Raw genomic sequence first — 55,241 nt, forward strand, 5'->3', positions numbered from 1 at the left:
ATACCGAAGTTGGCTGCCAGCGTACAAACGCAGGTCATCCCACGATTACGCCGAGGCCGTACCAAATCCTACCCGCGGGTAACTTCTCGGGCAAAAGACGGTACGCCCGGCCCCGATGGTAGAAGAAAGCTCTGGAGCGGGACGACCCGGGTCACACGGTCAGGTATCGCTGCACCGTAGGGGCGAGGATCTCGACGAGTTCCTCCGTGTCCGCCGAGGCGAGCGGTTCCAGTTCGACGATGTACCGCATCATCAGTACCCCGAACATCTGGGCGAAGGCCACCTCCATCCTGATGGGTGGGATGGACAGCGCCTGCGCGACCCGGCTCAGGATCGCGTCGGTGATGAACTCGCGCAGCATGCCGGCCGCCTGCTCGTTCACCATCGCGGTTCGCATCAGCGCCACGATGGGCTCGCGGGCCTCGGGCGCGGACGTCATCGTCAGCAGGAAACGGACGATCCGCTCGCCGATCTGCTCGCCCGGGCCGGCGATGATCTTCGGGAGCACGTCCGCCGGCACCATGGGGAACTGCATGGCCGCGACGAAGACGCCCTCCTTGGAGGAGAAGTAATGGTGGACGAGCGCCGGGTCCACCCCCGCCTCGGCCGCGATGCCCCGGACCGTCGCCTTGTCGTACCCCTTCTCGGCGAAGATCTTCCGCGCGGCGGCGAGCACCTGGCCGCGCGTGTCGGCGGACCCCGGCCTACGGCCCGGCCGCCGCCGCGGCGCCGCCTGATCCGTCATCGCCGGCCCGGGGCCGCCAGGTGCCGCCGCGCGAAGGCCAACGCCTCGGCCAGATCGTCGATCCGCTCGCTCCGGCCGGCCGCCCTGCGGGTGTTGATCTCCAGCACCACCAGGCCGTCGTACCCGTTGCTCGCGAGGCGGTGCAGCATCTGGGCGCACGGCTGGTTGCCCCGTCCGGGCACCAGATGCTCGTCCTTGTTGGTGGTGCCGACGCCGTCGGCCAGGTGCAGGTGCGCCAGCCGGTCGCCGAGCTTGGCCGCCATCTCCATCGCGTCCGACCCCGACACCGCGGTGTGCGACAGGTCCAGCGTGACGTCCGGGAAGTCGTAGTCGACCGGGCTCCACCCCGGCGCGTACGGGACGACCTCGTTGCCGCGGGCCCGGAGCGGGAACATGTTCTCCACCGCGAAGACCACGTCGGTCTCCTCGCGCATCCGCGCCAGCCCGACCTCGAAGTCCTTGGCGTAGTCCCGCTGCCAGCGGAACGGCGGGTGGACCACCACGGTCCGTGCGCCGAGACGCTCGGCCGCCCGCCGGGCGCGCTGCAGCTTGAGCCACGGGTCGCGCCCCCACACCCGCTGGGTCACGAGCAGGCACGGTGCGTGCACGGCCAGGATCGGCATCTGGTAGTGATCCACCAGCCGCTGGAGAACATCGACGTCCTGGCTGACCGGGTCCTGCCCGACCATGATCTCTACGCCGTCGTATCCCAGGCGCTGCGCCAGCTCGAAGGCGTCCGGCGTCCGCTCGGGGTACACCGACGCCGTTGACAACGCGATCTTCGCGCTGGGGACACGGATGGCACTCACGGATCCAGCCTAAGCTGCGAGTAGAGCGAGTGCCGCGACGCCACAATGATGCAGCCAAGATCACAACCTATCGTTGACGCATGGCGCGCATCCTGACCGGGGCGATTCCCAGTCCGAACATCTGGAACTCCCCGCAAATTTACGAGGTGGAAAACCAGGCGGTGGACCCCGACGGGGCCGCCGACGCGGCCATGCGCGAGATCCGCCCCTGGGACGGCGCCAACGTGCTCGACATCGGCTGCGGCACCGGTTTCCACCTGCCCGTGCTCGCCGCGACCGCCGCCCGCGTGGTCGGGGTGGAGCCGCACGCCGGCCTCGCCTCGCACGCCGCCTCCCGCTGCGCCTCCCTGCCCAACGTCCGGGTCCGTACGGGCACGGCGCAGGAGCTTCCCGTGCCCGATTCCTCGGTGGACGTGGCCGTCGCCCGCTGGGCGTACTTCTTCGGGCCCGGATGCGAGCCGGGGCTGCGCGAGCTGTCCCGGGTCATGCGGCGCGGCGGCACGGCCTTCGTGGTGGACCTGGACGCCACGAGGGGCGCCTTCGGGCGCTGGTTCCGCCGCTCACTGCCCTCGTACTCACCCGAGGGCGTGGAGGCGTTCTGGTCCCGGCAGGGCTGGCAGCGCCGCGAGCTCGACCTGCGGATGGTCTTCGCGTCCAGGGCCGACCTGGAGAGCGTGCTGCGGATCGAGTTCACGCCCGAGGTCGCCGGCGCCGCGGTGAACGAGACCGAGGGCCTGGAGATCGCCTACCCCAACATCCTGCGCTGGCGGCATTTCTGATCCCCTGTACGCCTTGACATTGACGTTGGCGTCAAGGCTTACGGTCGAGGCTCTGGGAGGGCCGATGCGTATAGGGGAGCTGGCTCAGCGCGCGGGGGTGAGCACCCGGGCGTTGCGCTACTACGAGCAGCAGGGGCTGATCGAGGCGCGCCGCTCCGCGAACGGATATCGGGAGTACGACGAGGCCGACGTGCGGCTGGTCGCGGAGATCCGCTCGCTCATGGCGGTGGGGTTCACCCTGGAGGACGCCCGGCCGTTCGTGGAGTGCCTGCGCGCGGGCAAACCCTCGGGGAACGCCTGCCCCGACTCGGTGGCGGTCTACCGGCGCAAGCTGGCCGAGATCGACGCCGAGGTCCGCGCGCTGCTCGCCCGCAGGGCCGAGGTGGCGTCCCAGCTCGCACTGGCCTGTCCCGGCTGCATGTTTTCCAAAGGAGGAGAGCCATGATCACCCTGACCACCGAGACGTTCGACGAACAGGTGCTGCGGAGTGACAAACCCGTCCTGGTGGACTTCTGGACCGAGTGGTGCCCGCCCTGCCGCATGATCGCCCCGATTCTGGAGGAGATCGCCGCCGAGTACGGCGACCGCCTCACGGTGGCCAAGATCAACGCCGACGACCATCCGGAGATCGCCCGCCGGTACGACGTCCTCGGCTTCCCGACGCTCAACCTCTACCGGAACGGCGAGGTGATCCGGCAGATCCGCGGGGCCAAGCCCAAGCGCCTCCTGCTCTCCGACCTCGACGGGTGCTTCTGAGCCGGGCACGCCCTGGACGTACGTCCCTGATTGTCGGCGCGGACCGGTAGCGTGCCCCCGTGGCGACGAAGCAGAGGGTGTCCTACCGGTGCGGCGAGTGCGGGTGGACCACCGCGAAGTGGGTGGGGCGCTGTGGCGAGTGCCAGGCGTGGGGCACGGTCGAGGAGGCCGGCGCCCGCCAGGGCGTCAACGTGGTCAAGCCGGGCGCGGTCAGCGCGCCCGCGGTCCCGATCGGCGAGGTGAAGGCCGAGGTCGCGCACGCCCGCACCACCGGGGTGGGCGAGCTCGACCGGGTGCTCGGCGGCGGCCTGGTGTCCGGCGCGGTCGTCCTGCTCGCCGGCGAGCCCGGCATCGGCAAGTCCACGCTGCTGCTGGAGGCCGCCGCGCGCACCGCGGCCCACGAGACCGTCCTCTACGTCACCGGCGAGGAGTCCGCCGCCCAGGTCCGGATGCGCGCCGACCGCATCGGCGCGATCGAGCCCAAGCTCTACCTCGCCGCCGAGACGGACCTGTCAGCCCTGGTCGCGCATGTGGAGAAGGTCCAGCCGCGGCTGCTCATCGTCGACTCGGTGCAGACCATCGGCTCCGCCGAGGCCACCGGCGTGCCGGGCGGCGTCACCCAGGTGCGCGAGGTCGCGGGCAACCTCGTCCGCCTGGCCAAGGAGCGCGGCATGTCCACGGTCCTCGTCGGCCACGTGACCAAGGACGGCACGATCGCCGGTCCCCGCGTGCTTGAACACCTCGTCGACGTGGTGCTCTCCTTCGAGGGCGACCGCAACTCCCGGCTCCGCATGGTCCGCGCGGTGAAGAACCGGTTCGGCCCGATCGACGAGGTCGGCTGCTTCGACCTGAACGAGCGCGGCATCACCGGCATCACCGACCCCAGCGGGCTGTTCCTGTCCCGCCACGCCGAGCCGGTGCCGGGCACCTGCGTCACGGTCACCATCGAGGGCACCCGCCCGATCCCCGCCGAGGTGCAGGCGCTCGTCGGCCCGACCGAGGCGCCGCAGCCGAGGCGGACCTCGTCCGGTCTGGACTCCTACCGGGTGGCGATGGTGCTCGCGGTGATGGAGCGCCGCCTACAGGCCAAGATCGGCAAATGCGACGTGTTCACCGCCACGGTGGGCGGCATCCGGCTCACCGACCCCGCCGTCGACCTGGCCCTCATGCTGTCCGTGGTGAGCGCGGCCGCCGATCAGGCGCTGCCCGCCGGGCTGGTCGTGCTGGGCGAGGTGGGGCTCGCCGGGGAGCTGCGCCCGGTCCGCGACGTACGGCGCCGCCTGTCGGAGGCGGCCCGGCTCGGCTTCACCCGCGCGCTGGTCCCCAAGGGGTCGCTTGAGGACGAGGCGCCCAAGCTGGAACGGGCCCCGTCGCGCGGCCATCTCGTCGCGGTCCGCGAGCCCGTGCTGCGCACCACGACCTTCGCCCCGGGCTTCGAGGTCACCGAGGCGGAGTACGTCTGGGAGGCTCTCTCACACGTCCGGTGAGGGCTGACTTGCGCCGGTAAACTGGGCGGGGTAATGCGTCCGACCGCGGGGGTCACGTGCCATACAACGACAAGGGATCTGACGAGCGGCGCAGGGCGATTCTCGCCGCCGTCGCCCCTGGCACCGCGCTGCGCGAGGGCCTGGAGCGGGTGCTCCGCGGCCACACCGGCGGGCTCATCGTCCTCGGTTACGACCGCACCGTCGAGGAGATCTGCACCGGCGGTTTCGAACTCGACGTCGAGTTCGCCGCGACCCGGCTGCGCGAGCTCGCCAAGATGGACGGCGCGATCGTGCTGAACAGCGGCGATCTGCGGATCGTCCGCGCGGGCGTGCATCTCGTGCCCGACCCCGCCATCCCGACCGACGAGTCCGGCACCCGCCACCGCACGGCGCAGCGGGTGGCCAGGCAGACGCCCTTCCCCGTGATCGCGATCAGCAAGTCGATGCGGATGATCGCGCTCTACCTGGACGGCACGCGCTACGTCCTGGAGGAGTCCGCGGCGATCCTCTCCAAGGCCAACCAGGCGCTCGCGACTCTGGAGCGCTACAAGATGCGGCTGGACGAGGTCTCCGGCACGCTGTCCGCCCTGGAGATCGAGGATCTGGTCACCGTCCGCGAGGTGGTGACGGTGGTTCAGCGGCTGGAGATGGTCCGCCGCATCGCGGGCGAGATCGAGGGCTACGTCGTCGAGCTCGGCACCGACGGCCGGCTGCTCTCGCTCCAGCTGGACGAGCTGGTCGCCGGCGTGGACGCCGACCGCGAGCTGATCGTGCGCGACTACCTGCCCGACTCCACGCTTGAGCGCTCGGGCGACTTCACCGAGCACCTGCACGCGCTCGACGCGCTGTCCTCCGGCGATCTGCTCGACCCGTCGAAGGTCGCCCACGTGCTCGGCTACCCCGACACGAGCGCCCTGGACGGGCCGGTCAGCCCCCGCGGCTTCCGGCTGCTGGCCAAGGTGCCGCGGTTGCCCGGCACGATCGTGGACCGGCTCGTCGACCACTTCGGCGGGCTGCAGAAGCTCCTGGCCGCCAGCGTCGACGATCTCCAGTCGGTGGGCGGCGTGGGCGAGACCCGGGCCCGCAGCGTCCGCGAGGGGCTGTCCCGCCTCGCGGAGTCCTCGCTGCTCGAACGCTACATCTGAGTCGTCCCGGACATCCGCGCCCGGGTCACGCCGCCGGTCGCGGTCACCGCAGGGAGAAGACCGTCTTCGGGCTGTGCAGGCCGTCCAGGCCGTCCGCGTGCGTCCAGGCGACGTACGTGCCCGGCATGGCCGCCGCGCGCTTGGCCGTGCAGTCCGCCCCCGAGCGGTGCCGGTCCCAGCGGATGGTCCGCACGTACGGAATGCCGCGCTTGAGCATCTGGATGTCGTCGCCGGCGCCGCTGACGCAGTCGGCCGTGGACCACACCCGGTCGTTGCCCGAGATGATGCGCGTCTCCAGCACCCGGGGGCCCACGTCCACGGTGCAGTCCACCTTCGCGGTGCTCACGATGGTCAGCAGGAACGTCGGTTCGGTGCTCCCCGCGTACGTCTGCTGGCCGCCCCGCAGGCTGAGCACGAGTTCCTTGGGGTCGCAGGGATCGCCGGGGCGGCGCGGCGCGGCGGCCTTCGCCTCCTTCGCGTCCTTGGCGCCCTTATCCTCTTTGCCGCCCTTGCCGTCCTTGCCGTCCTTGGCTTCCTTCTCGCCGGACGGCGAGGGGGTGGGCGAGGGGCTTGCCGAGGGCGAGGCGAGCGGCGACGGCAGCGAGACGACCAACGCGTCGGGCGCGGGCGTGGCGCCCTTGGTCGCTCCGGTGGGCGTCTGCCGCCCCGAGGCGCTCGTGCATGCCCAGGCCACGACCGCCACCACGACGAGAACGCCGGTGAGCACCGCCATGCGACGACGCCAGTAGACGTCCGTCCCCTCGACGCTGATGTCACTACGGAACGTGTCCGGATCCATACGGTAAGTATGGTGAGTCGTTGGGCGCGAAGGGGAACGGCTCGCCGACGTTACGGCACGGCGGCCCCGGTAAGGTCGGCAGGTGGCCATCTCCCTGCGCGAGCCCATCCTCGACTGGTACGCCGAGCACAACCGGGATCTGCCGTGGCGCCGGCCGGAGGCGACCCCGTGGGGCATCCTCGTCAGCGAGATCATGCTGCAGCAGACCCCCGTCAACAGGGTGCTGCCGATCTGGACCGAGTGGATGGAGCGCTGGCCCACCCCCGAGGCGCTGGCCGCGCAGCCGCCGGGCGAGGCCGTACGGCACTGGGGCCGCCTGGGATACCCGCGCCGGGCGTTGAACCTGCACGCCTGCGCCCGAGCGATCACGGCCGAGCACGAAGGCCGCGTGCCCGACACCTATGAGGCGCTGCGGGCGCTTCCCGGCATCGGGGACTACACCGCCGCCGCGGTCGCGAGCTTCGCCTACGGGCGCAGCCACGCCGTCCTGGACACGAACGTCCGCCGGGTGCTGGCGCGGACCGTACGCGGCGAGGAATACCCGCCGAAGGCGACCACGTCGGCCGAGCGCAGGCTCGCCGAGTCGCTCATCCCCGCCGTCGGCGCGCCGCGCTGGGCGGTCGCGGTGATGGAGCTCGGCGCGCTCGTCTGCACGGCGCGGGCTCCGCGCTGCGAGGGCTGCCCGGTCGCCGCCCAGTGCGCCTGGCGCCTCGCCGGGCGGCCTGCCCACGACGGCCCGGTGCGGCGCGGCCAGACGTACGCGGGCACCGACCGGCAGTGCCGGGGGCGGCTGCTGGCCGTCCTGCGCGAGACGCACGGCCCGGTGCCCAAAGAGGCGCTGGACATGGTCTGGGCGGACCATGTCCAGCGGGAGCGGGCTCTGGACGGCCTCCTGGACGACGGGCTGGCCGAGGTCCTCGCGGACGGGACGTACCGGCTGCCCGCCTGATCAGGCGGCGAGCTTGAGCCCGAGGGCGGTCAGGTTGCTGCGGGTCCAGTCGAGCTCGTCGGCCAGTCGCGCGACGAGCGCCGCCGGACCCTTCGTCTTCGGCGCGATCCAGTCGTGGACCTCGACCTCGACGTGGGCGCTGCCGCTCACCGCGCCCGACAGGATCGCGTTGAGCGTGCCCTCGATCACCGGCTGGGTGCTCGGGCTCTCCTTGCCGTGGTTGTGCACGTGGCCGAGCTTCACCACCGGCGCGCCGGACTGGGCCAGCCCACGCAGCGCCTCGCCGGCCTTCTCGTCCCCCAGGGACAGGTGGCAGGCGTCCAGGCACACGCCGAGGTGCTCGGAGTCGATGCCGCCGACCCGCCGCAGGGCCTGCTCGGTGGTCTCCAGCACACACCCGGGCCACGGCTCGAACCCGACCCGGATGGTCTTGCCGGTCACGCTGTAGAGGCCGCGCAGCTCCCGGGAGAGCCGCTCAAGCCGGCGGGAGGCGATCGAGTGCAGGTCGGCCGGCCAGTCGCGGCGCCAGCCGATCGGGATCGTCGAGATGCTGCCGAACCGGACGTCGTCCGGCAGCAGGAACGCGAGGATCTTGGCCAGGGCCATCGTGTACCGGTAGCGTTCGGGCTTCGCCCAGTCGGGACCGGGAGTCTCCTGGTGGCGGCCTCCGGTGCCGTTGAGGCTCACAACCTCCAGGCCGCGCTCCTCAAGCGACCGGCGCAGCCGCACCAGCTCTATGCGGTCGGCCGAGAGGTGGTCGGCGACCGCCGGGGCGAGCCACAGGCACACACCGAGCCGGTCCACGCCCAGCTTCCTGCGCACCGGCACCGCGTAGCGGGTGAGGTGCGCGATCAGGTTCTCCAGGTCCTCGGCGGGATGCACTCCCGTGTTGTAGGCCAGATGAACGAGCGTCCCGTCGTCGTGCAACAGGCGCATCAGGTCCCTCCAAGGCTTGTCCGCTTCCCGGCCCCATTGGCCCACATGGCCTGTCCTGGCCACACGGGACGGGAGTCCTCTCCCGGCCGGGAATCCGGCCCGGGCCACCGAGCTTGCCTCGGCGCTCCCGGTTACCGCGTCCGCCCCGCAGCTGATTTCTGGGTACGCCGCGGGAGTGATACCGGGCCCGTCGTGTCTCCGGCGGGCGCTCTACGCAGTGTAGTACTACATCGGGTGGTGGCATAGCCCGGTGCCGGATAAAACAGAAACCCCGCGTGAGCGATGTCTCACGCGGGGTTCCGTCGGCGAGGATGCTCGCCGGTGCTCAGTGCTGGATCGGCTCCGCGATCGAGGCGGCCGAGTCAGGCACCTCGGGGCTCTTGGCCTCGCCCGTGAAGGTGAACTTCGCGGTGTCGCCCTCGCCCTCGATGTCGACCTTGACGACCTGGCCCGGACGCAGGTCGCCGTACAGGATCTTCTCGGAGAGAATGTCCTCCAGCTCGCGCTGGATCGTACGGCGCAGCGGGCGGGCGCCCATCACGGGGTCGTAGCCGCGGTCGGCGAGCAGCTGCTTGGCGGCGGCGCTGAGCTCCAGGCCCATGTCCCGGTCCTTGAGCCGCTCGTCCACCTGGGCCAGCATCAGATCGACGATCTGGATGATCTCCTTCGGCGTGAGCTGGTGGAAGACCACGATGTCGTCGACGCGGTTCAGGAACTCGGGCCGGAAGTGCTGCTTGAGCTCCTCCTGGACCTTGGCCTTCATCCGGTCGTAGTTGCTCTCCACGTCGTTGGACTTCGCGAAGCCAACCCCGATGCCCTTGGAGATGTCCCGGGTGCCGAGGTTGGTCGTCATGATGATGACGGTGTTCTTGAAGTCCACCACGCGGCCCTGGGCGTCGGTCAGGCGACCGTCCTCCAGGATCTGCAGCAGCGAGTTGAAGATGTCCGGGTGGGCCTTCTCGATCTCGTCGAACAGGACCACCGAGAACGGCTTGCGCCGCACCTTCTCGGTGAGCTGGCCACCCTCCTCGTACCCGACGTAGCCGGGCGGGGAGCCGAACAGCCGCGAGACGGTGTGCTTCTCCATGAACTCGGACATGTCGAGCATGATCAGCGCGTCCTCGTCCCCGAACAGGAACTCGGCCAGCGCCTTGGACAGCTCCGTCTTACCGACACCGGACGGGCCGGCGAAGATGAACGAGCCACCCGGACGGCGCGGGTCCTTCAGACCGGCGCGGGTCCGGCGGATCGACCGGGACAGACCCTTGATCGCGTCGTCCTGACCGATGATCCGCTTGTGGAGCTCGTCCTCCATGCGGAGCAGTCGCTGCGACTCCTCCTCGGTCAGCTTGAAGACCGGGATGCCGGTGGCGGTCGCGAGAACCTCGGCGATGAGCTCCTCGGTGACCTCGGCCACGACGTCCATGTCGCCGGCCTTCCACTCCTTCTCCCGGCGCTCGCGCTTGAGCTGGAGCTGCTTCTCCTGGTCGCGCAGCGCGGCGGCCTTCTCGAAGTCCTGCGCGTCGATCGCGGACTCCTTCTCGCGCCGCACGTTGGCGATCTTCTCGTCGTACTCGCGCAGGTCCGGCGGAGCGGTCATCCGGCGGATGCGCATCCGCGAGCCGGCCTCGTCGATCAGGTCGATCGCCTTGTCGGGCAGGAACCGGTCGCTGATGTACCGGTCGGCCAGCGTGGCCGCGGCCACGAGCGCGCCGTCGGTGATGGACACCCGGTGGTGCGCCTCGTAACGGTCCCGCAGACCCTTCAGGATCTCGATGGTGTGGCTGAGGCTGGGCTCGGCCACCTGGATCGGCTGGAAGCGCCGCTCCAGAGCCGCGTCCTTCTCCAGGTGCTTGCGGTACTCGTCGAGCGTGGTGGCGCCGATGGTCTGCAGCTCGCCGCGGGCCAGCATCGGCTTGAGGATGCTGGCGGCATCGATCGCGCCCTCGGCGGCGCCCGCGCCGACCAGAGTGTGCAGCTCGTCGATGAACAGGATGATGTCGCCGCGGGTGCGGATCTCCTTCAGCACCTTCTTCAGGCGCTCCTCGAAGTCACCGCGGTAACGCGAACCCGCGACCAGCGCGCCCAGGTCCAGCGTGTAGAGCTGCTTGTCCTTGAGCGTCTCGGGAACCTCGCCCTTGACGATCTTCTGGGACAGCCCCTCGACGACGGCGGTCTTGCCGACGCCGGGCTCGCCCACAAGAACGGGGTTGTTCTTGGTCCTCCGGGAGAGGACCTGCATGACCCGCTCGATCTCCTTCTCCCGGCCGATGACCGGGTCGAGCTTGCCCTCACGGGCGGCCTGGGTCAGGTTGCGGCCAAACTGGTCCAGCACAAGGGAGGTCGACGGTGCCGCCTCCTGCGGGCCCCCGGCCGCCGCGGGCTCCTTGCCCTGGTAGCCGTGGAGCAACTGGATGACCTGCTGCCGCACTCGGTTGAGGTCGGCCCCCAGCTTCACCAGCACCTGGGCCGCCACGCCCTCACCCTCACGGATGAGGCCGAGCAGGATGTGCTCGGTGCCGATGTAGTTGTGGCCGAGTTGCAGGGCCTCGCGGAGCGACAGCTCAAGGACCTTCTTGGCGCGCGGGGTGAAGGGAATGTGCCCCGAAGGCGCCGACTGCCCCTGGCCGATGATCTCCTCGACCTGCTGGCGCACACCCTCAAGACTGATGCCCAGGCTCTCCAGAGCCTTGGCGGCAACGCCTTCACCCTCATGGATCAAGCCAAGAAGAATGTGCTCGGTACCGATGTAGTTGTGGTTGAGCATCCGGGCCTCTTCCTGGGCCAGGACGACAACCCGCCGCGCACGGTCGGTGAACCTCTCGAACATCTCGTCGCTCCTCACAGAGCGGTCAGGCGGACCCGGCATATCCGGCCCCGTCCTTCCGCATGGTAGCCCCGACCCGGCAACCGCTCCTATCAGAGGGGACGTTCCCCGAGAGCAGGGCGTTCACCCTTCATCCAACTACCTGTCGGGGGCGAGGTGTTCCCGATACGCCGCAAGCGAACGAGGTTTAGGGAAGTACAAACAGAATCGTGCGGTCAAACCGAACGTCGTAACATCCGACGATCGGTTTGACCGCACGATCAATAGCCCCCTCAGTGGGCGGAGTCGTACGCCTCGACGATCGAGGCGGCAATGCGACCACGCTCGCTGACCGGGTGGCCGTGGGCCTTCGCCCAAGCGCGGATCTCCGCGCTCTTCTCTCGGCTCATCGCACGCTGGGCACCACCCGCGACGCCACGACGGCGGCCACGGACAGGAGTCGGCTCGGCGTGCCGCGCTCCCTTGACGAAAGGCGACAGCGCCTCGCGCAGCTTCTTTGCGTTCCCATCGCTGAGATCAATCTCATAAGCCTTGCCATCAAGCGCGAAGGTGACCGTCTCATTGGCCTCGCCGCCATCGAGATCGTCGATGAGAATCACCTGCGTATGCTTGGCCATACGGCAATCCTTTCGCAGAGCATTGTTTGATTCGTCAGCCAAACATATACCCGCTTCGGGCGGCTGACAATTCAACTTTCAGCCTGCCCTCAGGAACTCGTGTTGTCCTTGTCACGTCGTTCCGATCCGGTACGGAGTCCGGCCGCCTCGGAACGCACCAACTTAACCACGCCGTAGACGACCGCTCCGCCGACAACTACGACGGGTATCAAGGCGGACAATACCTCTGTCATTCGTCCTCGCTCGGGCCGGGGGTGTCTTTCTCGGCACCCGGGATTTTCGGGACCTTGAGGCCGGACACCGCTCGCGGCCCTCGCGAGGTCCCAGACCTGACGATAGCCCCACGTGGCGCCAGGTGCGCCCCAGGGGGGCGGCAGTCCTGACGGAGCGAATCCATGTCTCTCCAGCCGCCTTACCGGATGCATAGAAATCGTACCCATGAATGACAAGTGGGGCGGTCCACCACTGGCCCGCCCCACCGTTTTGACCGGACGCCGGTCAAGTTGTTCCGGAGATCAACCGGCCGCCTTCACCACCACGGTTCCGGCGACCTTGTCGTGAAGCCCCTGGCTCAGGGGCTTGTCGACGAGGATGAACACGCCGGTCGCCAAGGCGAAAAGGCCGGCCAGGAGTCCGACGACCGGAATGCCGTAGAGCACGAGGACGCCCGGATAGGCCACCGAGCGCCTCATCACGACCGAGGAATCCAGCGGCGCGCCCCCGAGGGCGACCACCCGGATCTTCATGATCTTCTTTCCGACGGTCTGGCCGTCCTTCGAGTGCAGCACGTAATCGTAGGCCGTGTACGCACCATAGGCGATCAGGCCGGAGATGAAGGTGCTGAGAAAGGAGCCGCCGCCCCCGATCACCAGGACGGCGGTGAGAATCAGGTACACGACGCCGAAGACGATCGTGTCGATGATTCGCGCGACCAGCCGTTCCCACCATTCGGCGAGCGGGGCCGGAACGCCCGGCGGAAGGGGGGCGCCCTGTCCCGCTCCATATGCGCCCTGCGGACCCCCATAAGAACCGGGCGGAGGATAGGAGCCGGGCGGCGGAGGTGGCGGAGCCGAACCGTAGGGGTTCTGGCCGGGGGGCGGTTCCGCGGTCATTGGGTCACCTCTCAGTGTGCGGACTTGCGTGCCCCAAGCATCGCACCGACGATCCCGACTGTTACCGCTTTTCTGCCGCCTTTTCGACACACTTCCGATCCCCGCCCCGATCCTAAGAAAACGGGACCGATGGCCCGTTCCATCGGTCCCGTTTTCCCGGAGTTTCCCGGGATCGGGCTACTTGATCTTTACGACTACCGTGCCGGCCGCCTTGTCGTGCAGCGCCTGCTGCAACGGCCGGTCCCAGAGCTGCCAGAGGACATTGATCAGCGAGAAGATGTTCAGGATCCAGCCGACGATCGGGATCCACCTGAGGAACTGCGGTCCGTAAAGGACGCCGGCGCGCTTGAGGGCCACGTCCGTCGGAAGGCCGCCGGGCGGGAGGGAGCCGCCGACGGGGACGACCTTGATGCCCATGGCGATCTTGCCGACGGTCTGCCCGCGCTGCTTGAGCAGCAGGAACTCATATCCGCTCATCACCACGGCGGAGAGGAGCACGGTGAGCAGGCCCGCCAGGAAGACGCCGCCTCCGGCGCTGAAGGCGCCCGTCCGCTCGTCGAAGCTGGGCGCGGTGACGATGATCATCGTGATCACCACCGAGATGATGCCGTACGGGATACCGATGATCACGCCGTCGATGAGGCGGGCCACGAGGCGCTGCCACCACTCGGCGAGCGGGGCGGGGGCGCCGGTCGGGACCGCGCCGGCCGGCGCGCCGTACGGCTGGCCGTAACCGGGCTGGCCGTACCCCTGCTGGGGATAGGCCTGGCCGTAGCCCTGCTGGGGCTGCTGGCCGTAGCCCTGCTGACCGTAGTCGGGCTGCTGGGCATAACCCTGCTGCTGGCCGTACCCCTGCTGGCCGTAGTCGGGCTGACCGTAGCCCTGCTGGGGCTGCTGGCCGCCGTAACCCTGCTGGGGCTGCTGACCGTATGCCTGCTGCTCCTGGCCATAGCCCTGCTGGGGCTGCTGACCGTACGTCTGCTGCTCCTGGCCATAGCCCTGCTGAGGCTGCTGCTGCGGGTAGCCGGGCTGCTGCCCGTACCCCTGGGGCTGCCCGAAGGCGCCGGTACCGGCCTGCTGGCCCTGCCCCTGCTGGCCGTACCCCTGCTGGCCGTAGTCGGACTGACCGTAGCCCTGCTGGGGCTGCTGGCCGCCGTAACCCTGCTGGGGCTGCTGGCCGTAGCCCTGCTGCGGCTGCTGACCGTACGCCTGCTGCTCCTGGCCATAGCCCTGCTGAGGCTGCTGACCGTAGGGCGCGGGCTGGCCGAAGGCGCCCGTGCCGTAGGGCTGCTGCTGGCCGTAGCCCTGCTGGGGCTGCTGGGGCTGCTGGCCGTAGCCCTGCTGGGGCTGGCCGTATACCTGCTGGTCGTGCTGCTGGCCGTACCCGTATGCCTGCTGCGGACCGGTCGGCTGGGCGGGGTTCTGGGACGTGTTGCGATAGGTGACGACCGTCATGTCAGGGTCGTGCTGCTGGCTGGGGTTGCCCGTACCCTGCTCACGGTCCGAAGGCGGCGGTGGGGTGCCGTCCGGCGCGTCGTGGGGGTACGGCGGCTGTCCGGAGCTCACCGTTTCACCTCGTTTCGGGTTCGCATGCACAATCGTCATGCGCATGCCGATATGGCCAAAGTAGCGACAGGAATGTCAACAGTCACCTTTCCCGTCAGTCACCACAATGGTCAGGATCGTGGGTGGAGATGCAGCAACATGCGCGTATTACCCAACGTGTTGGGTTTGACGTGTTCGAGATCGAGGAACTCGGCCACCCCCTCGTCGTAGGAAGCGAGAAGCTCGGCGTACACCTCCGGGGACACCGGAGTCCCGTGAATGGGCGCGAACCCATGCCTTCCGAAGAAGGCCACCTCGAAGGTCAGGCAGAAGACCCGGCGCACGCCCAGCTCGCGGGCCGCGTCGATGAGCGCGGCGACGATCCGGTGGCCCACGCCCATGCCGCGTACGCCGGGATCGACCGCCACCGTGCGAATCTCGGCCAGATCCTCCCAGAGCACGTGCAGCGCCCCGCAGCCGACCACCACGCCGTCGAGCTCGGCCACCCAGAACTCCTGGACGTCCTCGTAGAGGGTGACCGTGGTCTTCTTCAGCAGCCGCGGCCCGACGCCGGAGTACTCGTCGACGAGACAGCGGATGGCACGGACGTCGAGGGTCCTGGCCCGGCGCACCCGCACATCCCGGGGCGCGCGTTGGCCGCTCTCGGCGTCCGCGGACCGGCCCGCAACCTGCTCCATGAACGGCCAGCCTAGTCGGCGAGCGGGCGACGTGAGCGCGCGAAGAGGGCCCGCATGCGGGGAGGTGGAGTATCGGTCATGCCCAAACCTCGGAGGCTTCCGGATCACCTCACGGCCTGTATCCGTTCGCGCACGTTCCGCTCTCCATCAATCCGCGTTCCGGAAATTTCCCCTTTAGGAAAGGCGGAGAGCGCGGTGACCTGCCGCGAAGACGGCGCCGACCTGGTCAACGCCGAGTAACGGCCGTTTGGTCCCTCTACCACATGTAACCCGACCGTGATCGTTCGGTTGTGGAACCTAGACGGAATCCGGAGTTCTGGTTGAGCAGGAACCCCGGGTGCACTAGTGTCCACCGACGATGCCGGTAATCGTGAAAGGCGCGACGACCGGACCGCCGAATCCCCTGGCGCCCATGCCGAGGGGAGCCGGGGAACCAACTGCGAAGATCCGGGGTCGCCCCCGGGTCGTCACGGGGTGAATCCGAAAGGTAGGGCTACTCCGGCCCGAACCCGACAGCTAACCCGGTAGGCGGCCAGAGTGCCGGGCAGACGCAGCCGTCTCCTCCGGGAGCCACGCGGCGCGGAATCCCCCTGCCGGGCACGCGTAGGAGAGGAGCTTTGGTGCGCATCTCTGGAGGACGATCGGCGGGCAGACACGCCCGCGAGCGACGGCGCCGCCTCCGGTCTTCCGCCGGCGGCCCGATCCGCAGGGCCGCGTTCCTCGGCGTCACCCTCATCGCGATGACCTTCGCCGTCCCCGCGGTGTCCGCGACGGCCGACCCCAAGCCCAGCCTCAAGGAACTGACCGCCGAGGTCGAGCGGCTCTACGACGAGATCGAGACCCTCACCGAGCAGTACAACGGCGCCCGGGTCAAGCTCAAGGAGGCCGAGCGGTCCGCCGAGCTCGCGAAGAAGACCCTGGCCAAGAGCGAGGTCGAGCTGGAGACCCGGCGCAGGACGGCCAGCCTGCTCGCCCAGAACACCTACATGACCGGCGGCCTCGGCTCCGCGTTGGCGCTGTTCGGCTCGGACAACCCGGAGTCCTACCTCGACCGGGCGTCCACGACGTACGCGCTCCAGATGCAGCAGGGCGAGGAGGTCGCCCAGGTCGCCAAGGCGATGGAGGCGGCCGCGCGGGCCAGGACCAGCGCCAAGGCGCGGCAGAAGGAAGTGAAGGACCTGCTCTCCGGCATCGCCGGGCAGACCGACAAGATCCGCAAGCTGGTCAAGAAGTCCGAGAGCAACCTCTACAGCAAGGTCGCGGGGAGCGTCGGCAGGGGCAGCTCCGCCAGGCGGCTGGACTTCCCCATCATCGGCAACGGCAAGGCCGCCGAGGCGGCGCGCTGGGCCCTCACCCAGCAGCTCAAGCCGTACGTGTGGGGCGCCGACGGCCCGAGCTCCTTCGACTGCTCCGGGCTGGTCCTGGCGGCCTACCAGAGGGTCGGCATCAGCCTCCCCCACTACACCGGCTCGCAATGGTCGTCCGGCACGCACGTCTCCGTGAAGGACATGCGCCCCGGTGACCTGGTCTTCTTCTACCAGGACCTGCACCACGTGGGCATCTACATCGGCGGCGGCTACATGGTCCACGCGCCACGCACGGGCGACGTGGTCCGCATCGCCCCCCTGGCCAACCGGCCCATCGTCGGCGTCGTACGGATCGCGGACTAGAGCGGCCCAGAGCGGACCAGAGCAGCGGGCCGGAACCGGCCGCAGCGCGCACTCACGTGGCAGCCCCTGATCGAGCAGAGGATCAGGGGCTGACGCGTTTCCGGGGTCCGGTGGTCAGATCAGGCGGCGCCTTGCCGCCCACGCGACCGCCTCGATGGCGGTCGCGACGCCGAGCCGATCGCAGATGCCCCGCAGCCGCCGCCGCACGGTGCGCCCGCTCACGTCGAGGCGGCGGCCCACCTTGTCCACGGTGCCGCCCTTGGCCAGCTCGGCCAGCAGCCTGAGGTCGTCGTCGCTGAGACCGGCGCGTTCGCTTTCCGGCCCGGGGCTCTCGCCACGGGAAACCACATCGGAAAGCGGCATCGTCAGCCCTCCCCCACAAGGATCGAATATCGGCTCGCCTTCGGAAGGTAAACACTTTGTTCAAAAATCGTCAAGTTCGGACCCTCATTGGTCATTGACAGTCCGTACGGCATAGCAGACGGTCGCCGCGGTTTACCCACCGCCTTTATCCCAGCATTTCCCGGCACGCGGGTAAACGCCATACGCGGCGGGACCGAAAGGACTCAGAGATCGGCGTCATAGGCGGCGCGGGCCGCCTCGACCTCCTCCATGTGGATCTCAGCCCACTCTTTGACGGCGTACATCAACGGCATGAGGGTCCAGCCGAGCGGGGTCAGCCCGTAGTCCACCCGGACGGGCACGGTCGGGGTGACCCTCCGGGAGACCAGGCCGTCACGCTCCAACGTGCGCAGTGTCTGCGTGAGCATCTTCTGGCTCACCCCCGCTATGGTCCTCGCGAGATCGCTGTATCGCTGGGGCCCGTCGGCGAGGGCGCTGAGCACGAGGCTGACCCACTTGTCGCTGAGGCGGTCGAGAAGCTGGCGCGAGGGGCAGGACGCGACGTACGCGTCGTACTCGCGCTTGGCCTCCTGGCGCCGCTGAGCCTCCGAGAATGTCGCCATTTGCGCTCCTTGAGGTGGGTTACACACTTCCAGGTGCCTTCTTACCGAAAGAGAGTAACTCTTCATAGGTTGTGCAACACACTCTCTGGATCAAGGAGGAGACATGCGCGCTCTCACCGCACACTCAGGCACCCTCGAGATCGTCGAGGCGCCCACCCCGGAGCCCGGCCGGGGCCAGGTCCGGATCAGGATGGAGGCCGCGACCGTCAATCCGGTCGACCTGGCGACCCGCGACGGCCCTCTCGCGGCCTTCTACGGCTCGCGCGAGCGGGTCGGTCTCGGTTGGGACGTGGCCGGCACGATCGACGAGATCGGGCCCGGCGTCACGAACTTCGAGCTCGGCGAGATGGTGATCGGCGTCTCGGAACTCGAGGCGGTGCGCGGCGGGGGCGCGTTCGCGGCCGTCGTGGGCGGCACGGCCCCCACGCCGCTGCGCGGCACACATGTCGCCAACGTGTGGATCAGGGCCGACGGCGCCGGGCTTGCCGAGTTGGCGGCTCTCGCGGAGGCGGGCCGCCTGAACCTGCGGGTCGCCGGCACCCATCCCCTCGGCGAGGCGGCGACGGCCTACGGGCGCGTGGCCGACGGCGGCGTGCGCGGCCGCGTCGTGCTGGTCCCCTGACCTGCCCTCTCCGCTCAACCGAGCGGTCTGACCAGGGGGAACAGGATCGTCTCGCGGATGTTCCGCCCGGTGAAGGCCATGATCATGCGGTCGATCCCCAGACCCACCCCGCCCGTGGGCGGCATGCCGTACTCCAGGGCCCGCAGGAAGTCCTCGTCGAGCCGCATGGCCTCCGGGTCGCCGCCCGCGGCGAGGAGGGACTGCTCGGTGAGGCGGCGGCGTTGCTCGACCGGATCGACCAGCTCGGAGTACGCGGTGCCCAGCTCGGTGCCGAACCCGATGAGGTCCCATTTCTCGGCGAGGAGCGGATCGTCCCGATGCGGGCGGGTAAGCGGCGAGGTCTCCCGGGGGTAGTCCATGACGAACGTCGGCTGGATCAGGGTGTGCTCCACGAGCTTCTCGAAGATCTCCTGAACGAGCTTGCCCTGCCCCCAGCCGGAATCCCAGTCGACCCGCCGCTGATCCGCATATTTCCGTACTTGTTCCAGCGGGGTGCGCGGGGTCACCTCGTCGCCCAGGGCGTCCGACACCGCGCCGTAGAGCGTCGTGCGCGGCCACTCGGGCGGCCCCAGGTCGATCTCCTCGCCGCCGTGCACGACGACCGCAGTGCCCAGCGCGGCCACGGCCGCCTGCTGGTACATCCTCCGGGTCAGGTCCGCCATGTCGTTGTAGTCGAGATACGTCCCGTACGCCTCCAACATGGTGAACTCGGGGTTGTGCGTGGCGTCCACGCCCTCGTTCCGGAAGTTCCGGTTGACCTCGAAGACCTTCTCCAGGCCGCCGACCACCAGCCGCTTGAGGTAGAGCTCGATCGCGATGCGCAGGTAGAGGTCCATGTCGTACGCGTTGATGCGCGTGCGGAACGGCCGGGCCGCCGCGCCGCCGTGGATCGGCTGCAGCATCGGCGTCTCGACTTCGAGATAGCCCTCGCCGTGCCAGAAGTCGCGGACGGCCCGCACGGCGGCGCCGCGGAGCCGTGCCATCCGCCGGGCCTCGTCGTTCACGATCAGGTCCACGTAGCGGAGGCGGACCCGCGACTCGGGGTCGGTGAGCCCGGCGTGCTTCTCCGGCAGCGGGCGCAGGCACTTGGCGGTGATCTGCCAGCGCTCCGCCAAGACCGACAGCTCGCCCCGGCGCGAGGTGACCACCTCGCCCTCGACACCGATGTGATCCCCGAGATCGACATCGCGCTTCCAGGCGGCCAGCGACTCCTCGCCGATCCGGTCGAGCGACAACATGATCTGCAGATCGCCCGAGCCGTCCCGGATCGTGGCGAAGCACAGCTTGCCGGCGCTCCGCGACAACATCACCCGGCCCGCGACGCCCACCCGGTCACCCGTCGCGGCGCCCGGCCCGAGATCGCCGTACTTCTCCCGGACCTCGGCGACGGTGGCGGTGCGCGGGAAGTTCACCGGGTAGGGATCGATGCCCTCGGCCCGCAGCCGGTCCAGCTTCGCTCTCCGGACCCGCATCTGCTCGGGCGCCCCGTTGAGGTCGTCACTCACAGTCAAAAGGCTAACGACCGCGCCCCCGCCCGATCCGGTACGGCTACGCTTCGCGAAAATCTATGCGCGTTAAGTGACGAATGTTATAAAGTCGCCAGCGTGATACGAATGTCGATCGACGTGGACGACGAACTACTCGCCGACGTCATGCGCCAGCTGCCCGAGATGTCCACCGAAGAGGTCATCGAGCACGCCCTGCGGCGGCTGATCTATCCCCGTCTCGCCTCTCAGCCGGTGTTGCGGGCGTAGATCAGCCGCAGGCCGATCAGCGTCAGCCACGGCTCGTGGACGTCGATCGTGCGCGCCTCACTGACCACGAGGGGCGCCCCGGTGCCCGTGGCGACCACCGTGACGTCCTCGCGCTCCTCGGCCAGCTCCGCCGCCATCCGCTCGACGATGCCGTCCACCAGCCCGGCGAAGCCGTACACGATGCCGGACTGGAGCGCCTCCACCGCGTTCTTGGCGATGACCGAGCGCGGCCGAATCAGCTCGACCTTGTGCAGCTGGGCTCCGGCCGACGCGAGAGCGTCCACGGAGATCTCCACGCCGGGAGCGGTCACCGCGCCGATGTACTCGCCGCGTGCGGAGACCGCGTCGAACGACGTCGCCGTACCGAAGTCGACGATCACGCACGGCCCGCCGTACAGCGTGGTGGCGGCCAGCGCGTTGACGATGCGGTCGCTGCCGACCTCCTTGGGGTTGTCCATCCGGACCGGAACGCCGGTCCGGACGCCGGGCTCGACGACGACGGCGTTGACGTCACCGAAGTAGCGCCGGCACATGTCGCGCATCTCGTTCAACACCGACGGCACGGTGGAGCAGATCGCGATGCCGCTGATGTCGGCGTCCTTGAGCAGCGGCGACTGGTTGAGCAGCCCCTGCAGGATCACGGCGATCTCGTCCGCGGTGCGCCTGGGGTCGGTGGCGATCCGCCAGTGCTCGATGACCTCTTCACCCTCGAACAGGCCAAGCACCGTATGGGTGTTGCTGACATCGATGGTGAGAAGCATGCCCCGATTATGCACTCTGTCGATCAATCCCTCACCACAGCCGCGTTCAGAGGGCACCGGACCGGTCCGCCTCGCGCAGGTCCAGGGCGATGTCCAGCGCGGGCGCCGAATGCGTCAGCCCGCCCACGGCGAGATAGTCCACCCCGGTCGCCGCGACGGCGGCCGCGGTGTCCAGGGTCAGGCCGCCGCTCGACTCCAGTCGCGCCCGGCCGTCCACCAGGCGTACGGCCTCGGCCAGCTGCTCCACGGTGAAGTTGTCGAGCAGGATCTCCTCGGCGCCCTCGGCCAGCACCGGCTCGATCTGGTCGATGCGGTCCACCTCCACCTCGATCGGCAGATCGGGGTAGGCCCGCCGTACGGCGCGGAAGGCCTCGGCGACCCCGCCCGCCGCGACGACGTGGTTGTCCTTGATCAGCGCGGCGTCGTGCAGCCCCATGCGGTGGTTGACGCCGCCGCCGCAGCGCACCGCGTACTTCTCCAGCACGCGCAGGCCGGGCAGCGTCTTGCGGCTGTCGCGGATCCGCGCCGTCGTGCCCGCGACGGCGTCCACCCACCGCCGCGTCAGCGTGGCGATGCCGGAGAGGTGGGTGAGGAAGTTCAGCGCGGTGCGTTCGAGCGTCAGCAGGTCCGCGGTCAGGCCGCGCACGGTCATCAGGACGTCGCCGCGGGCCACCCGGTCGCCGTCCTTGGCGCGCCGCTCGTCGGTCACCCCGCCGGGGGCGTGCCGGAACACCGCCTCCATGACGGCCAAACCCGCCACCACGCCGTCCGCGCGGGCGACCACGTCCGCGACGGCGGTCTGGTCGGCGGGGATCGTGGCGGCCGAGGTGACGTCCCGCAGTCCGGCCAGGTCCTCGGTGAGGGCCTCGTTCACCAGCGCGAGCAGGCGCGCCGGATCGACGCCGAGCCCGGCGAGCTCGGCGGACAGCTCTTCCGGGAGCTCCGCCGGCCGGTGACCGGGCCGCTCCTCGTGGGCCGCGTGCCGCATGAACAGTCCTTCCTCTTCCAGGGTGACGTCGATGTGCGACCGCCAGTGGTGGTCGTCGCGCGCGGGGTGGTCCTCACGCCAGTGCGATCCGCGCGTCTCGTGCCGCTCGGTGGCCGCGCCGGTCAGGGCGCACGCCACGGTGAGCAGGTTCGTGGCCTCCCACGACTCGGTGCACGGCTCGACCGCGACCGGGGTCCACAGCGCTCCCGACAGCGCCCGGGACACGTCGATCAGGCTCCGATCGCTGCGCAGCACGCCCGCGCCGCGGCTCATGTGGTTCTGGATCCTGGGCCGGGTGCGCGGATCGACCAGCCCCTCGGGGTGTCCGTCGTCGACCGGCTCGCCGGGCTCCGCGGGCGCCGCCACCAGGTCGCGAGCGATCCGCTCCGCGAAGACCAGCCCTTCGAGGAGCGAGTTGGACGCGAGGCGGTTGGCCCCGTGAACGCCGGTGCAGGCGACCTCTCCGCAGGCGTACAGGCCGGGGACGGTGGTGCGGCCGCGCAGGTCGGTGCGTACGCCGCCGCTCGCGTAGTGGGCCGCGGGGGCGACCGGGATCGGCTCGGTCACCGGGTCGATGCCGTGCTCGCGGCAGACGGCGAGGATCGTGGGGAAGCGCGCCCGCCACTTCTCCTCGCCGAAGTGCCGCGCGTCGAGGTGGACGTGGTCCGCGCCGGTCTCCCGTATCTTCCGCGTGATGGCCTTGGCCACGACGTCCCGCGGCGCGAGGTCCGCCAGCTCGTGGACGCCGTGCATGAAGCGCTCGCCGTCCGCGTCGATCAGCACCGCCCCCTCGCCGCGTACGGCCTCGGACACGAGGGGCTGCTGGCCGGTGGAGTCCTCGCCGAGCCACAGGACCGTGGGGTGGAACTGGACGAACTCGATGTCCCTGACGACGGCCCCGGCGCGCAGCGCGAGGGCGACGCCGTCGCCGGTGGACACGACCGGGTTGGTGGTGGAGGCGTAGACCTGGCCCATGCCGCCGCTCGCCAGCACCACGGCGCCCGCCCGCGCCGCGCCGACGCCGTCCCGGGCGCCCTCGCCCATGACGTGCAGGGTCACGCCGCAGGCCCGGCCGTCGCCGTCCTTGAGCAGATCGAGCGCGAGGGCGTGCTCGATGACCTCGATGCGGGGCTCGGCCGCGGCCGCCGCGACAAGGGCCCGCTGAACCTCCGCGCCGGTGGCGTCGCCGCCCGCGTGGACGATCCGATTGCGCCGGTGGCCGCCCTCGCGGGTGAGCTGCAGCTCGCCGCGCGCGTCGCGGTCGAAGCGGGCCCCGCGGTCCATCAGCCGGCGCAGCGCGTCCGGCCCCTCGGTGACGAGGACGCGTACGGCCTCCTCGTCGCAGAGCCCGACGCCGGCGACGAGCGTGTCCCTGAGATGCTCGCCTGGGGTGTCCTCGGGGTCGAGCACGGCGGCGATGCCGCCCTGGGCCCAGCGGGTCGAGCCGGCCGACAGCGTGTCCTTGGTGACGACCAGCACCTTCCCCTCGGGGGAGAGCTCGGTGTAGCGGAGCGCCAGGGTCAGCCCGGCGATGCCGGAGCCGATCACGACGACGTCGGCGTGGACGGTCCAGCCGGGGGCGGGTGCGGTGAGCCTTCTCGGAATCGCCACCATCGGGGGTTCCCCTTTCGTCAAGATGACGATAACGCCCCAAGGATACGCGGAACCACGGGCCCCCCTCCAAACCGCAAAGGCAGGGGATCTCCCAGATCAGGCGAGGTGAACGGTGATGTTGTCGATCAGCCGGGTGGTCCCCACCTTGGCCGCCACGGCCAGGATCGCCTCGCCGCGGTGCTCCTCGCCGACGGGCGCGAACGTCTCCGGATCCACGAGCACCAGGTAGTCCAGAAGCAGCGGAGGCGACAGCCGCGCCGCCTCGTCCACCACGGCCCGCGCCGCGTCGAGCACCCGGTACGGGGTCGTCTGGGCGGCTCCGGCGCGCAGCGCGCGGGACAGGTGCAGGGCGGTGCCCCGGTCGGCGTGCGACAGGAAGCGGTTGCGGCTGGACAGAGCCAGCCCGTCCCCCTCGCGTACGGTGGGCGCGCCGACGACCGAGACCGGCACGTTGAGGTCGCGGACCATCCGCCGGATGAGGGCGAGCTGCTGCGCGTCCTTCTGTCCGAAGATCGCGACATCGGGCTGGACCAGGTTGAACAGCTTCAGCACGACGGTCAGCATCCCGTCGAAGTGGCCGGGCCGGAACGCGCCCTCGACCGTGGCGCCCATCGCCCCGGCGGACACCCCCACCTGGTGGCCCTCGGGGTACATCTCCTCGGCCGGCGGCGCGAAGACCATCCGTACGCCCTCCTCCGCACAGACCTCCAGGTCGGTCTGCAGCGTGCGCGGATAGCGGGTGAAGTCCTCGGACGGGCCGAACTGCAGCGGGTTGACGAAGATGCTCACCACCACGTGCTCGGCGTGCTCGTGGGCCAGCCTCATCAGCGAGCGGTGGCCGAGATGCAGCGCCCCCATCGTCGGGACCAGCGCGAGCCGGCCGGGGCCGATGGCCTCCCTCGCCTTGGCGAGCTCAGCACGGTCGCCCGCGACGATCACGTCCATATGTTCCCTCCCAGCGCGTCCAGGAGGCGCTCGGCCGTCTCGGGCTTGAGCAGCCCGGCGGCGAGCGCCCGGTCGGCGGTGAGCCTAGCGAGGGCGACATAGGCGTCCGCCGCCTCGGGTGCCGCAAGGATCAACGCGTCCACGTGCTTGCGCACCGTGCCGGCGTCTCCGCGCACGACAGGGCCGGTCAACCCGGCGATGCCGAGACGCAGCACGTTGTCCAGCGCGGCCCCGAGCAACGGGCCCAGCATCCGGCCAGGATGCTCGACACCGATCCGCGACAGCAACTCCTGCGACTCGGCGATCAGCGTGACCATGTGGTTGGCCGCGCCCGCGATCGCGGCGTGGTAGAGCGCGCGATCCTGGTCGGCGATCCACACCGGCTCCGCGCCCATCTCGATGACGAGCGCCTCGGCCACCGGCCGCAGCATCACCGGCGCGGTCACGCCGAATGACGCGCCGGTGAGCCGGGTCAGGTCGTCCTCCCGGCCGGTGAACGTCATGACCGGGTGCAGCGCCAGCGGCAGCGCCCCCGCCTCGGCCGCCGGATCGAGCACGGCCAGGCCGTACGCGCCGCTGGCGTGGACGAGGAGCTTGCCGCGCAGGTCGGCGCCGGTCGCGGCCAGCCCGGACACCAGGTCGGGCAGCACGTCGTCGGGAACGGTGAGGAGCACCAGGTCGGCGCACCTGAGCACGTCCTCGGGCCGGCTCAGCTCGACGCCGAGCCGCTCCGCGGCCCGCCTCCTGGACGAGTCGGAGACCCCGCTGGCCGCGACGATCCTGTGGCCCGCCTGGGCGAGCGCGGCCCCGAGGACCGAGCCCACGCGTCCCGCGCCGAGCACCCCAACGGCAAGCCGCCCGGGGCGGTCACCTGTATCCATGACGCCTCCCTCCGGCCCAGCGTAACGGCGGCGGGTATCACTCCGCCGCCGTGCCCGCAGCGTTTGACGGCCTCGCTGCGCTCGTATCTATTTGCGCTCGCTGTGTTTATTTGCGCTTGCTTCGCTCGCGCGGGCTCGGGGCGCCCCCGCAGATCTTGCCCTGATCGGCCGCCGCCTAATACCCCGCCCGTAGGGCGGTAACGTCGGTCGGCGTGTGGGTCACCTGGCGGGAGGCAACGCGGCGGGCGTTGTACGGCGACGGCGGTTTCTACCTGCGCGAACGACCCGGCCGGCACTTCCGCACGTCGGTCCACGCGTCGCCGGCCTTCGCCGAGGCGGTGCTGCGCCTGCTCGGGGAGGTGGACGAGGCCCTCGGGCGCCCTCCGGCGCTCGATCTGGTCGACGTCGGCGCGGGGGACGGCGCGCTCGCCGCGTCCGTGCTCGCGCTGGCCCCGCCCGAGCTGGCCGGGCGGCTGCGGGTCACCGCGGTGGACCTGTCGCCGCGCCCCGACGGCCTGGACGGCCGGGTGGCCTGGGCGCCGGCCGTGCCGGACGGGGTGACCGGGCTGATCTTCGCCAACGAGTGGCTCGACAACGTGCCGGTGGACGTGGCGGAGCTGACGCCGGACGGGCCGCACCTGGTTCTGGTGGATCCGCGGACCGGCGAGGAGCGGCTCGGGCCCGCGCCGGACGAGCGCGACCGCGCCTGGCTCGCGCGCTGGTGGCCGCTGCGAGCCGCGGGCGACCGCGCCGAGATCGGCCGCCCCCGCGACGAGGCGTGGGCGTCCCTGTTCGTACGGCTCGCACGCGGGACCGCAGTCGCGGCGGATTACGCACACCCTGTGGACGACCGCCCGCCGGCCGGGACTCTGGCGGGCTATCGCGACGGCGGCGCGGTGCGTCCCGTGCCGGACGGGTCGTGCGACATCACGGCGCACGTCGCCCTGGACGCGTGCGCCGCGGCGGGAGAGCGGGCGGGCGCGCGGGCGACGACGCTGACCACACAGCGCGCGGCCCTGCGGCGGCTGGGCGTCACCGGAGCCCGGCCGCCGCTCGCGCTCGCGCACACCGACCCGCTGGACTACCTGCGGGCGCTGCGACGTGCCTCCGAGGAAGCCGAGCTGATCGACCCGGCCGGGCTCGGGAGGTTCGGCTGGCTCAGCCAGTCACGCTGACCTTGAGCGACTCGAGGCCGCGGATGATGTAACCCGGCTTCCAGACGGGCTCCTCGACCAGCTCGATCGTCTTCGCCGTGTCGAGCAGCGCCGAGAAGGATTCCACCAGCTCGACCCGGGCCAGCGGGGCGCCCAGGCAGAAGTGGATGCCCGCGCCGAATGAGATGTGCGGGTTGTCCACCCGGCCGATGTCCAGCCGGTCGGGGTCGGCGAAGGCCTCGGGGTCCCGGTTGGCCGAGCCGAAGAGCAGCCCGACCTCCACGCCGCGCGGGATGGTGACGCCGCCGATCTCGATGTCCTCGAGCACCCACCGCTCGAACATCTGCAGCGGGGTGTCCCAGCGCAGCAGCTCCTCGATCGCCGTGGGCATCAGGCTCCGGTCGTTCCGCAGCCGCTCCAGCTCCCCGGGGTTGCGGAACAGGGACCACCAGCCGTTGCCGGTGACGTTCACCGTGGCCTCGTGGCCGGCGTTGAGCAGCAGCACGCAGGTGCCGATCAGCTCGTCCTCGGTCAGCCGGTCTCCGTCGTCCACGACCTGGGCGAGCGCGGAGATCAGGTCGTCGCCCGGGCGCTCCTTGCGCGCCGTGGCCAGCTCGCGCAGGTAGTCGGCGAACTCCTTCGCCGCGCGTACGGCGGTGTGCTGGGCCTCCAGCGAGGGGTTGAGCTCGTACATGCCGCAGATGTCGGCGGACCAGGGCCGGAGCAGGTGCCGGTCGGCCTCGGGCACGCCCAGCATCTCGGCGATCACGGTCACCGGGAGCGGCTCGGCCACCTCGGCGAGCAGGTCGCCGCCGCCGCGCTCGACCAGCCCGTCCACCAGTTCTCTGGCGATCTTGCGGACCCGGGGGCGCAGCGCCTCGACCATCCGGGGCGTGAACGCCTTGGACACCAGGCGCCGCAGGCGGGTGTGGACGGGCGGCTCGACGTCGAGCATGCCGGCCCGGACCACCCGCCAGAAGGGGTCCTGGAACTCCGGTTCGGGTTCCCGGCCGAACGCCTCGTGCGAGGCCACGTGGAGATAGGAGCGGCCCAGCCGCCGGTCACGCAGCATCGCGTTGACGTCGGCGTGGCGGGCGATCAGCCACTGGCCGGTCGGCTCGAAGAAGCTGACCGGGTTGTTCTCCCGCAGATCGGCGTAGACGCCGTACGGGTGGGCCACGAACTCGGGATTCCAAGGATCAAACTTCACAAAGCAACCATACGGAGCATTTCCCCTGGTCGCATCACCTGGACCCCCGCCACAGACATCACATTTCGGGCAAGTGTCAGCTTGCGGCGTCGGGGTGCGGGTGGGCTATAGTGCCGCACAGGTCATGAGTGCCAGCGCAAAGCCCCGGCTTGCTGGCCGGCAACCCTCGCGTCCGCGGCGGGGTGCCCCGGGTGAGGACCAGGTCCGGCGCGAGGCGCGCCGGGCAAGCGCGGGCTCCGCCATCGACGCCACGGCCGGGGTCCCTGACCCGAGGAGGCCGTCGTTGCCCGTCCTGTTGCTCCCCGCCGCCACCCCCGCCGCCCCGGCCCGGCCGATCCCCGCCGTCCTCGGCGCCGACCTCCAGGTGCCGGTCAAGGGCGGGCGGCTGGTGCCGTACGCGAATCTCGACTACGCGGCGAGCGCGCCGTGTCTTGAGCCGGTGAGCGCCGCCGTCGCCGCCGCGCTCCCGGCCTACTCCAGCGTGCACCGCGGCGCCGGATACGCCTCCCAGCTCACCACCGAGAGGTACGAGCGGGCGCGGCACACGGTGCGGGCCTTCGTCGGCGCCCGCACCGACGACGCGGCGATCTTCACGCGCAACACGACCGACGCGATGAACCTGCTCGCCCGCTGCCTCCCCGAGGGGACCACGGTCGTCGTCTTCGACACCGAGCACCACGCCTCGCTGCTGCCCTGGCCCAACGTGGTACGGCTCGCGCCCCCGGCCTTTCCCGGCGAGGCGATCCGGGCCGTGGACGAGACGCTGGCCGAGATCGAGGGTCCGGCGCTGCTGGTCGTCACCGCCGCCTCCAACGTGACCGGCGAGCTGTGGCCGATCGCCGGGCTGGCGCACATCGCGCACCGGCACGGCGCCCGCATCGCCGTGGACGCCGCCCAGCTCGTCCCGCACCGGCGGCTCAACCTGGCCGCGCTCGACCTCGACTATGTGGCGTTCTCCGGGCACAAGCTCTACGCGCCCTTCGGCGCCGGGGCCCTGATCGGCCGGCCCGACTGGCTCGCCGCGGCGGAGCCGTACCTGCTCGGCGGGGGCGCGGTCACCTCCGTCGGCGCGGACGGCGAGGAGACGCTGTGGAGCGACGACCCCGAGGTGCGCCACGAGGCCGGCACCCCCAACGTGCTCGGCGCCGTCGCCCTCGCCGCCGCCTGCGACGCGCTGACCGCGACCGGCTGGACCAGCCTCGTACGCGAGGAGGAGCGGCTGGTGACCCGGCTGCGCGCCGGCATCGCGGGCATCGAAGGAGTGCGTGAGCTGTCCCTCTGGGGTCCGGACCACCCCAGGGTCGGCATCGTGTCGTTCACGGTGGACGGCCTGACCGCCCGCGAGGCGGCCGAGGCCCTGTCCGCCGACCACGGCATCGGCGTACGGGACGGCAAGTTCTGCGCCCACCCGTTCGTCCGCCACCTGCTCGGGACCTCCGACGGCGGCTGCGAGGACGGCACGGCCAGCGCCGTACGCGCGTCGATCGGGATCGGCACGACGGACGAGCATGTGGACCGGCTGATCGAGGCGCTGCGCGCCCTCGCCACACAGTGAGCGGGCGTTTCCTCCTGAAACACGCATTCTGAACCGCGTCCAGGCGTGGGAGCATGGGCCGTATGACAGGAGAGCCTCGGGCCGCGGGCGCGTTCCAGGAACGCGTGGTGGGCGTCGGGTCGGGCGCGGGAGCGGTCGCGCCCCGTGAGCTGGCCACCGAGGACATGGTCCTCAACATCGGACCACAGCACCCCTCGACGCACGGCGTGCTGCGGCTGCGGATCACCCTGGACGGCGAGCGCATCGTCGCCGCCGAGCCCATCGTCGGCTACATGCACCGGGGCGCCGAGAAGCTGTTCGAGGTGCGTGACTACCGCCAGATCATCGTCCTGGCGAACCGGCACGACTGGCTGTCGGCGTTCGCCAACGAGCTGGGCGTCGTGATCGCGGTCGAGCGGATGCTCGGCATGGAGGTCCCGCGCCGCGCGATCTGGGCACGCACCCTGCTGGCCGAGCTCAACCGGGTGCTCAACCACCTGATGTTCCTCGGGTCCTATCCGCTGGAGCTCGGCGCGATCACCCCGGTCTTCTACGCGTTCAACGAGCGCGAGACGCTGCAGCACGTCATGGAGGAGATCTCCGGCGGCCGCATGCACTACATGTTCAACCGCGTCGGCGGCCTCAAGGAGGACCTGCCGCTCGGCTGGCTCGACCGCACCGCCCGCGCCGTCGCCGACGTGCGGCGCCGCCTTCCCGACATCGAGAACCTCATCTCCGGCAACGAGATCTTCCTCGCCCGGACCAAGGGCGTCGGCGTCCTCTCCCCCGAGACGATCATGCAGTACGGCGTCAGCGGGCCGATCGCCCGCGCCTCCGGCGTCGACTTCGACCTGCGCAGGGACGAGCCCTACCTCGCGTACGGCGAGCTGCCCGTCCAGGTGGTGACCAGGACGGCGGGCGACTGCCACGCCAGGTTCGAGGTGCTGCTCGACCAGGTCAAGGTCTCCCTCGATCTGGCGGACGCCTGCCTGGAGCGGCTGCGGGAGCTTCCGCCCGGCCCGATCAACCAGCGGCTGCCGAAGATCCTCAGGGCCCCCGAGGGCCACACGTACGCGTGGACCGAGAGCCCGCTCGGCATCAACGGCTACTACCTGGTGTCCCGGGGCGAGAAGACCCCGTGGCGGTTGAAGCTGCGCAGCGCGTCGTTCAACAACATCCAGGTGCTGCGCGAGATCCTTCCGGGCAACCTGGTGGCCGACATGATCGCGATCCTCGGCTCGATGTTCTTCGTCGTCGGAGACATCGACAAGTAGCGGATCTCAGGTGTGGTCCTTCGGCTCGCCCGGCACCCGGCAGCAGTGTTCGAGGAAGAGCGCCGCGCAGATCAGCACGACGCACGAGGCGAACGAGCCGCCCGCGACGAACGCGTCCTGCCGCGGCTGGGGCAGGTCGAGCAGGTTCAGCACGTGGAACACGAAGCCCGCGAACACCCCGGCGAACGCCGCGCCCGTGTGCGCGGTGGCCTTCGCCAGGGCGGCCAGCCGGGCGACGGCGAGCGGCTCCGGCGGCTTGGTGCCCGGCCTGCGGCGGATCCTGGCCCGGGTCAGCCAGCCGGTGTAGCCCTCCCCGAGCGCGAGCAGCAGCAACGTCGGGATCGCGCTCCAGGGCACCGTCGGGAGGACCGAATAGGTCTTCTGCAACAGGCCCCAGGTGATCAGCGCGAACACCGCCACCAGGCCGACCAGCACGCCGGGGTTGCTGGGCTTCACGCGGGCTCCTCGAACGACATCAGGCGGGGGGCTCCAGGGAGAGGTCCTCGCGCGGCCGTACCCCGGTCTGGTCGAGCCCGGCGAGCAGGTCCGCCACCGCTCCGTGCCCGGGGATCGTCGCGTCCGGGTCGGCCCGCGACCAGGGGACCAGCACGAACGCCCGCTCGTGCGCCCGGGGGTGCGGGAGCGTGAGCTCGGGGTCGTTCGAGACGATGCCGTTCACCATGATCAGATCCACGTCCAGCGTGCGCGGCCCGTTGCGCACGAGGCGCACCCGGCCGAAGGCGTTCTCGACGCCCTGGGCGCGTTCGAGGAGCGTCCGCGCGTCCAGCATGGACTCGGCCACGACGACCGCGTTGAGGTAGGGCCCCTGGTCGGGCCCGCCGACCGGGTCGGTCTCGTAGACGGGGGACACGGCGACGAAGGTCAGCCCCGGAGCGTCGAAGAGAGCGTCGAGCGCCCCCTGGAGGTTGTCCATCCGGCGGCCGAGATTGCTGCCGAGCGCGAGCACCACCCTCATGACCGTCCCCTCCTGATGGTCACCACCACGTCGTCGAACGGCAGCGGGATGGGCGCGGCCGGCTTGTGCACGCTCACCTCCGCCTCCTCGACCAGGTCGTAGGAGAGGCAGACGGCGGCCAGACGCTCGGCGAGGGTCTCGATGAGATCGACCGGCTCACCCTCGACCGTCTCGACCAGGCGTACGGCCAGCGCGCCGTAGTCGACGGTCTTGGTCAGGTCGTCCCCGGCGGCGGCCGGCGCGGTGTCGAGGAACAACGTCGCGTCGACCACGAACTCCTGGCCCAGCTCGCGCTCGGCGGGCAGGACGCCGTGCCGGCCCCGCGCCCGCAACCCCACCAGACGGACGCTGTCCCTTGGGCGGCTCACTCTTCCTCCTCCTCGTCCTCGCTCTGCAGGACGGGGGAACCGTGGTAGAGCCACAGACGCCAGCCCTCGGGCGTGCGGACATAAGTGCTGGTCGCGACCACCCGGCCGGCGGCGAACCCGGCCTCGTCGGTGTCCGCTGCGGTCAGGATGTTCTCCGCGCAGGTGAGCACGGCCACGTCACCGAGCACAGAGGTGCACACGTCGGTCAGCACGAACTGGATGTACGGCGTGTTCGCCATGATCAGAGCCCACGAGCGCAGCACCTCGGCCCGACCGCTGAGCATGGGCCAGCCGGGGTGGACGCACATCGCGACCCGATCGCCCGCGTCCTCGACCCAGATCTCCGACATCCGGTCCAGGTCGCCGCTCTCGATCGCGTCATAGAACTGCTGGTTGAGCTCCTCAACGGCCTTCATCGGCTGCCTTCCAGGCGGCGGCCACGCGTACGGCGTCCGCGTTGGGCCCGACCTGGTGGACGCGGACGCACCAGGCGCCCTCGCGCGCGGCGAGCGCGGTGACCGCCAGTGTGGCGTCGTCGTTGCGATCGAAGGGACGCGGTCTGCCCTCGGCGTCCGCGAGCAGCCGTCCGATGAAGCGTTTGCGCGACGCGCCGATGAGCACCGGGCGCCCCAGCTCGTCCAGCCGGCGGATGCCGGCCAGCAGCGTCCAGTTGTGCTCGGGGTTCTTGGAGAAGCCGAGCCCAGGATCGACGACGATCTGCTCCTCACGCACGCCCTCACCGAGCACCGAGTCGACCCGCTTGCGCAGCTCCTCGACCACCTCGGTGACGACGTCGCCGTACATGGCGCGGCTATCCATGTCGTGGCTGTGGCCCCGCCAGTGCATCACGACGTACGGCACGCCCGTCGCGGCGACGACCCGGGGCATCGCCGGATCGGCCAGGCCCCCGCTCACGTCGTTGACGAGGGCCGCGCCCGCCTCGACGGCCGCCTCGGCGACCTCGGCCCGCATGGTGTCGACACTGACCGTCACGCCCTCCTGCCGGAGGGCGCGGATCACCGGCTCGACCCGGCGCAGCTCCTCCTCCAGAGAGACGCGGGCGGCGCCGGGGCGGGTGGACTCGCCGCCGACGTCCACGATGTCCGCGCCCTGGGCGACCAGCTCCAGCCCGTGGGCGACAGCGGCGTCCAGGTCGAACCACTGCCCGCCGTCCGAGAAGGAGTCGGGGGTCACGTTGACCACGCCCATGACCAGGCAACGCCCGGGGGCGGGCATACCGGGCACGTGGTGTGTGGTCATGCTTCCCTCCTCTTCCGTGACGGAGGTGACGAACGGAATCCGGATCAGTTGCGCCCGAGGATCAGCGACATCGCCTCGGCCCGCGTGCTCTCGCTGGTGCGGAAGTCGCCCCTGACCGCGGAGGTGATGGTCTTGGCCCCCGGCTTGCGGACTCCGCGCATGCTCATGCACATGTGCTCGGCCTCGATCACGACGATCACGCCGCGCGGTTCGAGCACCCGCATCAGCCCGTCGGCGATCTGCGACGTCATCCGCTCCTGGACCTGGGGGCGGCGGGCGTAGACGTCCACCAGCCGGGCCAGCTTGGACAGCCCGGTGATCTGCCCCTTGGCGTTCGGCGTGTATCCGACGTGAGCCACACCGTGGAAGGGCAGCAGATGGTGCTCGCAGGTCGACATGACCTCGATGTCCTTGACCAGCACCATCTCGTCATGGTCCGCGTCGAACATCGTGGTGAGCGCGTCCTCGGGCCGCTGCCCGAGGCCGGCGAACTGCTCGGTGTAGGCGCGGGCGACCCGGGCCGGGGTGTTGCGAAGACCGTCCCTGTCGGGATCCTCGCCGATGGCGAGGAGGATCTCCCGGACGGCCTTCTCGATCCGGCCCTGGTCCACCTGGTGGGGCTCCACCGTCACGGTCAGGCCTCGTCCTTCTGCGGCGCCTGCTCGTTCATCCAGGGTGCGGGGCTGCCGGCGGGCAGAGCCTGCCCGTTGCCGTTCGCCCGCTCCTTCGGCGTGATCACCGGCGGCCGATCGGACGGGAGGCGCTTGCCGTATCCGGCGTAGGAGGGACGCTTCTCCTTGACCTGGATCGGCGCGAAGACCTGGAGCACCTGCTCGCGGGAGAGGGTCTCCTTCTCCATGAGTTCGAGCACGAGGTTGTCGAGCACGTCACGGTACTGGACGAGGATCTCCCACGCCTGGTCGTGCGCGGACTCGATGAGCCGGCGGACCTCTTCGTCGATCGTGGAGGCGATCTGCTCGGAGTAGTCGCGCTCGTGGCCCATCTCGCGGCCGAGGAAGACCTCGCCGTTGCCGCTGCCGAACTTACGGGCGCCGAGCTTCTCGCTCATGCCGTACTCGGTGACCATGCGGCGGGCGATGGAGGTGGCCTTCTCGATGTCGTTGGAGGCGCCCGTGGTGGGCTCGTGGAAGACGAGCTCCTCCGCGGTGCGGCCGCCCAGCAGCATGGCGAGCTGGTCCATCATCTCGGACCTGGTCGCCAGGAACTTGTCCTCCATCGGCAGCGTCATCGTGTAACCGAGGGCACGGCCGCGGGACAGGATCGTGATCTTGTGAACCGGGTCGGAGTTGGGCAGCGCGTGCGCGACCAGGGCGTGACCGCCCTCGTGGTACGCGATGATCTTCTTTTCCTCGTCGGACATCACGCGGGACTTGCGCTCGGGGCCCGCCATCACGCGGTCGATGGACTCCTCAAGGGTGTTCATCGAGATGAGCTTCTGGTCCTGACGGGCGGTCAGCAGCGCCGCCTCGTTGATCACGTTGGCGAGGTCGGCTCCGGTGAAGCCCGGCGTCCGCCGCGCGATGACGTCGAGGTCGACGTCCTGGGCGAACGGCTTGCCGCGCCCGTGGACGCGGAGGATGCCCTTGCGGCCCTCAAGGTCGGGGCGGTCGATGACGACCTGACGGTCGAAGCGGCCGGGACGCAGCAGCGCCGGGTCGAGGATGTCGGGCCGGTTGGTCGCGGCGATGAGGATCACGCCGCCCTTCACGTCGAAGCCGTCCATCTCGACGAGGAGCTGGTTCAGCGTCTGCTCGCGCTCGTCGTGCCCGCCGCCGAGACCGGCGCCGCGGTGGCGGCCCACCGCGTCGATCTCGTCGATGAAGATGATCGCCGGGGCGTTCGCCTTCGCCTGCTCGAACAGGTCGCGCACACGGGAGGCGCCGACACCGACGAACATCTCGACGAAGTCGGAACCCGAGATCGAGTAGAACGGCACTCCCGCCTCGCCGGCCACGGCCCGGGCGAGCAGGGTCTTACCGGTGCCGGGCGGGCCGTACAGCAGGACGCCCTTGGGGATCTTGGCGCCGATCGCCTGGAACTTGGCCGGGGCCTGCAGGAACTCCTTGATCTCCTGGAGCTCCTCGATGGCCTCGTCGGCGCCCGCGACGTCGGCGAACGTCGTCTTGGGGGTGTCCTTGGTGATCAGCTTCGCCCGCGACTTACCGAAGTTCATCACCCGGGAGCCGCCGCCCTGCATCTGGTTCATGATGAACAGGAAGATCAGGACGATGATGATGATCGGCAGGAAGCTGACCAGCAGGCTGACCAGGAAGTTCTCCCTGGGGACCTCGACGGTCCAGCCCTTGGATGGGTTGGCCTTCGCCAATGCCTCGGTCAGCTGGACACCCTGGCCCTGCACCCAGGGGGCCTGGATGCGGTCGACGGACTTGCCGGCGACATCGATCGGCTTCAGCAGCGTCAGCTCGACGCGCTGGTCTTTGTCCACGACCGTGGCGTTCTTCACGTTGCCCTGCTGAATCTGCTGGACAACAGTAGAAGTATCAGCTGTGGCGTAATTGCCGTCACCGTTGAACATCGTGGTGACGAGCAGGAGAAGCACGACGATGCCCAGGATCCACAGTAGTGGCCCACGTGTAAATCGCTTGAGATCCATCCGTTGCGGAACCCCGGCGGGCCCGTCCCTTCCTGACCAAGGCCTGGCCCCGGGCGGAACCCGGGTCGCGGCATCCCTCGCCGCTCCTACTGACTACCCGCAGGTAACCGAATGGCACCCCGCAGATATCCGAAGGTACACCGGGCCGCCGCATGCGGTAACTGCAAGAGCGGCTCCGGCTTTACCTTTCCAACGTACGTCACGCAATCCGTGTTCCCTACCTGGGAGCGGATCGCCTCAGCGCAAGAGGACTTCGCTCAGGGCTTACTCGCCGCCGTATACATGCGGGGCGAGGGTGCCGATGAACGGAAGATTGCGGTACCGCTCCGCGTAGTCGAGCCCGTAACCGATCACGAACTCGTTGGGAATGTCGAACCCGAGATACGTCACGTCGATCGGGACCTTGACCGCATCCGGCTTGCGAAGCAGCGCGAAGATCTCCAGCGACGCGGGGTTGCGCGACTTCAAGTTGTTCATCAGCCAGGAGAGCGTGAGCCCCGAGTCGATGATGTCCTCGACGACGAGCACGTGGCGGCCCTCGATGTCGGTGTCGAGGTCCTTCAGCACCCGCACCACGCCGGACGACTTCGTGCCCGCGCCGTACGAGGACACGGCCATCCAGTCCATCTGCACCGGAACGTGCAACGCCCTGGCGAGGTCGGCCATGACCATGACCGCACCCTTGAGGACGCCGACGATCAGCAGGTCCTTACCGTCGTAGTCGGCGTCGATCTGGCCGGAGAGCTCCTTGATCTTCGCTTGGAGCTCGTGTTCCGGAATGAGGACGCTCAAAAGGTCCTTGCCCATGTCGGCAGCATCCACCTGCGGATTCCTTACGCGAGGTTGTTCCCAGTAGCAAATATCAGGGTGCCATAGCGCCGGACCGCTCCCACCCCCCCGGGTAGATCGACCCGCTTCTGCCCCCGCCAGGCCGTGAGCAGCCGCTCCACCTCGTCGATGTGCACCGCGGCCAACGCGGACGCGGGCGCGCCCGCCTCGACGGCGGCCCGCTGGATCACCCTCCGCCGCACCGCCCCCGGCGCCTTCTCCAGAACGGCCACCGCCAGCGGCGCCCCCGGCCCGGTCCGCGATTCCGCCAGCACGGCGTCGGCCCACTCGTCCAGGGCGTCGGCGTCGTCGCGGCACAGGCGGGCGGTGCGGGCGAGCGCCTCCGCGACGCCCGGCCCGAGCGCCGCCTCCAGGACGGGCATGACGTCGTGCCTGACCCTGACCCGGGTGAAGGCGGGATCGCTGTTGTGCGGGTCGTGCCACGGTTCCAGGCCGAGCGCCGCGCACGCCTCCTCGGTCCTCGCCCGGCTCAGCCCGAGAAGCGGCCTGCGGTACAGCCCGGACACCGCGGCCATCCCGGAGAGCGACCGGGTGCCGCTGCCGCGCGCCAGCCGCAGCAGCACCGTCTCCGCCTGGTCGTTCAGCGTGTGCCCCAGCAGCACGGCCGTCGCCTCCAGCCGCCGGGCGGCTTCCGAGAGCGCCGCGTAGCGGGCCTCTCGGGCCGCCGCCTCCGGCCCGCCCTCGGTGCCCACGGTGATCGGCAGGGCCAGCGCCGGGTCGAGGCCGAGCTCCGGCGCGAGCCGTACGAGATCGCGGGCGCGGGCCGCGGAGCCGTCCTGCAGGCCGTGGTCGACGGTCAGCAGCCCCGCGCGCAGGCCCATGCGGGGCGCGGAGAAGCCGAGGGCCGCCGCGAGGGCGAGCGAGTCCGCGCCGCCGCTGCACGCGGCCAGTACGAACGCCCCGGCGGGCAGGTCCGCGAGCGCCAGCCGTACGGCACGGCGGACGTCGGCGACGGCGGGATGGGGGCCCATGAGGCCATTGTGTCCGCCGCGTGGCCGTACGGAGAAAACGCCGGGCGTTGCGGGGTCAGGCGCCGGGACCGGCGGCCTCCGTGCCGGCCGAGGGGTCCCGGGGCGGCGCGTTCTCGGGCGAGGCGAGCGAGTGGGTGCCGAGGACCCGGCTCATCCACGCCTGGGGAGCGGTGATCTCCTCCTTGGTCGGCAGTGTCTCGGGTGACGTCCAGACCCGGTTGAAGCCGTCCATCCCCGCCGTCTCGACTACGGTGCGGACGAAGTGGGAGCCCTCGGCGTACTGCTTCATCTTGAGCTCGATGCCGAGCAGGCGCCGGATGAGCTGGTCGATGCGCGACCCGCCCTCTCGGCGGCGCTGGAACCTGGCCCTGATCTCGGCCACCGACGGGACGACGGACGGGCCCACGGCGTCCATGACGTAGTCGCCGTGTCCCTCGACCAGCGTCATCACCGCGGTGACCCGGTCGAGCACGGCCTTCTGCTCGGGGGTCTGGATCGCCTCGATGAGGTTGCCGTCGCCCCCCTTGATGGCATCGGCGACCGCGTCCGAGGCGGCGCGCAGCCGCTCGAGGAGGGTCGTCAGGTCCATGTCGGAGGCGAGCAGGAAGTCGGTCATCTGGGTCCGGACGTACTCGCGGAGCCAGGGGACACCGGTGAACTGCACGCGGTGGGTCTCCTCATGGAGGCAGACCCAGAGACGGAAGTCACGGGCGTTGACCCCCATCTCGCGCTCGGTGTGCACGATGTTGGGCGCGACCAAGGTGAGCCGTCCCGTCGGCGCGTGGCCGTCCGGGTCCGGCGGGAGGAACAGCTCGTACTGCCCGAGCACCCGGGAGGCGAGGAACGCCAGGACGGCGCCCACCTCGACCCCGGTGATCCGGGAGCCGACCGCTCCGACGATCGCCGGCATGTTGGGCGACACCTTCTGGGTCAGGGGCTCGAAGACCACCTTGAACCCGTCCACGTTCGCCCGGATCCACCCCGGCCGGTCGACGATGGTCGCCGCCTCCGGCGGCGCCGAGTCGATGCGGGTGAAGTCCCGAACGTGCCCCTCGGCCTCGCGGGACAGCCGCCTCAGCTCGGCGACCGCCTGTCTGGCTTCTTCCCGGCTCACCTGTGGCCCCGGGCGCACGAGACGCACGCCGGTCGCTACGGCCAGATCCCAGTCGATCACCTGCATACAACCACCGTACGTTCTCCTCCCACGCCATGCGCGCGAGGGGCGCGCCTCCCCGGCTCCGGCTCGTGGGGTGTCCACGAGCTTTGGCCGGGTCGGTCAACGTCCGCGACAGCGCTCTAGCTCTGGGCGACGATCGTGGCCAGGCGGTCGAGGGCGCCCACGGCCGCCCAGGGATCGGGCACGTCGTCGGCCATGAAGGCGAAGGCGAGAAGCCGCCCGTTCGCGGTGGAGGCGACCCCGGCGAGGGTGTTCACGCCGTTGAGCGTCCCGGTCTTGGCCCGGATCAGCCCGGCGCCGGCCTCGGATCCCGGCCGGTCGTAGCGGTTGTGCAGGGTGCCGGTGAAACGGGCGATGGGCAGCCCGCTGACCAGTGAGTGCAGATTCGGGTTGCCCGGCTGCGCGGCGAAGGCGAGCAGCCGGGCGAGCGCGGTCGGCGTGATGCGGTTCCTGATCGACAGGCCGCTGTTGTCGGTGATCGTGATGTCCTTGTCGAGGCCGGACCTGGCGAGGACGCGGTGGACCGCCGCCGTCTGCCCGGCGAAGGTGTGCGGGAACCCCTCCTTGATCGCGACCTGGCGGCCGAGCGCCTCGGCGAGGTCGTTGTCGCTCATGGTGAGCATCCGCTCCACCAGGGCGTAGAGGGGCGCCGATTCGACCCGGGCGAGTTCCCCGGCCTGTGCCGGGGCCGTGACGGACTTGACGTCCTTGTCGACCTTGATGCCGTACTTGCCGAGAAGCGCCGCGAAGGCGCCTGCGGCGGCGCGCGACGGGTCGGGGACCCGGGCGTTCTCACCGGGCGCGACCCGGCCCTCGTCGATGGTGAGCGCGGTGACCGTCGAGGCGCTGCCCTCCGGCACGTACGTCGGCTTCCAGCCGGGCGGGGTCACCGGCCCGTCGAAGAGGGAGTCGTCGTACCCGAGAGTGACCGATGTGATCTTGGCGGCCTTGAGCGCCTTCGCCGTACGGGCGGCCAGGGTGGTGAGCGAGGCCGGCTCCGGATAGACGTCGCGGCCCTTCTTCGGCCCCGCGAGAGTGGGGTCGCCGCCGCCGACGAGGACGATGGAGTTCTGCTTGGCGCCGGTGACGACCTTGGTCGCGAAGGTCGTGTCGGGGTCGAGGGAGGAGAGCACGGCCGCGGCCGTAACGATCTTGGTGGTGGACGCGGGCGTGAGGGCGACGTTGGAGCGACCGTCGAAGAGCGTGGCACCGCTCTCCACGTCGATGACGACGCCGCCCAGGCTGCGGCCGAGCGCGGGGTCACCCAGGGCATTGGTGAGCCGTGCGGTCAAAGTACCCTTAGCGGGAAGAGGCGCGTCCCCAACCGCGGCCAGCACCGCGCCCGCGGTGATGATGGGGGTGGGGGTCGGTTTCGGTGACGCGACCGGAACCGACGGTCCGCGGGTGGCCTTGGCGTACATATGGACGCCTACGGCGACGACGAACACCTGCAATAGGGCGAGGGTGGCCAACAACACCCATCGCTCTCGTCGCACCATGTCACCTCTTGTCGCGCCAAATGGGATATACGCCTACGAGACATTAACGCCCCCCGGGATGCCGGGAGAGCTTGAGTGGAGGAACCGTAGTGGAGTTCGACGTTGTCGTTGAGATTCCCAAGGGGCAACGGAACAAGTACGAGGTGGACCACGAGACCGGACGCATCCGGCTGGACCGCCTGCTTTTCACATCCACTCAGTACCCCGCCGACTACGGCTTCATCGAGAACACGCTCGGCGAGGACGGTGACCCGCTCGACGCGCTCGTCCTGCTCCAGGAGCCGACCTTCCCCGGCTGCCTGATCAAGTGTCGCGCGGTCGGCATGTTCCGCATGACCGACGAGAAGGGCGGCGACGACAAGGTCCTGTGCGTGCCCGCCACGGACCCGCGCATGGAGCACATCCGGGACATCCATCACGTCGCCGAGTTCGACCGGCTGGAGATCCAGCACTTCTTCGAGGTCTACAAGGACCTGGAGCCGGGCAAGTCAGTCGAGGGCGCCAACTGGGTGGGCCGGGTCGAGGCCGAGGCCGAGATCACCAACTCCGTGAAGCGCTTCCAGGAACAGGGCCACGAGCACGCCTGATCAGCTCGGCCTGGTGGCTCCGACGAGGTCGGGACGCCAGATGGGCGCGATGCGCACCACGTCCCCCGTCTGGGGGGCGTGGACCATCAAGCCCCGCCCGATATAGAGGCCGACGTGGTGAATCGACCCCGGATCCTGCGACAGGCGACCGAAGAAGACCAGGTCTCCCGGCTGGAGTTGGGCGATCGGTACGTGTTGCCCCGACTGCCACTGGGTGCCGGTCCAGTGGTCGAGATCGACCCCCGCGCGGGCCCACGCCCGCATGGTCAGCCCTGAGCAGTCGAAGCTCGACGGCCCCGCCGCCGCCCACACGTACGGCTTGCCGAGTTGCTGGAGCGCCCAGCTCGCCGCCACGCCGCCCGGACCGCTCCCCTCGGCGGCCGTCCACGACGGGGCCTTGAGCGCGGCCCGCGTGCTGACGGTCCGCAATTGGGCCTGTCTGCGCGCATCGCGGGCCTGCCGTAACCGGTCCACCCGGGAGCGGGCGGCGTCGAGGCGCTGGGAGATCTCCTCGGTCGTCTGTTTGATCTCCGCCATCTGGCGCTCCTGCTCGGCCACGGCCTTGGCCGCCGCTTCCTTGGCGAGCCTGGCCTCATCGGCATGCCGCTCCTGGTCGTCGTACGCCCGGGACGCCTGGGTGTGGACGATGCCGAGCACGGTCTGGGTGTCGGTCAGGTTCCGGAAGCTCGCGGCCTGCTCGCTGCCGAGCTGGCTCAGCACCCCGGCCCGCCGCATGAATCCATCGAACCCGTCGCCCCCCGTCATCATGGCGAGGCCCATCTCGCCGACGCTCATGTTGTTCGCGTAGCGCTGCGCGGCCACCGCCGCGACCGGCTTCCTGGCCTCCTCGACCTCGGTGCGCGCCTGGTTCAGCCGCTGCGACACCTGGTTGTACGCCCCTTCGGCCGAGCGCAACATGACGAGCCGGCCGTTGTACGCCTCGACGAGTCGCTCGACCTCAGCGTTGAGCTCGGCCAGACGGGCCTTGGCTGCGGCGTAATCGGCCTGGGCTCGGCCGAGTTCCTTGGCGCGGGCGCTGACCTGCTCGCGCGCGTCGGAGATCTTTCCTGCCGGTTGTCCTGGATCGGCGCCCGCCGGAGTGGCCAAAGTGAGAATTAGCCCGCAAGTGAGCCCGGCGACGTGCCCGGATGCGATGCGGAGTGGCATGTTGACCCCTTCCGTTTCACCACTCCCAGACTCCCCGAGAATAACTCTGCGTACACACTAGGCTCACCGAATGTAATCAATGCGAACGGAAAATTCTCGACGGCATTCTCGGGCAATTCCGGTTACGACCGGACGGCACGGAAAAAGGGCCGCTTTATCCTTTTGGTGGGATAACGACGGCGGACGGGATTATCCGATCGACGCCGATTCCGCAGGGGCCGGAACGGCGGACGAAGCGTTCCGGGAGCCATCGCCGGCGCGGCCTCCCGGACGCTCCGAAGACCTTGCGGCCCCTTCCGCGACGACCGGCCGCACGGACTCCTCCGGCAGGGCGGAACGAGCGGGGCGAGCCGCCCGCGCCGCCGGGGTCGGCGTGCTCGACGCGCTCGGCGTCGCGGACGGGGTGGGGCTCGCGGCCGGGGTACGGCTGGGCGACGGCGACGGCGAGCGCTCGGGCGGGCAACTGCGCTGCGGACGGGGATGGCGCTGGTGTTCGCGACTGGGCACCGAGGGATCCCCGGGATCGTCCGAAGTGGGCGACCCGCTCGGCGAGTCCGACGGATCCGGCAGCGGAGAGACGTCGTCGGACGGGCTCGCCGACGGCCGCGCCGACGGCGTTCCCGCATGTGACGGCCGGGGCGTCGGCGTGGCCGATGCCCCCGACGCGGAGGGCGACGGCGTGCTGCCCGCTCCGGCCCCCGCGTCCGGACTGGTCCGTACGGCGGGCCCCTCGTCCTCGTCGCCACGCACCCCTGCCGTACGGGCCGGGTCGCGGTCGAGGATCGGGGTCAGGATCATCGGCCGATCCCGGGGGGTGGCCTTCCACGGCACCTTCAGCCCGGGCGGATCGCCGGCGCCGGGGAACGCGTCGGACGCGATGCCGACGATCCGGTCCTCCGGACGGCCGGCGAACTGGTTGAACGACATCAGCACGAGCCCGACCGCCGCTACGGTCGCCAGGGCGCCCCCGAGCGCCCGCGGCCAGACCCGGCCTCCGCCGCCCGACGGGAATCCGGCGGAGGTGAGCCGCCCCACCCGGTTGGTGACATAGCGACGGTAAGCGACCAGATCGGGGTCGGCGAAGCAGCTCATCACCCGTACCCGCACGGTGTCCGGCAGGGTCGCCTCGGGCAGCAGGCCGAAGACCTTGGCCAGCGAGACGTGCCGCACGCGATGAGTGGCGCAGGTGTCGCATCGGGCGATGTGGCGGGAGATCCGTTCGCGGATCTCGGCGGTCAACTCGCCGGCGAATCCGGTCAGGATCTTCGCCCTGCGGGGGCAGTCGTAGGGCCCCTTCCGCACCAGGATCTCGACCGTGACCGCGTCGCTGAGACGCTCGGTCGCGGCCTCCTGGAGGCCGTCGGCGTAGCGCTGGCCGGTCCCGAGGACGGTCGCGAGGTCGGCGCCGGTCAGGCCGTGCCTGCTGGCGAGTTCGAGGACCTCCCGGTCCTCCGGGGCCAGGCAGCGGGTGGCGTGCCAGGCGACGACCCGCAGCTCCGCGTCGGCGGGATCGGACAGCTGGGGCACGAGCACGGTCGAGAGGTCGGTGCCCGGCGGCTCGGCGCCCTGCGGGGTGCGGCGGCGCAGGCACTCGCCTCGCGCCAGAGTGTAGAGCCAGACGCGGAACCGCTCCGGGTCCGCCAGCGAGCCGACCAGTGCCTCCGCGGCGATCAGCGTGTCGCGCAGGGCGACCTGCGCGCTGTCCGGGCCGCCGAGCATGACGAGGCAGTATCGGTAAATCGCTTCGGCATATGTGTCGTACAGCGCGGCCAGGGCGCCCGGGTCCCGAGCCCGCAACGCCTCGACCAGCACGCGGTCATCCATGTGGCCGAGAGTAAATGATTAATAACTAGCAGTTCTACCGATTCCCCAGAACGAGCGCAAATGATATTGGCGCTCCCGCCTCATACAATGGGAATCGCGTTTTGTCCGCCTTGTGGCATCTCGTCACCGATTTTCCCGGTGGGAATTTCCCTATTCAGTGGCATGCGGCGACAATTATCGCTAGGCAGGCGAAAGGTGCAATCCGGCGCCGGAGCAGCCGTCGAGCAGAGCGTCCAGCCCGAACGCCTCGACCGGCCCGAGCGCCCCCGTCCCCTTCACGCCGTCGGCCAGCGCGGTCGTCGCCGCCCAGGCCAGGATGCGGGCGGTGAAGTCGTACGGGTCGCCCCCGTCGAGCTGCACCGAGGCCAGCAGCCGGCCATCCTGGTTGTACGCCTCCGCCACCGTCTGGGACGAGATGCCGACATCGACGGCCCTGCCGCGGTTGCCGAGCCGGATTACCCGGTCGGCCATCGCCTCCGTCACCCGCTTGGCGCCCGGCAGCGCGGCCAGCACCGGCGTCGCCCTGGCCAGCACCCCCGCCGCGCGCGTCAGGCCGCCGAGCCAGCCGAGGTAGACGTTCACCTCGCGCAGCCCCGGGAACGCCCTCGGCAGCGCGAAATGCTCCGACGCGCCCATCGAGATGCCGTGGCGGCGCCGCCCGCCCACCGCGAACTGGCGGGTGCGGCCGTGCTCGCGGACGATGCGGCCCTCACGGAAGCCGTACATGGGCTCCAGGACGACGCCGAGAGCGGAGGCCCTGGTCCCGGCGCTGGCGCGCTTGGCCATGTTGCCCCGGACGAAATAGCCGACGTCGACCCGGACCGCCTCGGCTCCCGCCTTCCGCAGCGCGAGCGCGGCGGCGACGTTGCCGGGCACGTAGTCGTACCCGAACGCGGTGATCAGCGCGGCCTGCCGGGTCGCGGCGGCCGGGCCGTACCGCTGGAAGATGCGCTTGATGAACGTCGGCTCGCCGGCCGAGTCGAGGTAGACGGCCCCCGCCTCGGTGGCGGCGGCGACCGCGCCCTCGCCCCACCGGGCGAAGGGGCCGACCGTGGAGATCAGGACGTCACCGGCGTTGAGCAGCCGGGCCAGCGACTCGGACCGGCCGGCGTCGGCGACCGCCGTGGGGAGCGCCACCGGCAGCGACGCGGCGAACGCGTCCAGCCGGGTCTGGTCGCGCCCGACGAGGAGCGGCCGGGCGCCCAGCATCAACAGCGCCTGCGCCGTGAGCCTGCCGGTGAACCCGGTGGCCCCGAACAGCACGATCCGGGAGGTGGTCATGCCGTTACGGTAACTCGCCTCGGAATTCAAGATCCACAGTGGGTCGGCGCCGATCCTGGGCTCCGGGACGGTCACGACGCCCTTCATGGCCGCCGGTCGCCTATCGGCGGATACCCGCGGTCCTTGGCGAACGGCTTGGTTGTGGGCTTGGTCACATTGACGGGGACCGTCCCGCCCGCGACCAGTTCCTCGTACGGCTTCGCCGTCGCACCCCAGGTCCTGACCGTGATGTCGGTGTCGGCGACCTTCCCCTTGACGCCGCTCACGGTGATGACGAAACGCCGCTTGAGCTCGGCCCGGACATCGTCGACGAAGGTCGTGCCGCCTCCGAGCAGCCGGCCGGCCTCGTCATGGAGCAGCGCGGTGACGACCAGGCTGTTCGCGACCTTGCGGAACGGGTCGCTGATGTAGCCGGTGACGAGGTAGGAGCCGGGCTCCAGCGGCTCCGTCGCCACATCGGACACCGGGAACCGGCGGAACGACGACGGAATCCGGGCCGCCGGATGCCACGACGCGGGACGGTAGTCGATCTTTACGCTCGCGGGCTTGACCTTCGCCACCGCCTGGCCGGTGAACGCCAGGGAACGGCCCGGCGGGACGGCGTCCAGCGGCTGCTCCATGCGGAGGACCTCTTTGCCGGAGCCGTCGCGGGCGCTGATCAGGGCGACCGCGTTCTCCCCGAAGTGCCACCGGTTGGCGTTGCCGAGCACACCCGCCCAGGTCACCAGGTATCCGCTGCTCGACTTGTCGATCGAGGACGCCTGCTCCTTCAGCGTGAGCGGGGCGAGCTGCTTCTTGTTCTCGCTCGTTTCACTGCACCCCGCCGCCACGACCACGACGACGAGGGCCATTGCTGCTGCCATGCGGCTGCGCTGAGTCACTTAGCCGTCATAACCCGGTGAATGGGACGCGACCCAACGGACACGCGCGAGCGTACGAACTCTTTAGGATCTTCGCCTATCTCGGGCGGACCACCCGGGTTTCATCCCAAACGGGCTCAGGGGCCTCATATACCCGCCCGTCCGATCCGAAGACCAGGAAGCGGTCGAAGTCCGCGGCGAACCATCGGTCGTGGGTCACGGCGAGCACGGTGCCGTCGAAGGCGTTCAGCCCGGCCTGCAACGCCTCCGCGCTGGCCAGGTCGAGGTTGTCCGTCGGCTCGTCGAGGAGCAGCAGCGTGGCGCCCGACAGTTCGAGCAGGAGGATCTGCAACCGCGCCTGCTGCCCGCCCGACAGCGTCTCGAACCGCTGCTCGGCGACGCCGCCCGCCAGCTCGTATCGGTCGAGCGCCTTCATCGCCTCGTTCTTGAGCTTGGCGTGCTCGCTCATGACGATCTCGCACGGCGTCCGCTTCAGCAGCTCGGGCCTGGAATGCGTCTGGGCGAAGTGCCCGGGGACGACGCGGGCGCCGAGCCTCCCCACACCCGTGTGCCGTACCGCATCCCCGGCGATCAGCCGGAGGAAGTGCGACTTGCCCGAGCCGTTCGAGCCCAGCACGGCGACGCGCTCGCCGTACCAGACCTCCAGGTCGAACGGCTTCATCAGGCCGGTGAGTTCGAGGTTCTCGCAGATGACCGCGCGTTTGCCGGTGCGGCCGCCCCGCAGACGCATGCTGATGAGCTGGTCCTTGGGCGCGAGCTCGGGCGGCCCCGCCTCCTCGAACCTGCGCAGCCGCGTCTGCGCCGCGTGGTAGGCGCTGGCCATGCTGTCGTTGTAGGTCGCCTTGTTCTTCAGCATGACCACCAGGCGCTTGAGCTTGGCGTGCTCCTCGTCCCAGCGGCGGCGCAGCTCGTCCAGGCGCTCGTTGCGCTCCTTGCGCGCCTCGGCGTACGTCGCGAACCCGCCGCCGTGCACCCAGATGTTGCCGGACTCGACGGTGACGATCCGGTCCGCCGCGTTGGCCAGCAGCTGCCGGTCGTGAGAAACGAGCAGGACCGTCTTCGGGGTCTCCCGCAGCGCCTGCTCCAGCCAGAGCTTGCCTGGCACGTCGAGGTAGTTGTCGGGCTCGTCGAGCAGCAGGGTCTGGTCGGGGCCGCGGAGCAGCGCCTCCAGCACGAGCCGCTTCTGCTCGCCGCCGGACAGCGTGTTGACCTCGCGATATTTGCACCTGTCGTACGGCACGCCGAGGGCGGCCATGGTGCAGGTGTCCCACAGGACCTCGATGTCGTAGCCGCCGGCGTCCGTGTAGTCGGTGATCGCCTGGGCGTAGCGCATCTGCGCCTTCTCGTCGTCCCGCTCCATCATCACGAGCTCGGCCGCGTCCAGGCGGGCCGCCGCCTCCCTGACCCGGACGGGCGCGACGCTGAGCAGCAGGTCGTGGACGGTGCGGCCGTCGCGGATGCTGCCGATGAACTGCCGCATCACGCCCAGCCCGCCGGAGTGGGCCACGGTGCCCTCCACCGGTTGGAGATCGCCGGCGACGAGCCGCATCAGCGTCGTCTTACCCGCGCCGTTGGGCCCGACGAGCGCTGCCTTGACACCTTCTCCGATGCGGAAGGACACATCGTCGAGCAATGGCCGCCCATCGGGCAGCACATAGGTCAGATGCCCGATCTCGACGTGTCCCACGGCATTTCCCCTTCGCTGGTCCTCGCGCAGAGTATCGACCGCTTTCACGAGTGGGCATCCCAATTTCCCGGCCCCGGCTACCAGGCCGCGAACATCTCCTGCAGCGACGCGTCGGGGGACTCGGGGTCCGGAGAACGCTCGCCGCCGGTCTCCGGGCGGACGAGGACGGTCGCCTGACCGTCCTCCAGCCTGCTCAACGGATACACGTTGCCCATGATCAGGAGATGCCGCCCGGTGGCGTCATAGCGGATCAGGGTCCACTTGGCGACCGTTCCAGCGGTGTTCTCCGCGGTGAACAGCGTGCGCGTTCTGGTGCCGTCGGCGACCGAGTACTCCTCGATGGAGAAGCGCTGCGGCGCCTCGCCGTCCGGCTGTGAGAAGGGGCCACCGACCGCGATCGTGCGGCCGTCCGGGTTGATCGCCGCGCCCACCGGAGATTCCACACCGCGTACGACAACGCGACTGCCGGCGAGCGTGTCCCCTGCAGCCGCGGTGTCAAGGACGCGGACCTCCGAGCCGGCCACGAAGGCGAGCGTACGGGCGTCGGCCGCCCACGACAGGCTCTCGATGCTCTCGGAGGCGTCCGCCGACCAGCTACGCGTCTTGCCCGCGGTCAGATCGACGATCGCGAGACGAGCGCCGGAACACCGGACCTTCCCGGCGCACTGAAAGCCGTAGGCCAGACGGGCACCGTCCTGCGTCACGGCCAGCGAGACGACGGCACCGGCACCGGTCACGGGAGGGATCACGTCCGGCGCCATTTCGGCGGTCTTTCCCCGATCGTCCACGCGCAGCCGGTAGAAGCGTGTGGTGCTCACCATCGTCTTGGGCTCCGTCACGCTCTGGGCCACGTAGAACGTCGTGCCCTCTCCTGTACCGGCGAGCACGTATCCCCCGGGGTTGAACAGGCGGTTCCCCTTCGGCGTGGGAGGCATCGCGACCCGCTCGGTGATCTTGCGGGTGCCGCCGTCATGGATCGACAGGCCGTCGTCTCCCGCCGTCAGCAGGAAGCGCGGAGCCGACGGCGTACCTCCGGCGCCGGGCCATACCGTGGGCGGATCACCGAGCCCGGCCACGACGGTGAGGCTCACCACCACGACAGCCAGCGCCGCCATCAGCGGGGCCAGCACGAGAGTCCTGCGCAAGCGCGGGCGGGCCTCCGGCCGTGGGACCTCGCCGGAAGGACGCAGAGCCTCGGCACGTACGAGCTCCGCACCTGCGGCGAAGGCGTCACGGAGCTGCTCTTCGATTCGCTGGGTCATCGGCCCTCCTCAAGTTTTTCGGCGAGCGTCCTGAGCGCCCGTGCTGTGGTCGACTTCACCGTTCCGCGGCTGACCCCCATGACCGCGGCCGTCTCCGCCTCGGAAAGATCGAGGTAGTAGCGCAACACCACCGCCTCACGCCGGCGACGTGGTAGATCGCGAACGGCCGCGAACACCTCCCGGCGGGTCTCCCCCAGCAGGGCCGAGGACTCGGCGGACCAGAACGGGACTTCCCGGTCGATGCCGAACCGCCGGGCGATCGCCCGGCGGCGGTGAACCGCACGGCAGCCGTTGAGCACCGCGGTGCGCAGGTAGGGCAGCAGCTGATCGCGATCGGCCAAGCGCCTCCAGCGGCGATGGACAGCCGCGAAGGCGTCCTGAACAACGTCCTCGGCCGTCTCCTGGTCTCCTACCAGGAGAAAGGCGAAACGGACCAGCCCAAGACGGTGGGCCGCGAACAACTCGGCGACGGTCACATCCGGAGAAGCCCGCACCACGTGGAGTTCCGGTGGAGGCTCCTCCGTCACATTCCTGATCTCAGTCGGCATGCCCACTTCATGCGCGTGCCCCCGATGAGGTTGCTTCGGGGCACCGACTTCTTCCCCGCCAAGCGCCGACCCGGCCGAGGTCTTCGGGGCCGAGCAATCCGGGCGAACTGAAATGTTCCAACCCCTGGGCCATACGAACGGTTAGTTGCTAAGTGTTCGTATGGCACGAAGGAAGGAACACTCCGGCCCACGCCCACCCGGCCTGTCTGCGGCAGCCTCAACCCCCGACCCCAACACCGCCGAGGTTCTTGGAAACATCCGGACGATGGAATCAGCCCTCGAGCTCGCGGACGCGCCGAGAATCCGTGTAGAGGACATACTGACCCTCCATCGGAAGTTGCTCGATGGAACTCGGGACGAGCACTTCGGCGGACAGATCCGGACCGAGCAGAACTGGGTCGGTGGGACCGGGATGTCGCCGTGCACAGTCGATTTCGTTCCTCCCCCACCCGATCGGGTCCGTGATCTCTTTGAAGACTTGTGCGCTTACACATCAGGAGACGAACATCCCGCTCTGGTCCAGGCAGCCATCGCCCACGCTCAGTTCGAGACGATCCATCCGTTCGTAGACGGCAACGGCCGCACAGGGCGGGCACTCATCCATCTGATCCTCCGGAGACGAGGGCTGGCGCCCCGTTTCGTCCCGCCGATCAGTCTGGTTCTGGCGTCACACGCCATCGGCGCCTGCATCGATCGTTTTGTCGCGGACACCACTCGGGCCGTTATCGACACAGACCGCTTCGGCGCGGAGCTCAGCACCATGGAAACGGAATGGCGGAAGAAGCTGGGGAGGGTTCGTGCGGGGTCATCCGTCGATCTCCTTCTGCGGGTGCTCCCCTCCGCTCCCGTACTCACAGCCGCCACCGCCGCCGATCTGATTGGACGATCCACGCAGCGCGCCAACGACGCCGTCAACCAGCTTGTGACAGCGGGCGTGCTCAAACAGACCACCATTGGAAGACGCAATCGCGCGTTCGAGGTACCCGATCTCATCAACGCTCTCACGGGATTCGAGCGAGCCCTCGCCAGCCCTCTAGGTGACACCCGCCAGGCGCCACCCGCGCGCCCGGTCCCCTATCGCGCATGACGGTTATCCCCTCCTCGGGCGGCGCGTACGGTGCTGACATGACAACCGTTGAACGGCTCGGCGCGGGACAGTACGTGTCGCTGGTGACGCTGCGGCGCGACGGGACGCCGGTCGCGACGCCGGTCTGGGTGATGCGCGACGGCGACGCCCTGGTCGTCTGGACCGTCGCCGACTCCGGCAAGGTGAAGCGCATCCGCCGCAATCCGCAGGTCACGGTGGCGCCGTGCGATGTACGGGGCCGGCTGCGCGGTGACGCGGTGCCGGCCAGAGCCGAGCTGCTGCCGCCCGAGCAGGGTGATCACGTCCGTGAGCTGCTGATGAAGAAGTACGGACTCCTCGGCAGGCTGACCATCTGGGGAAGCCGGCTGCGGCGGGGCCGCGCCGGCACCGTCGGGGTGCGCATCACCCTGTCACCCTGATCCCCGTCGTCGGGCGATCAGATGACGACGGTGATAAAGGTCTCGGTCACTACGAAACCGAGCCTCTCGTAGATCCGTTTCGCCGGGTTGGCGTGGGTAACGGCCAGCCCGAGCGTGGCGAGCCCGGACCGGGCGGCTCGGACCTGGACGGCTCGCAGGGCGAGTGCGCCGGTTCCGGGCGGCGCCTCGACCGGGTGGCGGAACAGGTGGGAGATCCAGGGCTCCCCTCGGAAGTCGTTGACCACGACTCCCGCCACGACCGTGTCACCGGCGTCCACGACAAGCAGGCTGCACGGCAGGACCGGCCCGATCAGCCGCCCCTCCAGCAAGGGGGCGAGATCCTTGCCAATCGTGTCATCGTCATCGGTGGGGCGATCGGGGTGGCCGGGCGGGTAGGCCGCGAGGAGCGCCGGAAGGACCTGCTCCGGGGCACGGTCACAGGGCACGAACCGGAACCCCTCCGGTGCTTCGACCTCGGCCGGTTCCACCTTCTCCAGGTCACAGGACATGACGTGGGCGTGCCGCAATACACGCGCGCCCCGCGCGAGCAGTTCCTCCGCCAGCTCCGGCGCGGCCGAGACCGCCCAGCCGCGCATTTCGGACATGATGACGTCGGCGGCGCCCGGGCCGATCACCTCGACCTCGTCCGCCCAGGGGCGTCCGTCCCTGACGCCTTCGCGGTAGCTGATCGCGCCTGCCATGGTTTTGCGTTCTTCGTCCATTCCGCGATCGTCCAGCCCTCGGGGTACGGCGGGCAACAGAATTTCGGGCCACGCGCCGCCGTCATGCTTTGCGGCGGCGCAGGTGGCGGACCAGATGCCACGCGGCGACGGCGGCGACCACGAGACCGAGGGCGATCCAGGCGTAGTTCTGGTAGCGGCCGATCATGTTGTAGATGGCGCCGATCCTCTTGCCGGCGAAGTACGCGGCGCCCGCCCAGACGCCCACCCACAGAACGGCGCCGATGGCGTTGCACACGAGGAAGCGACGCCACGGCATGCCGGTGGTGCCCGCGACGAGGCCGTTGACCTGACGCAGCCCCTCGATGAACCGGGCGATCACCACGATCTTGGCTCCGTGGCGCAGGAAGAACCTCTCGGTCGCGTGGAAGCGCTCCGGGGTGATCAGGACGTAGCGACCCCAGCGGTGGATGAGCCTGCGGCCCCCGACCCGGCCGATGACGTAACCGATGTTGTCGCCGACGATGGCCGCCGCCAGGGCGACGAGAACAACGAAGTAGATATTGAGATGCCCGGCGCCCGCGTAGACAGCGGCGGCCACGAGGATGGTCTCGCCCGGAGCGGGGACGCCGAAGTCCTCCAGGAGGATCAGCCCCGCGACCGCGGCGTAGCCGTACTGGTGCAGGAGCGGAGCCAGGTCGGCCAGCGGCCCCGGCAGCGGTGGGCGCATGCGAGAACTCTACGTCCGCGCAGATCAGAGACACCGCAGCGCGGAGACCGCCGTCGCGGCGCGGACTGCTGGCACACTGTCGCCATGCGGAAGATCTCACTCGGCACGCTGGCCCGCGACCACCTGGAGCGAGCGGCCACCCGGTCGGCGGGACGCAGCGCGGAGACGGTCTACGGCGGGCCCGAACACGTCCTGCGCCAGACCCTGCTCACCCTCGCCGCCGGCGCCTCCCTCGCGGAGCACGAGAACCCCGGCGAAGCGACGCTGCTCGTCCTGCGCGGGCGGCTGGTGTTGCGCAGCGGCGACGACTCATGGGAGGGGCGCGCCGACGACCTCCTGGTCATCCCGCAGGCACGGCACAGCGTCGAGGCGTTGGAGGACACCGCGTTCCTCCTCACCGTCGTGCAGCGTTCCTGACCGCGTTCGCCGTAGGGCCGAGCGACCGCGTTCGCCGTAGGGCCGAGCGGGCCGAGCACTTCGCGGCGCCGACGGCGCATCGCAGGTTGGTCAGGGCTCGGCGTGGTGGGTCTCGGCCCAGGCACGTGAGCGTTCTTGCAGGTCGTTGAGGCGCCCCCAGTGCGCCTCGACGGACCGCCGACCTGATTCGGTGAGGCCGACCCAGGTTCGCGGGTGCTTGCCGGCGAACTCCTTGCTGATCTCCACCAGCCCGCCCGCCTCGAGCTTGCTGAGGTGGGCGGACAGATTGCCCTTGGAGAGGCCGGTGAGCCGCTGCAGGAACAGGAAGTCGGCCCGTTCGCAGGCGGCGAGAGCGGTTGTGATCGCCAGCCGAGCCGGTTCGTGGATGAGCTTGTCCAGCCCGGCCAGCTCTTCGAAAGGCGCGCTCACCGATTCCGCCCCTGCCCCAGGGTGCGGCGGAGCAACAGGTGGCCCCACCCGGCCAGTACGGCGACGCCCCCGTTGAAGAGGATGATCCAGTTCTCGGTGTCCGACAGCGGGTGCGGGCCGCCCGGACCGCCGAGCGGGGCCAGGCTAAGGGCGAGACCCACGCAGCCGATGAGCAGGAAGGCCGGGGCGAGCGGCCGCTGGAACCAGGCGCCGGCCAACGCCCCGGCGGAAAGGATCACACCTTCCAGACTGATGGGGAGGTGCAGGCCGGCCGCGTGGACCAACACGACCGCGGTGATGAGGCCCGCGGCGGGCCAGAGAAGAAAGGTGTCGCGGGTCTTGCCGGAGCGCGGCTCGACCTGGCCGTACGTGCGACGGTAATGAGCGTTCGCCGCGAACGTGGCCGCCACCGCGATCACGGCAACCATCGGCACGATCCACCCGCTGATCCAGCCGGCCGCCCATGCCATGGCCACGCCACAGCCGACGACCACCGGAAGTATGGCCAAGCCTTGCAGAACCTCGAAGTGGGCGGTGACGTAGCGGACGCGCTCCAGTTCGGCTCGACTGACCATGGCGGGCTCCAATCCCGGGATCGACCAACACGTCGAGCCTAAATCTATACAAACCGGTTTGCAATACAAACCAGTTTGCGTCTTCATGGGCCCTTGGGTGACGATGCCGGCCCCGGCCCTGGAGCCGCCGAGGTTCGAACGTGGCGGCCCCGGCGGGATCGCTTCGCAGGGGCATGGGCGCATCGGGCCGGCCGGTTTCACAGAGCGCGCCCCGCCCCTTGTGACCACGGCCGGCCGATGCGGCGATCAGGACGAGCCGCCAGGCTGGGAGCCGGGGCTCCCAGCACTCCGGTTCTCAACCGGCCCAGCATGTTGCGGCTTGCGCACAGGGACCGCTCGCGCCTAGCGGCGGTAGTAGTCCGCCGCCGTGTAGCCCATATTTGCCCTGATGCTGACATTTCGGCAGTTCTTCTGCGTGAAGAGTGACCCGCCCTGGTTGGCGCCGCGGAATTTGACGATCCAACCAGGCGAGTCCCAGGTCACCGACTCGACGATGGCGATGTGCCCATAGCGCGGATAGTAGGTGTCCTTCCACACGGCTACATCACCCTTCCTGGGCGCCATGCCGTGCCCGACATACTTGAACCCGTTCTGCTTCAGGACACCCCCCATGTCGGTGGCGTTCCTCATCTGTCCGGTCAGCCCGTAGTACCGCTGCACGAACGCGACGCACTGGCAATCTACGACGGCCGCCGCACTGACATCCGACTCGTCGATGATGTCGGTGCCGACCCCGGCAGCCGGTCCGCTGTCGTCGCCCTCAACCGAGGCGATGGCTTGGGCGCTGTGAGCGCCGGTGCCGGCAGACGCCGGTTGGCCAAACTGCGCGAACACCAGTCCGAACGCGATCGTCAGCGCCGCGGTACGTGGCAGAAGACCGGGAAGGGTTCTCGATGATGAACCGCCGCTACCCGTCAGTGCCATAAGAGCATCTCTCCCCATGAGGCTTGAATGATCACGACGGCGAAACGGTATCAGCGATACAGGAAATTTCGCCCAGAAAGCACCCCTTTGGGTTCCTGACGACCTCTGAACAGTCAGCGACATAATCTGACAGAGAGTCCGGAAAAGATAGATAAGTGATGAAATGCCGCAGACAGGTGGACCGCCTGGAGTTTGGCCATCGGCGCGGCGAATTCGTCGGAGAAAGCACCGGTGACGGCGGGGCGGGCGCCCGGCGACCTGCCACGGTCAACCCCGACGCCCACCTGCCTGATTCCGGGCAAAATCGACGCGCTCCGCGCTGCGAATGGGAGCCGAGGATCCGCGAGCAGCCGGGGCGAAGCTCACCCGGCCGTCCGTCGAGGTGACGCGTTCACCGGATCTTCGCGAGATCGATGATCACGTACTCGTTCC

At 70.0% G+C, this 55,241-nt stretch carries 56 protein-coding genes and 2 riboswitches; of the genes, 16 read left to right on the top strand and 40 right to left on the bottom strand.

Annotation, left to right across the window (positions count from 1 at the left end; genetic code table 11):
* Window positions 1-151: 151 nt before the first annotated feature.
* Together AWQ71_RS28425 and AWQ71_RS28430 are read right to left on the bottom strand one after the other, a co-directional pair.
* Entirely contained in the window at window positions 152-745 is a 594-nt protein-coding gene (locus tag AWQ71_RS28425) for a TetR/AcrR family transcriptional regulator (RefSeq protein WP_067138507.1), read from the bottom strand.
* Window positions 742-1,554 (bottom strand): sugar phosphate isomerase/epimerase family protein, encoded by an 813-nt coding sequence (locus AWQ71_RS28430; RefSeq protein ID WP_067138509.1) that lies wholly within the window; start codon window positions 1,552-1,554, stop codon window positions 742-744. Before AWQ71_RS28430 ends, AWQ71_RS28425 begins: the two co-directional genes overlap by 4 nt.
* Window positions 1,555-1,634: 80 nt before the next feature.
* Between AWQ71_RS28430 and AWQ71_RS28435 the strand changes: the two genes are divergently transcribed.
* From AWQ71_RS28435 to disA, 5 genes are all read left to right on the top strand, one after another.
* On the top strand, window positions 1,635-2,333 hold the full coding sequence (locus AWQ71_RS28435) for a class I SAM-dependent methyltransferase (protein WP_067138511.1): 699 nt from the start codon (window positions 1,635-1,637) through the stop codon (window positions 2,331-2,333).
* A gap of 64 nt (window positions 2,334-2,397) precedes the next feature.
* Entirely contained in the window at window positions 2,398-2,778 is a 381-nt protein-coding gene (locus AWQ71_RS28440; RefSeq protein ID WP_067138513.1) for a MerR family transcriptional regulator, read from the top strand.
* Entirely contained in the window at window positions 2,775-3,089 is a 315-nt protein-coding gene (trxA, locus tag AWQ71_RS28445) for a thioredoxin (RefSeq protein WP_067138515.1), read from the top strand. Before AWQ71_RS28440 ends, trxA begins: the two co-directional genes overlap by 4 nt.
* A 59-nt stretch (window positions 3,090-3,148) precedes the next feature.
* Window positions 3,149-4,576, top strand: coding sequence for a DNA repair protein RadA (gene radA / locus AWQ71_RS28450; protein WP_067138517.1), 1,428 nt, complete (start codon window positions 3,149-3,151; stop codon window positions 4,574-4,576).
* Between the two features lie 56 nt (window positions 4,577-4,632).
* Window positions 4,633-5,721, top strand: a complete 1,089-nt coding sequence (gene disA / locus AWQ71_RS28455) for a DNA integrity scanning diadenylate cyclase DisA (RefSeq protein WP_067138519.1) — start codon at window positions 4,633-4,635, stop codon at window positions 5,719-5,721.
* Window positions 5,722-5,764: 43 nt separating this feature from the next.
* Here disA and AWQ71_RS28460 read toward each other — a convergent pair whose 3' ends face one another.
* A complete protein-coding gene (locus AWQ71_RS28460) occupies window positions 5,765-6,520 on the bottom strand; it encodes a hypothetical protein (RefSeq protein WP_067138521.1) in 756 nt (251 codons plus the stop codon).
* 82 nt (window positions 6,521-6,602) lie between these two features.
* On the opposite strand from AWQ71_RS28460, the gene AWQ71_RS28465 reads away from it, so the two are divergent.
* Window positions 6,603-7,469 carry an iron-sulfur binding domain-containing protein gene (locus AWQ71_RS28465; RefSeq protein WP_067138523.1) on the top strand — a complete coding sequence of 289 codons (867 nt, stop codon included), beginning with the start codon at window positions 6,603-6,605 and terminating at the stop codon, window positions 7,467-7,469.
* Here AWQ71_RS28465 and AWQ71_RS28470 read toward each other — a convergent pair whose 3' ends face one another.
* The 6 genes from AWQ71_RS28470 to AWQ71_RS28495 form a co-directional block, all read right to left on the bottom strand.
* A complete protein-coding gene (locus AWQ71_RS28470) occupies window positions 7,470-8,405 on the bottom strand; it encodes a sugar phosphate isomerase/epimerase family protein (RefSeq protein WP_067138525.1) in 936 nt (311 codons plus the stop codon).
* Window positions 8,406-8,730: 325 nt separating this feature from the next.
* The gene (locus AWQ71_RS28475; RefSeq protein WP_067138527.1) at window positions 8,731-11,235 is read right to left on the bottom strand and encodes an ATP-dependent Clp protease ATP-binding subunit; all 2,505 of its coding nucleotides are present in this window, start codon (window positions 11,233-11,235) and stop codon (window positions 8,731-8,733) included.
* Window positions 11,236-11,504: 269 nt separating this feature from the next.
* A complete protein-coding gene (locus AWQ71_RS28480) occupies window positions 11,505-11,849 on the bottom strand; it encodes a histone-like nucleoid-structuring protein Lsr2 (protein WP_067138528.1) in 345 nt (114 codons plus the stop codon).
* Between the two features lie 515 nt (window positions 11,850-12,364).
* Window positions 12,365-12,961: an RDD family protein gene (locus tag AWQ71_RS40670; protein ID WP_084259395.1), complete on the bottom strand. Its 597-nt coding sequence runs from the start codon at window positions 12,959-12,961 to the stop codon at window positions 12,365-12,367.
* A 177-nt stretch (window positions 12,962-13,138) separates the two neighbouring features.
* On the bottom strand, window positions 13,139-14,527 hold the full coding sequence (locus tag AWQ71_RS28490) for an RDD family protein (RefSeq protein ID WP_067138532.1): 1,389 nt from the start codon (window positions 14,525-14,527) through the stop codon (window positions 13,139-13,141).
* 110 nt (window positions 14,528-14,637) lie between these two features.
* Complete coding sequence (locus tag AWQ71_RS28495) at window positions 14,638-15,204, bottom strand: amino-acid N-acetyltransferase (protein WP_067138534.1); 567 nt, start codon at window positions 15,202-15,204, stop codon at window positions 14,638-14,640.
* A 397-nt stretch (window positions 15,205-15,601) separates the two neighbouring features.
* A riboswitch (cyclic di-AMP (ydaO/yuaA leader) is annotated at window positions 15,602-15,749 on the top strand.
* Window positions 15,750-15,824: 75 nt separating this feature from the next.
* Here AWQ71_RS28495 and AWQ71_RS28500 point away from each other — a divergent pair.
* Window positions 15,825-16,874: a C40 family peptidase gene (locus AWQ71_RS28500; protein ID WP_245658536.1), complete on the top strand. Its 1,050-nt coding sequence runs from the start codon at window positions 15,825-15,827 to the stop codon at window positions 16,872-16,874.
* Between the two features lie 114 nt (window positions 16,875-16,988).
* Here the strand turns inward: AWQ71_RS28500 and AWQ71_RS28505 are convergent, their stop codons facing one another.
* Window positions 16,989-17,237, bottom strand: coding sequence for a helix-turn-helix domain-containing protein (locus AWQ71_RS28505; RefSeq protein ID WP_067138536.1), 249 nt, complete (start codon window positions 17,235-17,237; stop codon window positions 16,989-16,991).
* A gap of 203 nt (window positions 17,238-17,440) precedes the next feature.
* Complete coding sequence (locus AWQ71_RS28510; RefSeq protein WP_067138538.1) at window positions 17,441-17,839, bottom strand: winged helix-turn-helix transcriptional regulator; 399 nt, start codon at window positions 17,837-17,839, stop codon at window positions 17,441-17,443.
* A gap of 103 nt (window positions 17,840-17,942) precedes the next feature.
* Between AWQ71_RS28510 and AWQ71_RS28515 the strand changes: the two genes are divergently transcribed.
* Window positions 17,943-18,461 carry an alcohol dehydrogenase catalytic domain-containing protein gene (locus AWQ71_RS28515; protein WP_067138540.1) on the top strand — a complete coding sequence of 173 codons (519 nt, stop codon included), beginning with the start codon at window positions 17,943-17,945 and terminating at the stop codon, window positions 18,459-18,461.
* Window positions 18,462-18,475: 14 nt separating this feature from the next.
* On the opposite strand, the gene lysX is transcribed toward AWQ71_RS28515, so the two are convergent.
* Window positions 18,476-19,966, bottom strand: coding sequence for a bifunctional lysylphosphatidylglycerol synthetase/lysine--tRNA ligase LysX (gene lysX, locus AWQ71_RS28520; RefSeq protein WP_084259396.1), 1,491 nt, complete (start codon window positions 19,964-19,966; stop codon window positions 18,476-18,478).
* A 99-nt stretch (window positions 19,967-20,065) separates the two neighbouring features.
* On the opposite strand from lysX, the gene AWQ71_RS42025 reads away from it, so the two are divergent.
* Window positions 20,066-20,215 carry a type II toxin-antitoxin system VapB family antitoxin gene (locus tag AWQ71_RS42025; RefSeq protein WP_157570627.1) on the top strand — a complete coding sequence of 50 codons (150 nt, stop codon included), beginning with the start codon at window positions 20,066-20,068 and terminating at the stop codon, window positions 20,213-20,215.
* On the opposite strand, the gene AWQ71_RS28525 is transcribed toward AWQ71_RS42025, so the two are convergent.
* The 4 genes from AWQ71_RS28525 to AWQ71_RS28540 form a co-directional block, all read right to left on the bottom strand.
* Window positions 20,194-20,976 carry a type III pantothenate kinase gene (locus AWQ71_RS28525; protein WP_067138542.1) on the bottom strand — a complete coding sequence of 261 codons (783 nt, stop codon included), beginning with the start codon at window positions 20,974-20,976 and terminating at the stop codon, window positions 20,194-20,196. The genes AWQ71_RS42025 and AWQ71_RS28525 overlap by 22 nt on opposite strands.
* A gap of 46 nt (window positions 20,977-21,022) precedes the next feature.
* Window positions 21,023-23,578, bottom strand: a complete 2,556-nt coding sequence (locus tag AWQ71_RS28530; protein ID WP_067138544.1) for an L-aspartate oxidase — start codon at window positions 23,576-23,578, stop codon at window positions 21,023-21,025.
* 96 nt (window positions 23,579-23,674) lie between these two features.
* Complete coding sequence (gene panC / locus AWQ71_RS28535) at window positions 23,675-24,523, bottom strand: pantoate--beta-alanine ligase (RefSeq protein ID WP_067138546.1); 849 nt, start codon at window positions 24,521-24,523, stop codon at window positions 23,675-23,677.
* On the bottom strand, window positions 24,514-25,404 hold the full coding sequence (locus AWQ71_RS28540; RefSeq protein ID WP_067138548.1) for a Rossmann-like and DUF2520 domain-containing protein: 891 nt from the start codon (window positions 25,402-25,404) through the stop codon (window positions 24,514-24,516). The genes panC and AWQ71_RS28540 overlap by 10 nt, the downstream gene beginning before the upstream one ends.
* Window positions 25,405-25,616: 212 nt before the next feature.
* On the opposite strand from AWQ71_RS28540, the gene AWQ71_RS28545 reads away from it, so the two are divergent.
* Entirely contained in the window at window positions 25,617-26,579 is a 963-nt protein-coding gene (locus AWQ71_RS28545) for an SAM-dependent methyltransferase (RefSeq protein WP_067138550.1), read from the top strand.
* Here AWQ71_RS28545 and AWQ71_RS28550 read toward each other — a convergent pair.
* Window positions 26,563-27,768, bottom strand: coding sequence for a cytochrome P450 (locus AWQ71_RS28550; RefSeq protein ID WP_067138552.1), 1,206 nt, complete (start codon window positions 27,766-27,768; stop codon window positions 26,563-26,565). The two genes, AWQ71_RS28545 and AWQ71_RS28550, sit on opposite strands and share 17 nt — an antisense overlap.
* A 120-nt stretch (window positions 27,769-27,888) precedes the next feature.
* A riboswitch (SAM riboswitch) is annotated at window positions 27,889-28,004 on the top strand.
* Between the two features lie 47 nt (window positions 28,005-28,051).
* On the opposite strand from AWQ71_RS28550, the gene AWQ71_RS28555 reads away from it, so the two are divergent.
* Both AWQ71_RS28555 and AWQ71_RS28560 read left to right on the top strand, forming a co-directional pair.
* Window positions 28,052-29,323 carry an aminotransferase class V-fold PLP-dependent enzyme gene (locus AWQ71_RS28555; protein WP_067138554.1) on the top strand — a complete coding sequence of 424 codons (1,272 nt, stop codon included), beginning with the start codon at window positions 28,052-28,054 and terminating at the stop codon, window positions 29,321-29,323.
* 62 nt (window positions 29,324-29,385) lie between these two features.
* Window positions 29,386-30,576: an NADH-quinone oxidoreductase subunit D gene (locus AWQ71_RS28560; RefSeq protein ID WP_067138556.1), complete on the top strand. Its 1,191-nt coding sequence runs from the start codon at window positions 29,386-29,388 to the stop codon at window positions 30,574-30,576.
* A gap of 6 nt (window positions 30,577-30,582) precedes the next feature.
* On the opposite strand, the gene AWQ71_RS28565 is transcribed toward AWQ71_RS28560, so the two are convergent.
* The 11 genes from AWQ71_RS28565 to dacB all read right to left on the bottom strand — a co-directional run bounded on the left by AWQ71_RS28565 (window position 30,583) and on the right by dacB (window position 40,311).
* Entirely contained in the window at window positions 30,583-31,032 is a 450-nt protein-coding gene (locus AWQ71_RS28565; protein ID WP_067138558.1) for a DUF3180 domain-containing protein, read from the bottom strand.
* 19 nt (window positions 31,033-31,051) lie between these two features.
* Entirely contained in the window at window positions 31,052-31,552 is a 501-nt protein-coding gene (folK, locus tag AWQ71_RS28570) for a 2-amino-4-hydroxy-6-hydroxymethyldihydropteridine diphosphokinase (RefSeq protein WP_067138560.1), read from the bottom strand.
* Window positions 31,549-31,920, bottom strand: coding sequence for a dihydroneopterin aldolase (folB, locus tag AWQ71_RS28575; RefSeq protein WP_067138563.1), 372 nt, complete (start codon window positions 31,918-31,920; stop codon window positions 31,549-31,551). Before folB ends, folK begins: the two co-directional genes overlap by 4 nt.
* Window positions 31,917-32,336, bottom strand: a complete 420-nt coding sequence (locus AWQ71_RS28580; RefSeq protein ID WP_067138565.1) for a nuclear transport factor 2 family protein — start codon at window positions 32,334-32,336, stop codon at window positions 31,917-31,919. The genes folB and AWQ71_RS28580 overlap by 4 nt, the downstream gene beginning before the upstream one ends.
* On the bottom strand, window positions 32,323-33,180 hold the full coding sequence (gene folP, locus AWQ71_RS28585) for a dihydropteroate synthase (RefSeq protein ID WP_067138566.1): 858 nt from the start codon (window positions 33,178-33,180) through the stop codon (window positions 32,323-32,325). The genes AWQ71_RS28580 and folP overlap by 14 nt, the downstream gene beginning before the upstream one ends.
* A gap of 44 nt (window positions 33,181-33,224) precedes the next feature.
* Window positions 33,225-33,812, bottom strand: coding sequence for a GTP cyclohydrolase I FolE (gene folE / locus AWQ71_RS28590; protein ID WP_067138568.1), 588 nt, complete (start codon window positions 33,810-33,812; stop codon window positions 33,225-33,227).
* A 2-nt stretch (window positions 33,813-33,814) separates the two neighbouring features.
* The gene (gene ftsH, locus AWQ71_RS28595; protein ID WP_067138570.1) at window positions 33,815-35,815 is read right to left on the bottom strand and encodes an ATP-dependent zinc metalloprotease FtsH; all 2,001 of its coding nucleotides are present in this window, start codon (window positions 35,813-35,815) and stop codon (window positions 33,815-33,817) included.
* 264 nt (window positions 35,816-36,079) lie between these two features.
* Window positions 36,080-36,637, bottom strand: a complete 558-nt coding sequence (gene hpt / locus AWQ71_RS28600) for a hypoxanthine phosphoribosyltransferase (protein WP_218001999.1) — start codon at window positions 36,635-36,637, stop codon at window positions 36,080-36,082.
* A gap of 11 nt (window positions 36,638-36,648) precedes the next feature.
* On the bottom strand, window positions 36,649-37,635 hold the full coding sequence (gene tilS / locus AWQ71_RS28605) for a tRNA lysidine(34) synthetase TilS (protein ID WP_067138574.1): 987 nt from the start codon (window positions 37,633-37,635) through the stop codon (window positions 36,649-36,651).
* 55 nt (window positions 37,636-37,690) lie between these two features.
* Complete coding sequence (locus AWQ71_RS28610) at window positions 37,691-38,815, bottom strand: zinc-dependent metalloprotease (RefSeq protein ID WP_067138576.1); 1,125 nt, start codon at window positions 38,813-38,815, stop codon at window positions 37,691-37,693.
* A 116-nt stretch (window positions 38,816-38,931) separates the two neighbouring features.
* Window positions 38,932-40,311 (bottom strand): D-alanyl-D-alanine carboxypeptidase/D-alanyl-D-alanine endopeptidase, encoded by a 1,380-nt coding sequence (gene dacB / locus AWQ71_RS28615; RefSeq protein WP_174550771.1) that lies wholly within the window; start codon window positions 40,309-40,311, stop codon window positions 38,932-38,934.
* Window positions 40,312-40,400: 89 nt separating this feature from the next.
* On the opposite strand from dacB, the gene AWQ71_RS28620 reads away from it, so the two are divergent.
* A complete protein-coding gene (locus tag AWQ71_RS28620; protein WP_067138578.1) occupies window positions 40,401-40,898 on the top strand; it encodes an inorganic diphosphatase in 498 nt (165 codons plus the stop codon).
* On the opposite strand, the gene AWQ71_RS28625 is transcribed toward AWQ71_RS28620, so the two are convergent.
* The 7 genes from AWQ71_RS28625 to AWQ71_RS28655 all read right to left on the bottom strand — a co-directional run bounded on the left by AWQ71_RS28625 (window position 40,899) and on the right by AWQ71_RS28655 (window position 49,476).
* On the bottom strand, window positions 40,899-42,005 hold the full coding sequence (locus AWQ71_RS28625) for a C40 family peptidase (protein ID WP_169806649.1): 1,107 nt from the start codon (window positions 42,003-42,005) through the stop codon (window positions 40,899-40,901). It lies immediately after the preceding gene.
* Window positions 42,006-42,254: 249 nt separating this feature from the next.
* A complete protein-coding gene (locus tag AWQ71_RS28630) occupies window positions 42,255-43,889 on the bottom strand; it encodes a hypothetical protein (RefSeq protein WP_157570628.1) in 1,635 nt (544 codons plus the stop codon).
* A gap of 180 nt (window positions 43,890-44,069) precedes the next feature.
* The gene (locus AWQ71_RS28635; protein ID WP_067138978.1) at window positions 44,070-45,170 is read right to left on the bottom strand and encodes a saccharopine dehydrogenase NADP-binding domain-containing protein; all 1,101 of its coding nucleotides are present in this window, start codon (window positions 45,168-45,170) and stop codon (window positions 44,070-44,072) included.
* 83 nt (window positions 45,171-45,253) lie between these two features.
* Window positions 45,254-46,051 (bottom strand): hypothetical protein, encoded by a 798-nt coding sequence (locus AWQ71_RS28640; RefSeq protein WP_157570629.1) that lies wholly within the window; start codon window positions 46,049-46,051, stop codon window positions 45,254-45,256.
* Window positions 46,052-46,127: 76 nt separating this feature from the next.
* A complete protein-coding gene (locus tag AWQ71_RS28645; RefSeq protein WP_067138587.1) occupies window positions 46,128-47,738 on the bottom strand; it encodes an ABC-F family ATP-binding cassette domain-containing protein in 1,611 nt (536 codons plus the stop codon).
* A gap of 77 nt (window positions 47,739-47,815) precedes the next feature.
* A complete protein-coding gene (locus tag AWQ71_RS28650; protein WP_067138588.1) occupies window positions 47,816-49,000 on the bottom strand; it encodes a WD40 repeat domain-containing protein in 1,185 nt (394 codons plus the stop codon).
* Window positions 48,997-49,476 (bottom strand): SigE family RNA polymerase sigma factor, encoded by a 480-nt coding sequence (locus tag AWQ71_RS28655; RefSeq protein WP_245658537.1) that lies wholly within the window; start codon window positions 49,474-49,476, stop codon window positions 48,997-48,999. Before AWQ71_RS28655 ends, AWQ71_RS28650 begins: the two co-directional genes overlap by 4 nt.
* A 337-nt stretch (window positions 49,477-49,813) precedes the next feature.
* Between AWQ71_RS28655 and AWQ71_RS40675 the strand changes: the two genes are divergently transcribed.
* Window positions 49,814-50,635 (top strand): Fic family protein, encoded by an 822-nt coding sequence (locus tag AWQ71_RS40675; RefSeq protein ID WP_169806650.1) that lies wholly within the window; start codon window positions 49,814-49,816, stop codon window positions 50,633-50,635.
* A 38-nt stretch (window positions 50,636-50,673) separates the two neighbouring features.
* On the top strand, window positions 50,674-51,054 hold the full coding sequence (locus tag AWQ71_RS28660; RefSeq protein WP_067138590.1) for a PPOX class F420-dependent oxidoreductase: 381 nt from the start codon (window positions 50,674-50,676) through the stop codon (window positions 51,052-51,054).
* Between the two features lie 17 nt (window positions 51,055-51,071).
* On the opposite strand, the gene AWQ71_RS28665 is transcribed toward AWQ71_RS28660, so the two are convergent.
* Both AWQ71_RS28665 and AWQ71_RS28670 read right to left on the bottom strand, forming a co-directional pair.
* Window positions 51,072-51,776 (bottom strand): N-acetyltransferase, encoded by a 705-nt coding sequence (locus AWQ71_RS28665; protein ID WP_067138592.1) that lies wholly within the window; start codon window positions 51,774-51,776, stop codon window positions 51,072-51,074.
* 61 nt (window positions 51,777-51,837) lie between these two features.
* Complete coding sequence (locus AWQ71_RS28670) at window positions 51,838-52,464, bottom strand: DedA family protein (RefSeq protein WP_067138594.1); 627 nt, start codon at window positions 52,462-52,464, stop codon at window positions 51,838-51,840.
* 84 nt (window positions 52,465-52,548) lie between these two features.
* Here AWQ71_RS28670 and AWQ71_RS28675 point away from each other — a divergent pair, with 84 nt between their 5' ends.
* On the top strand, window positions 52,549-52,881 hold the full coding sequence (locus AWQ71_RS28675) for a cupin domain-containing protein (protein WP_067138596.1): 333 nt from the start codon (window positions 52,549-52,551) through the stop codon (window positions 52,879-52,881).
* A 90-nt stretch (window positions 52,882-52,971) separates the two neighbouring features.
* Here the strand turns inward: AWQ71_RS28675 and AWQ71_RS28680 are convergent, their stop codons facing one another.
* The 3 genes from AWQ71_RS28680 to AWQ71_RS28690 form a co-directional block, all read right to left on the bottom strand.
* Window positions 52,972-53,310, bottom strand: a complete 339-nt coding sequence (locus AWQ71_RS28680) for a transcriptional regulator (protein ID WP_067138598.1) — start codon at window positions 53,308-53,310, stop codon at window positions 52,972-52,974.
* Entirely contained in the window at window positions 53,307-53,885 is a 579-nt protein-coding gene (locus AWQ71_RS28685) for a hypothetical protein (protein ID WP_067138601.1), read from the bottom strand. The genes AWQ71_RS28680 and AWQ71_RS28685 overlap by 4 nt, the downstream gene beginning before the upstream one ends.
* A 342-nt stretch (window positions 53,886-54,227) precedes the next feature.
* Window positions 54,228-54,809 (bottom strand): CHAP domain-containing protein, encoded by a 582-nt coding sequence (locus tag AWQ71_RS28690; RefSeq protein ID WP_169806651.1) that lies wholly within the window; start codon window positions 54,807-54,809, stop codon window positions 54,228-54,230.
* Window positions 54,810-55,241 lie beyond the last annotated feature (432 nt).

The organism is Microtetraspora malaysiensis (assembly GCF_001528665.1).
In the GTDB taxonomy this organism is placed as follows: domain Bacteria; phylum Actinomycetota; class Actinomycetes; order Streptosporangiales; family Streptosporangiaceae; genus Microtetraspora_A; species Microtetraspora_A malaysiensis.

Bases quoted from the DNA above. Each gene is read 5' to 3' on its own strand.
- AWQ71_RS28495 (WP_067138534.1), bottom strand. From the start codon at position 15,204: ATGGAGCAGGTTGCGGGCCGGTCCGCGGACGCCGAGAGCGGCCAACGC.
- AWQ71_RS28460 (WP_067138521.1), bottom strand. From the start codon at position 6,520: ATGGATCCGGACACGTTCCGTAGTGACATCAGCGTCGAGGGGACGGAC.
- trxA (WP_067138515.1), top strand. From the start codon at position 2,775: ATGATCACCCTGACCACCGAGACGTTCGACGAACAGGTGCTGCGGAGT.
- AWQ71_RS40675 (WP_169806650.1), top strand. From the start codon at position 49,814: ATGGAATCAGCCCTCGAGCTCGCGGACGCGCCGAGAATCCGTGTAGAG.
- AWQ71_RS28475 (WP_067138527.1), bottom strand. From the start codon at position 11,235: ATGTTCGAGAGGTTCACCGACCGTGCGCGGCGGGTTGTCGTCCTGGCC.
- dacB (WP_174550771.1), bottom strand. From the start codon at position 40,311: ATGGTGCGACGAGAGCGATGGGTGTTGTTGGCCACCCTCGCCCTATTG.
- AWQ71_RS28580 (WP_067138565.1), bottom strand. From the start codon at position 32,336: ATGAAGGCCGTTGAGGAGCTCAACCAGCAGTTCTATGACGCGATCGAG.
- AWQ71_RS28530 (WP_067138544.1), bottom strand. From the start codon at position 23,578: ATGGTGGCGATTCCGAGAAGGCTCACCGCACCCGCCCCCGGCTGGACC.
- AWQ71_RS28440 (WP_067138513.1), top strand. From the start codon at position 2,398: ATGCGTATAGGGGAGCTGGCTCAGCGCGCGGGGGTGAGCACCCGGGCG.
- AWQ71_RS28660 (WP_067138590.1), top strand. From the start codon at position 50,674: ATGACAACCGTTGAACGGCTCGGCGCGGGACAGTACGTGTCGCTGGTG.
- AWQ71_RS28630 (WP_157570628.1), bottom strand. From the start codon at position 43,889: ATGGATGACCGCGTGCTGGTCGAGGCGTTGCGGGCTCGGGACCCGGGC.
- AWQ71_RS28515 (WP_067138540.1), top strand. From the start codon at position 17,943: ATGCGCGCTCTCACCGCACACTCAGGCACCCTCGAGATCGTCGAGGCG.
- AWQ71_RS28665 (WP_067138592.1), bottom strand. From the start codon at position 51,776: ATGGACGAAGAACGCAAAACCATGGCAGGCGCGATCAGCTACCGCGAA.
- folP (WP_067138566.1), bottom strand. From the start codon at position 33,180: ATGACCACACACCACGTGCCCGGTATGCCCGCCCCCGGGCGTTGCCTG.
- AWQ71_RS28540 (WP_067138548.1), bottom strand. From the start codon at position 25,404: ATGGATACAGGTGACCGCCCCGGGCGGCTTGCCGTTGGGGTGCTCGGC.
- AWQ71_RS28635 (WP_067138978.1), bottom strand. From the start codon at position 45,170: ATGACCACCTCCCGGATCGTGCTGTTCGGGGCCACCGGGTTCACCGGC.
- AWQ71_RS28560 (WP_067138556.1), top strand. From the start codon at position 29,386: ATGACAGGAGAGCCTCGGGCCGCGGGCGCGTTCCAGGAACGCGTGGTG.
- AWQ71_RS28505 (WP_067138536.1), bottom strand. From the start codon at position 17,237: ATGCCGCTTTCCGATGTGGTTTCCCGTGGCGAGAGCCCCGGGCCGGAA.
- panC (WP_067138546.1), bottom strand. From the start codon at position 24,523: ATGGACGTGATCGTCGCGGGCGACCGTGCTGAGCTCGCCAAGGCGAGG.
- AWQ71_RS28510 (WP_067138538.1), bottom strand. From the start codon at position 17,839: ATGGCGACATTCTCGGAGGCTCAGCGGCGCCAGGAGGCCAAGCGCGAG.
- AWQ71_RS28610 (WP_067138576.1), bottom strand. From the start codon at position 38,815: ATGCAGGTGATCGACTGGGATCTGGCCGTAGCGACCGGCGTGCGTCTC.
- tilS (WP_067138574.1), bottom strand. From the start codon at position 37,635: ATGGGCCCCCATCCCGCCGTCGCCGACGTCCGCCGTGCCGTACGGCTG.
- AWQ71_RS28470 (WP_067138525.1), bottom strand. From the start codon at position 8,405: ATGCGCCTGTTGCACGACGACGGGACGCTCGTTCATCTGGCCTACAAC.
- AWQ71_RS28425 (WP_067138507.1), bottom strand. From the start codon at position 745: ATGACGGATCAGGCGGCGCCGCGGCGGCGGCCGGGCCGTAGGCCGGGG.
- AWQ71_RS28675 (WP_067138596.1), top strand. From the start codon at position 52,549: ATGCGGAAGATCTCACTCGGCACGCTGGCCCGCGACCACCTGGAGCGA.
- AWQ71_RS40670 (WP_084259395.1), bottom strand. From the start codon at position 12,961: ATGACCGCGGAACCGCCCCCCGGCCAGAACCCCTACGGTTCGGCTCCG.
- AWQ71_RS28480 (WP_067138528.1), bottom strand. From the start codon at position 11,849: ATGGCCAAGCATACGCAGGTGATTCTCATCGACGATCTCGATGGCGGC.
- AWQ71_RS28435 (WP_067138511.1), top strand. From the start codon at position 1,635: ATGGCGCGCATCCTGACCGGGGCGATTCCCAGTCCGAACATCTGGAAC.
- AWQ71_RS28685 (WP_067138601.1), bottom strand. From the start codon at position 53,885: ATGGTCAGTCGAGCCGAACTGGAGCGCGTCCGCTACGTCACCGCCCAC.
- ftsH (WP_067138570.1), bottom strand. From the start codon at position 35,815: ATGGATCTCAAGCGATTTACACGTGGGCCACTACTGTGGATCCTGGGC.
- AWQ71_RS28650 (WP_067138588.1), bottom strand. From the start codon at position 49,000: ATGACCCAGCGAATCGAAGAGCAGCTCCGTGACGCCTTCGCCGCAGGT.
- folK (WP_067138560.1), bottom strand. From the start codon at position 31,552: ATGAGGGTGGTGCTCGCGCTCGGCAGCAATCTCGGCCGCCGGATGGAC.
- AWQ71_RS28670 (WP_067138594.1), bottom strand. From the start codon at position 52,464: ATGCGCCCACCGCTGCCGGGGCCGCTGGCCGACCTGGCTCCGCTCCTG.
- AWQ71_RS28690 (WP_169806651.1), bottom strand. From the start codon at position 54,809: ATGGCACTGACGGGTAGCGGCGGTTCATCATCGAGAACCCTTCCCGGT.
- AWQ71_RS28525 (WP_067138542.1), bottom strand. From the start codon at position 20,976: ATGCTTCTCACCATCGATGTCAGCAACACCCATACGGTGCTTGGCCTG.